The following is a 57671-nucleotide window of genomic DNA, read 5'->3' as shown; positions in this document are numbered from 1 at the left end:
CCACTGTATTCGGTGGTTTTGATTGGTATTTAGCTGTTCCTATTTTCATTGGTTCTGCTATCCTTTTAAATTTCAAATTCCCAGTGTATCTTCTTCTGTTTTCTTTTTTAGCAAAACGTGTCGGAAGATTTTTTCCTGTCATTGCTTCTGTTTCCATTCTATTTGCTGAATTTTTTACTCCCCAAGTGTTTCCTTGGTATTTTGGCAACGTTGTCGCGGAAAATCAAATTTTAGCACAAAATGCAGAGTATACAAGTGCGTACGGACTGTCCGCATTTTTGTTTTTTGTTTCTTATTATCTTTTTTATCTCAGAAAACCAAGGTCTTTTCTTCGATTGTTTACCTCTTTTCTCTCAAAACATAAGGGCATTCAAAAAAAAATTGTTTTTGCTGGATTAGGTATTATATTTGTTTCCGCTTTGTTTTTTGCAAACGGCTACTATTTATTTCAGAAATGGTCCCAAGTAAAACCTATTGCAGAACGGGAAGTTCTCATCGTACAACCTAATGCTCCTTTGGAATTTCGAGATGGACGTAATCCCGCAGAAGAAATTCGTAATTTGATGACTCGTATCGATACGATGACAGAAATAGCACTAAAACAAAACCCCGTCGATCTAGTTGTATTGCCAGAATCGGGGATCCCCTTTTTCACAACACATGATACAGAAGTGACAAGGTATAGTCGTATCTATTGGCACCAGTTTGAATCACTTATGGCCATCCTTAGCCTTCGCCATGGGACAAATGTTTTTTATAATGAGTTAGATGCCGATGTTGTGCCAACAGCAATGCCTGGTCGCATTTCTAGACGGGATGTACGGATGTACAATTCGTCTGTCCTTATGAATCCAAATGGAGAAAGAAGGAATAGTTACCAAAAGGTATTTTTACTAATTTTTGGAGAATACATGCCATTTGAATGGATGTATGCTCTCTCAGGCCAAACTGGACAATTTGCACCGGGAACAAGCCTTGCTCTGATTCCATATTATGAACCGCGAAAGAATTCAACTTCCCAAACAAAAGACTTACATTGGGAAGATACTATGGTTATGGGGCCAGGGGGAGTTCGTGAATACTATTCAAAAGACAAAGTGGAAGAAAAAACTTTGGGTAGTTTTTTACCTTTGATTTGTTATGAAGTAATCATTTCTGAATATGTAAGAAAGTTTCAAGGTGATCCTGATTTTATTGTCAACGTTACCAATGATAAATGGTATGGGAATTCCGTTGAGTCATACCAACACCATACTTTAGGAAGACTACGTGCCATTGAGTTTCGTAAATGGATAGTTCGGTCTACAAATTCGGGTACTTCTGTGTTTACGGACCATTTAGGAAGAAATATCGATAATGATTTTACTCCTATCGAAACTACGGCAGTGATTAGAAAAAAAGTGCAGGTAATTCCTGGTGAAATGACTTTTTATCGTTTATACGGAAATCTACTTTCCTATTTGTATATGGGAATTGTTGGGATTGTATTCTTATTTTATGCAAAAAGGAATTCTTAATTTTTTATTTGAAAGTAGATTTTATTTTGCTTTTTATATTTCGGTTGTTCTCCACATAACATTAATTATATATTCCTTTAACCAATCCGACTCTCCTTATCAAAAAACTCTTTGTGGCCCTCCCTGGATTTATGTAACTGAGGAAGAGAAGGAAGTTTCTTTTCAGATGAGCTTTGGTAAGTTAGGTGGTGAATCTGGCAATGCAGAAGCGACCGATGAACCCAGTGATGGCGAAGAAGGAGATGAGGGCGACGGAGCTGGATTTTCCAAAGGTAAATACAAAGGAAGCCAATGGGAAAATCTGGTTAAAGATTTAGAAGGTACTTCTTCCTTACGTAAACAATTTAAAAATGAATATGACCAAATCAATGAAAATTCAGGGGTAGCTGATTCTTATATCAAACGAAATCGTGATTATGAAGATATCATCATCAAAGATGTACTCCCAACAGTAAAAGGGATTCGTGATCCATTCCGAGTAGACATTGAATCTGCCGAAGACAATTTATTTGTTCATAAAGAACGAAACCGTATTATTGAAGAGTTTCGAAAAGGGGATGAATCTTCTCCTCCCATCACCATGCGGATCTCAAAAGAAGGAGAGGCGGAACCAAAGTCACCTCTTTCCATGCCCAAAGAAGATCGTAGTAAATACTTGGATCGAACTCTCAAACAGAAAAAAGAAAAACAGTTAGATGAATTTATTTCTCGGTTTATGGGTTATGATCCAGACAAAGGAGACTTAAGTTTTTTTGTTCGTGATTTATATTATGAAAACTTACAACGATTAGCTTATCCATTCAGTGGGGATCCCAGTTATTTTGCTATTGATTACTTTCAAGAAAATCTTAACAAAGAAGATTTTCTTAGGCAAATGATGGCAGCTTTATCTGAAAATTTGGGAACGAATACTGGCACTGAAATCCTTTTTACTATTGAAAACATATATGAAATTCAAGCAAGAGCTCTAGAACAATACTTTCAATCAAAAGAGTTTTTGAAATTGGCAACACCAGAACAAAAACAAACTCTCCGATATGAAACCTTGAGACGAGTCGATGAAAAATATCGAAAACTTTTACGAGATAAAAAAATATTCACTCTCAAAGATGTTGAGGAAGCGTATTCTAAAAAACGAATCGATATCATAGATACTTTGATTTCAAAAACACCTAAGGGATACAGAATTAAAGACGGTTATTTTGATAAAGGTAGGATTCTTTGGGAAGCAGGAATGTCGCGAAAGGATTCCAAACTACTTACAGAAGCTATATCTAATTGGAACCGCATCCCGAATTTACAGGCGAATGGGGATTTCTTAAATGAAAAGCCTTACGAGGCAATTCAGTTATTGCTGAGAGATCTTGGAAATATTTCAGATGCCGACAGGTTATCCTCCGGTTCCAAAGACCAAATTGAATTTATTTTACGAACAAGACTGAGTGAAACGATGAATAAGAAAAAAGAAAGAGAAGATAAATTACTTTGGCCTAAATCCAAATTACCTACGAAGTAAGTTTGAAATCAAAAGTTAATTTTTGTTTGGTAGTTAGTAATTGTTATATAATTGAAAATTTGTTAGATCTTTAAGTTTTCGAGGCCGTTCTCATGAAACTCTTGCGCCCATTTATCATGGAAGGGAGTTTCCTTTTCGATTCGTTCTTCGATTGCCATTTGGGAAATTGCAGTTTCACCATAGTGGCGTAGGAAATCTCTGTGAGCCAATCTTTCAATGAGAGCTTGCCAGAATACTTCGTCTTCGTAGTCTTCTAAGATATCAACCAGACCACTTTCTTCTTCGAATTCCCTAGTTAAATAAGGTTCTCCATTGTTCTGATCAATTTGAACAATATTTCCAAGGCCTGCGTGTTCGGCCTGTGAGAATACATGGCGAACCACATCGGCAAATCGAGAATCTGTGTCAGGTTCGTCTTCTGATCTGTCCTTGGCTTGTAAGGTGGAAATGACCCAATCTCCCATATACACTAACTTAAGCAGGGTTTCGTATTGTTCTAGGGACAGTTCCATTTCCATTTAGGATCAGGTTCGGTCATGAGGTTATGAAGAAAAGAGTTTTTTTGCACAAAGAATCGATGTAGGGAGGCGAAAATTCAGTCCTCTAATAGGACTTCTTTATTACGGAGTGGCCTATATTTATCTCGTACTATGGCAGTTATGTCATCGATGGCAATGAGAACCTCTTGGTTTGGATCATTATTTTCATAGGGTAAATAAAAGAATCCGAGAATGCGTATGGAACTTTTTTGAAGAAAAACTCTATCATTTTGATCAAAATTTTTTGAAATCGAAACCGTAATTGATTTCCAACCTCGATAATTGAGTGAGGTGAGATTCAATTGTCTAACTTCTGCATCTTGCGATTCTATGATCAGTGTTAGGTTCCCATTGGATTGTGATGAATAGATGGGAATGGCAATTTCTTTGATAAAGGCATTTACTTCGATGGGTTTAGGAAAGTATAAAGAAAATGGGAAATTGGCTTCTTTGGGGATTCGTAAGACAAGTGCTTGTTTGGATCCTGGGATAGGTGCAGTGAAATTGGAAGAGAGGCTAATTTCTGGAAGTTTTGTACCTTTTTCCAATTTAGTGCGCAAGTTTTCCCGATTGTAGTTGGACAATTCAAAATTTTCGAGTAAAATCTCCCGCCAAATCCCTGCCTCAGCCTGAATTGGAACCATTCCTATCCAAAAAAGAAAAAGTGTAAGTTTCCCTAAGATTCTTGGTGCATTCATGTTGACAATAATTCCTTACGGGGGGGATATATATGATTTATCTGTAACAAGGAGACTTATACAATGCAGGCGCACAAATACCTTTTGGCCATACTGACAATATCTTTCGCAGGCCAAATCACAGCACAAGTTGCTGCACCAAAAGCCACTACTTCCACAAAAGACCAGGCAGTCAAAAAAACAGAGTCCACCTCTACTCAAGCCAAAGACGGTGTTAACAAAGCTGAGACAACCGTAAAAGACATTTTGGGTGACAAAAAAGAATCCGGAGCTGCTACTTCCGATCCATCTGCTCTTTTCATTACTAGCAAAACTTCTTTTTCATTAGATGCAAAGGACGAGTCTTCCACAATCGATTTTATTGAATGGAAACCAAAAAACGGAGAATACAGAAAGTATACACAACCGATCCGTATTTCCGAAGAAGGACTTACTGAAGTTTACTATCGTTCTGTTGACAAAGTAGGAAACGCTGAAACACCTAAGATCCTTGTTCTTCACGTTGATAACACTGCTCCTCATGTGAGCCTTGTTCCACAAGAACAGTTTTTTGTATTGGATGGAGTTCCTTTCGCTTCCAAAAATAATACATACACAATTGTTGCAGAAGACCAACAAACAGGTGTTGACAAAGTAAAGTTCAGCATCAACCAAGAGGCATCTAAAGCTTACACAGATCCAATCAAATTGGAAAATAGTGGAGCAAACGTAGTAAAATATTCAGCTACTGATAAATCTGGAAATTCTTCTCCTGAATCTTCTATCATCATTACTGTTGATGATGTGAAGCCTTCTATTGAAATCGTTCCTTCTTTTCCTTTAGTGGAAATTAACGGAAAAAACTTCCAAAGAAAAGGGAATGTATTCTACGTAAATGCTTCTGATAAAGAATCAGGTATCAAAAAAGTCCTCGTTAAAATTGACGAAGAGGAATACAAACCATACGTAGAAGCAATTGCAATTGAAACACAAGGTGACCATGTCATCAAAGCGATGGCAGTAGATAATGTTGGAAACCAATCTGACATAGTAGAAGTAAAACTCTCTGTAGATTTAACTCCTCCAACTTCTACGATTCAAAAATCAGCAGAAGCACCAAAGGTAGAAACACCAGCAACCACACCTGCTAAGTAATCTAATCCAAAAAAATTAGAACCGCAAGCAGGCGGATAGAAACCCCCCTCTATATGAGAGGGGTTTCTTTTGTATCCATATTTTTTCCAAAATTTTGTGTTCTATGCGGTGGTTTTGATTTGTTTTCAGAAACAATGGCTGTCTGCAAACCTTGCACAAAGTTACATTACCTTCCGCAAAAACAAAAATTAATTCCAAATCAGGTCAAACCTCAATCAGATCGATTTGTCTTTTATGACCAGGCCTTCTTTTTACAAAGGCGAGGTAGTTTTGAAAAAACTCTCTTTCAGTCTTTGAAATTTGAAAATGAACGGCCCTTGGCTAAGTACTTTTGTTTGGGACAAGGAACTCTTACAAATTTATTGAAAGAAGATCCACCGAACCTAGCCGTACTCGTTCCTTCTTCTCCCAAATCGGGACCCAGGCCTTACCATGCATCGTATGCCCTCCTCGAAAAATGGAAAAAACTTTGGAAAATCAGGGAAGATACTAGTTTGCGTAAGGTTTCAGCGGACAAACAGTCTGCGCAAGGGTTTGAGAATCGGTTTTTTCATGCAAAAAAGGCGTTCCAATTCATAAAAAGTGATAGAATCATGGAAGGAGTTCATGTTCTAATTGTAGATGATATATTCACGACGGGTGCCACTGTTAATGAAATCGCTAGACTGTACAAACAGGCTGGTGTTCGGAAAGTGACTTGCGTCGTGTTACTGTTAAGCGGGGGTGATTGAATCGAATGGATGTTCAAGTCAAGGATGACATAAGGATTATTAAGTTTTCTGGGGCCATCCTCAAGGTTGATTCTGATGAGATTGAAAAAGAACTTTCAAAACTCACGCAAAGTTCTGTTAAAAAAATCATTCTGGATCTAACAAAAGTTCATCATATTTGTTCGACTGCACTTGGGATTTTTGTAGCCACCAAACGTAAGTTAAAACCTATGAATGGTGATATTAAAGTGATTGTTGTCGATGAAGATTTGATTCAATTGTTTGAAATTACAATGCTCGACAAGGTATTCGAAATTTTCCCTGATTTATCTGCAGCAATGGAAGGATTCCAACTCGACGAGGAAGATTCTCACTGACAAAGAGAACTTTAGCATTTGCTTCCGGTAGTGCACACAAATGGAAGGAAATGCAGATGTTACTTGCTCCTTACGGTTTTGAGGTAGTCCTTCCTAAAGATTTAGGAATTTCTTTTTCACCAGAAGAAACAGAGACTACCTTTACCGGAAATTCCTTTATTAAATCAAAAGAACTTTATCGCCTAACTGGGATTCCCTCTTTTGCGGATGATTCTGGAATTTCTGTTCCAGCACTTGGTGGGGAACCGGGAGTGTATTCCGCTCGTTTTGGTGGTCCTGGTCTCAGTGATAAAGAACGTGCCAATTTCCTTTTGAAAAAGTTGGGTACAAATAAGGATCGGAGAGCTTACTATAGTTGTGTTGTGAGTTATGTGGATAAAAACCAAGAGGTATCTTTTGAAGGTAGAGTCGACGGTCTAATTGCCGAGGACTACGATGAAGAAGGAAAGTTTGGATTTGGTTATGATCCTATTTTTATTTATCCTCCTTTTGATAAACGATTTTCCCAAATTCCAGAATCAGAAAAAAATACCGTATCCCACCGTAAAAAAGCAATGGAACTTTTTTTAGATTGGCTACAAAAACAGAATTAACATAAGTTAGATTTCGTATCTAACAAATTCCGCCACAAACATGAGATTCTTTTTCCATTTTATTTTCCTCGTATTGCTGATACCAACAGCAGGGTCAAATCTGCAGGCGCAAGTTTTATGTTTGGGGGGAGAATGTTCCAATATCCCAGCCGACTACCAAATATTAGGAAATTTTGCAAAACCTGTTTTTGATAAAATTTATACAAATGGTTTTCTTCATTCCATGGGGGACAACGCTGTTTTACAAAATTTGAACTCTAACCAATCAGGGGGAACTAAGGTGGATCGATATCGCCTAGGGCTTGGTTATACGGTATCACAAGGGCAAGCGAAAGCACGAGATTTTTATTATGAAAATTCAGAACTAAGAACATTACCGAAACGAGGCGTTGCGGCATCACCTTCCTTTAGTTTTACGGCCAATTTGGGGGAATGGATCAATAGTCCTAATGCCAAACAATGGAATCTGACTGTCCATTTTTTCCCCTACGAGTTTGGGGAAGCCAATATTCCATTTGTAAAGATTCGCAATACAGAAGTAAACGGGCGAGTAAATAATTTTGGAGCTGTCCTTCGTTACTTTCCGGTTGATTCTGGCTTTTCCTTTGGACTGGGTATTTTCCAAACCAATCAAGATATCTACTTAAGTTCTTATGACAGAAGACCCACTCAATTTAGGATTGATGGAGATAAACGTCGTTGGATCGGTCAAAATGATTTGTTTTATCAATCGAGAATTACTTCGGGTTCCATAGATATAAAATACAACTATACGATTGGATTTTTATCGATAATACCTGGTTTAGGTTTTGTTTATAATCATGGTTATACGGCAGTTCAAGCTAGTCGGTTTGCCGCAATTTCCAGAATGGAAAATCCGGATGACTTTGGCTCTGTACCCAGTGCCATCGGGATTCGTCTAGCAACAAGGCATAATCATAGATCTGGGTTTGGATATGGGAGTTTGGGATTTCAAATTGGTATGGGAGAATTTAGTCTGACGACTGAGTTAATGGCAGGGAAAGAAATCCAATCGATTAACCTTTCCCTGCAAAAACATTTTTAAGTAGTGATGATCGCACCACCTGTAAGGCGTTTGTAGAAATCGTTTCCTTCCCTTTCCAAAAATTCTTCGTAATTTCCTTTGAAGTCTTTGATTCCTTCGGGAGTGACTTCTATAATTCTTGTACAAAGAGATGAGATAAACTCTCTATCATGGGAAACTAATATGACAGTCCCATCAAACAAAGACAAGGCGTAGTTTAGAGCTTCAATGGTTTCTAAATCCAAGTGGTTAGTTGGTTCATCCAGTGCGATGACATTGTCCCCTGCAAGGATCATCTTACCAATGATCATTCGCGATTTTTCCCCTCCGGAAAGAACCGTAGTGGATTTATTCGCCATATCTCCAGAAAAAAGCATCCTACCGAGAATGGCGCGAATTTCTTGAACTTCTGTCCCTTGCGGTGAGTTACGTAATAACCATTCCACTAGAGTATCTGCATCTGGTTCCATTGCCTCACGGTGGTCTTGTGGGAAGAAGGAAGTCTCTACCGAATCTCCCCATTTCACCTGACCCGAATCGGGTTCTAATTTTTTTAATAACATTTTAAGAAGAGTGGTTTTACCAACACCGTTTGTTCCCACAATCCCTACCTTTTCTCCCTTGGTGACAGAGGTACTAAATTCTTTGATGACTGGTTTCCCATCGTAAGATTTAGAAATGTTTATAGCTTCAAACACATCTTTTCCAAGTGTACGTTTTGCCTTGAAACGAATGTAAGGTGCTACTCGAGAAGATGGTTTTACATCCACCATTTCTCCTTTGATTTTTTCGATCATTTTTTGACGAGAAGTAGCTTGTTTTGATTTACTTGCGTTTGCAGAAAATCGAGAAACAAACTCTTGTAAGTCGGCAATTTTTTCTTTTGCCCGTTTACTATCACTCATTAACTGCTCACGCGATTGTTCTGCCGCAATCATAAAGTCGTCATAGTTTCCTGGGAACACGCGGATCGTATTGTAATCCAAATCGGCGATATGTGTGGCTACGGAATTGATAAAGTGACGGTCATGGGAGATCACTATGACCACACCTTCATAATTGATCAAAAGTTCTTCCAACCAATGGATGGTTTTGATATCTAAGTGGTTCGTTGGTTCATCCAAAAGGAGGACATCGGGTTTTAAAAATAAAACTTGGGCCAAAAGAACCCTGAGTTTGAAACCACCGGTAAGAAAATTCAAAGGACGGTTATGGGCAGTGGTAGGGATCCCCAAACCTTCTAGAAGCTCACCTGCCACAGATTCGGCCTCGTACCCACCCATATCAGCGAAAATTTCCTCAATCTCTGAGATTCGCATTCCGTCTTCATCGGTCATGTCCTCTTTGGCGTAGATGGCATCACGTTCTGACATGACATTCCAAAGTTCAGGATTTCCCCGTAGCACCGTGCCAAGGACCGTCTCATTTTCGTATTCGTAGTGGTCCTGTTTCAAATAACCAACCTTAACATCCTTGTCGAGGGCGACAGAACCGGCCGAAGGCTGTAAAATTCCGGCTAAAACCTTCATAAAGGTCGATTTTCCGGACCCATTGGCTCCGATCAGACCGTAACGGCATTCCGGTTTGAATTTAATGGAGACGTTTTCGAAAAGAGGTTTTTTCCCGAAGGAGACTGTAATGCCGCTAGCTTGGATCATAAGTCAATTTTCTAAGGGAATCGGAGGTTTCAACCGACATTTCGTATGGTATGGTACGGATTCTCATCATCATTCTCCTCCTTTTTGGGAACGGGCTCATTAGCTCGCAAAGTGTTAAAAATGGAATCCAGGTTTTGGAGGGCGACTTACTGAATACCGGCCATCTGCTCCGCACTGACAAACAGGTTTTCCGTATCAGCACCGGTGTTTTACAAGAGGAGCTTGCCTATTTGGCAGGGAAAAAGATACGCATGTTATGCGATGTCCAAGGGGAGACTTGCAGCCCAGTTCGTTATGAGATGGAACCTTTTGAATCGGGGAAAACTCCCGATTGGACATTAAAAAAAATACCCCGCTATGTAACCCAAGGCCAATTTTCTTTTAACCCGCAGTGTACACCAGACGGCAAAGTTTTATTTTGGACGGCACTGGTTCGCGAAGGTGGTAGATCCACGCAAAAAATTTGGGCCGCCAAACGAGACCAATACGGTTTTTGGATGCAAGGGGAACAACTTCCTACACCACTTAACAATCGTTTTCCTTCTGCAGTGATTTCTGCTCTCCCCGGTGGGAATGAATTATTTGTCTTCGGTAATTTTGGGGAAGAAGAAATGTTGGATAACCTGAAACGAGAGATGATGTACAAATCTCAAATTGCATCCAGGGAAGCACAAAATCCAAAAGAGTTTCATCTTGTTCTTACTAAATTAGAAACTGAATATAAAGAGCGATCCGAAAAAATTCAAAACCGCGCACCCTTATACAAAACACATAAAACGGAATCTGGTTGGTCAATGCCTTCCCCCATCAACTTCCCTAGTTTTTATAATTGGTATAGGAAGGCTGATAATCCCAACCAACAGGTATTTGGTGGATCTGCGTTGGCATCCAGTGCTCGGACTCTAATATACTCGGCTCAACAAAAGAAAAATTTTGGTAAGTTAGATTTGTATGTCAGTTTACAAAATGATGCAGGTGTATTTGAAGAAGGAATCAACTTAGGAAATACTTTGAATACTAGCGAAGAAGAGATGGCCCCATTTCTTGGACCGGATGACAAAACATTATACTTTTCATCGTCTGGAAGAAAAGAAGGGATTTCCATCTTTATTTCAAGAAGGTTAAACGATTCTTGGACATCTTGGTCTGAACCACAAGAACTTTCACCTAATCTAAGAGGTGTAAATTTCTTTAGTATTCCTGCTGTTGGGAATTGGGCCTATATGTCCCGAGAAGGGGAGTTGTATATGGCCGCCATTCCTCATCACTTCCAACCAGAACCAGTGGTAGTGATTAAAGGTAAAGTTGTGGATGAAGAAGGAAAACCGCTTTCGGCCTTTGTGCAATATGAATCTTTAAACAGAAAAAAATCCATCGGATCCACTGTGAGTGATCCGGGGACAGGTGAGTTTAGCATCATACTTCCTTATGATGAAAATTATGGTTTTTATGGTGAGAAGGAAGGATACCTTCCTGTTTCACAAAACCTAAATTTGGTGGGAAAGGAAAAGGAAGATAAAGAAAAAACGGTCCTACTGGTTCTACCGAAGTTAAAAAAAGGAAACCAAATTGTGATGAACAATTTGTTCTTCGCTTTTCGCTCTGCCGATCTCACCAAAGAATCAGAACCGGAACTTGACAGATTGGCAGGGATCCTCCGAAAATCGGCCAATTTGAAGATCCTAATTGAAGGACATACGGATAATGTTGGGACCAAATCTGCCAATCAAAAGTTATCGTTGGAAAGAGCAAATTCGGTTGCTAATTATTTGAAGTCTAAACATAAAATAGAAGAATCACGAATTGCGATCGTAGGTCATGGCCCTCAAGTGCCCATTGCAGACAATTTGACCGAAGAAGGTCGTGGGACAAACCGAAGGGTCGTCTTTAAAATTTCGGAAGAGTAACACGTGGATATCAAAAATATAAATATACCCAAAGTCAATGTAGACACCCAAAAGATGATGGGTGCAGTCGATGGTCTTGTAGATAAAATACCATCCCAAGTCCAAGACCTACTCAAAAAAATCGCCATCTCGCTCTTTGTCTTTTTTCTTATTATGGCCATTTATGTAGGATGGACCAACGGTTGGGAAAATGCCAAACCCCAAGGGATGCAACTCGCCCAGGATACCCGTAGTTTATTTCTAACAGAAATTGAACGTGATTATAACAGGAAACGAAAAGATGTTCGCATGTCCGATCCTGAAAATTTAAAATACGAATCCAATCGAAAGATGCAATTTGATTTTATCAGCGAAAGGGAATCCAACGGATACTCACATGATACCATCCCAGAAGAACAAGATTTTTTGGGAAAAGAATATGACTTTAGAAATCGTAAAGCCGAAGATACTTCGGTCCCACCCATATACACTCCGTCAGGTGATGGTTTGATACCTGCACCCATTGATGTTGTGCCCATTCAGCCAAAAGAAAATTCTAATACAACTGGTGCAACAGAATCTGATGATGAAATCCGTATGCAACGAATGTTAAACCGAGTTTCTGATTTGGAAAAAAAAGTGAAGGCTAAAAACGAAGAAAAGAATTTGGAGACTTTGAAATTACCCAAACCGCCAGAATCGAGTGAAGGTGTTGGAAAACCGAGAAGTTTGGAACGAATTCCTAAAAACTTAAGATGAAGGTTTTTGTTTTGATCTCTAAATTTAAAAATTTTGTTTTAGCTTTCTCTCAAGTAATTCTTTTGTTTGCATATTCTTCCCTTGCTGCAGAATCCACTGAGTTGTTTTTGCCTTTTCCGGAAACTTGGAACAAAGACGTTATCAATTCTAACACAGATCCGTCGACTAACTCAAAAAATTCAAATGTTAGCTCTAATCCTAACTCTATCATCAATTCCAATCCTAAACCATCTACTGCGGTTCCTTCCGAAACCAATGTAGAAACACAAGGGACTTCCCTTGCTTCCAACAACCAAACTTCTATTACTACAAAATCAAAACCCTTAGAGAAGAAGAAAAAAAAGAAGGAAGTGGTCGATCCTTCACAGGCCTCCTTCCAAAAAGGAAAGGCGTATTTAACAAGGGACCAAAAGAAATCCGCTGAATCTGAGTTTGCTGAATCCTATGGAAAGGAAGGGGAAGCAGCGAAGTTTTCTCGAGTAGAAAACACAAATCTCTATGGCTTAGATGGGAAAGATAAAGAATCCAATGGACTTGTGGAAAAACAAGAAGATGCAGATCTCAAAATCAAAACCCAGTTTGAACTTGCTAGGTCTCTCGATCGAATTGGAAATCCTGAATCAGAAGAAAAAGCTTATAAAGAATACCTAAAACTTGTAACAGAGTTTCCAAAACATCCAGAACTAACACCTAGATCCCATTATGCGGTTGCCATACTTCTCATTCGTAAAAAGGAATTTCGTTCAGCAGCACACCAACTGGTGAGTATTCTAAAGAATTATAAAGAGTCGGCAGAGTTTCTTCCGGCGCATTATTATTTAGGTAAAATTTACGAGAGCAGTTGGGACGAGAGGGATTTGGAACGTTCCTTAAAGTACTATCAACTTTATATGAATGGAATGGAAGGGAAATCGTCCGTAACTGGATATGATTTTAGAAAAGAAACCCGCGAAAGACTGCGGGTTTTAGGTTCTTCGATTTAAGAATAAATGGTTATGCAATTGCGACATTCACTTCGATACGTCCAAACTTAGAATATAAGTTGATGGAAAGTGTTGGTTTTTTGTTAAACCGAACAGAAGTGTTATTCGTTTCTTGGATGTTTGGCGTTGTGATTTCCACCGATTGGCCAGCAGATGTAAAAATATTCATCGCATTACCGGTAGTCATGTTGGCGATCTCACCAAGGATGTCTTTGTATTCGTTTTTTACATCCTCATCGGAAAGACCTGGCACAAGTTTGCGGGACACTTTGTACGCAGCATCTAGGTTCATGCTATAAACCACTTCACCACTAAAGGAACCCACTACACCAATGATAATTGCGATTTCGTGACTTGGAGCTGGTGAGTCCTTAATCCCGATTTTTCCTCGGATGAGATCCTGTTGTAACACATCGCGAAAAACGATGGTGGCTGCTTCCAGGAACGGGTTGATGAAGTCGGCTTTAATTTGCATTTATTCTAAAGAGAGAAGGCCTTTTTTCTCTACGTTGTATTCTGCTGCTAGGGACTGGTTTATTTCAAGAAAAAAGCTAAGAAGTTGCCTTTGTTTCAGAAAATCTGTCGCCTGGTCTGCCGGTTTTTTCGCTGTGGTTTGTCCGTAGGTAAGTGCACCAAATTCCACATAAACCTGTTTGTCGTTGTCCGAGAAAGGACCCACAACGGTTTTTTTGCTAAAAGGATCGTTAGCGAGGGTTTCCCAAAACTTAGCAGAGTTCGCCAAACGGTAGCTATTTCCACGGTTGGAAGTCACTAGTTTTAAGTCAGACAAAGAAACATTAGATACAGTTTCTATGGGTTGTAAAGTTTCCCCAGCAATGGCTTCTAGAGCATTGGGTTCTGAAACTTTAGCGGCGATACGACCCTTCCATAACTCTACTTCTTTTCTTTTACGATCGAATTTCATCTTGGAAAGCAAAAGAGGTTTTCTTGATTCGAAACTGACAAAGTTTCCCGAAGGATCTTTTGAGAGAGTTCCTTCTTTCTTTTCTTTCTCGTATTCTTTCATTAGTTCTGCATCGGAAATATTGATTTTGGCTTCCACGGCATTAAGAAGATTGACTTCGGAAATGGCCACAATTCGAAAAGAAATTTTGGCTCTTTTTGCTTCGTCTTCTAGTTCCGCTTCGTTTTCGGTGGGGGAAAGTGGTTGTTCCAAAAAGTTAGGAAAAAGGGCAGAACCAGTTGCAGAATCAATTCGGTAATTCATCGGCGCTGACCGGTAGATTTGTTGGTAAATTTCTGTGAGAGAACGAGAGTCTTCTTCTCCGTATCCGGCTTGGGAAACAGATTCTTTATGCACTTCACGAGCTTGTTTGGACATCTCCCGTTTGATGCTGATTTCGGAAACTTGGAAACCAACAGAAGTGGCAATGTCATTAGCTATATAGATTTCCCTAACTGTGGAATAGGCACAAGAATTGAGAAGTTCGGGATTTTGCGCTGTTTCCCGACCATACTGTTGGTATCGGTAATAACAATCGCGTTTGGCAGCGTTGAAGTAATCCACAGGAATACTTCTTCCTGCAATAGTTCCCGCTTTGGTCGAATTTTGGCCTGTGATGGCACCCATAAGGCTTTGTTCTGCATCACCAGGTAAAAAGGTTATGATCAGGGTTCCGACTAAAATGAATAAAAAGAGAGCAATAATCGTACGATAGATTTTTTCTTTGAGGGTAGAGGGTTCTTCTTCGAACATAAAGGAAGCGTTTCCGTTTCCGAAACCCTTGTAAAGAAAAAATGTGATCAAGGGATTCGTCGTTTGGCAAGATAATATAGGTAGTATGTTGTTTGCTGCATTTGCTATGATTCTTGTGGGTGTCCTATGTTTTTTGTACGTAGCCCTATCCCCGCAGAAATCGAAACCTACGGCATACCAATCGCGAAAACCACAGACACAAAGCCAGTACAGAATGCCACAAGGTCCTTCGGTTTCACCCCAATTGGATGAACGAATCCGAAAGGAACGTGCGATTTCCGATGATCGCCACATTTCATATTCTCTGCCAGAAGAAGTGACACCTTCAGTGGTCCAAAAATCCGAAGTTTTGCTCCCCACAATGGATGGAAGTTTGGAACAAGAGCCACCAGCACCTAAAGAAAGTAGATTCCAAATTGAAGGTACTTTGTTTTTGGATTACTCCGGTAAACTTACGTTTGGTGAAGAGTCTTCTGATATTGATTCGATGGAAGACGGACTTAAAAATTTCAAAAGAATTGGTTCTGGGAGTTTACGAGAGGAAAATGGGAAATTTTTATTTCATTCGGGTAATGTCACTTATACCTATACCCCAGATGAATTAGAACAGGTGGTCCTTCATAACCAAGGGATTGTTTTTCTTTTGAAGGATACAAAGGCACCGAAACCCGTATTTTTTACAAAAGACATTGATACATTCAAAGATTTTTTAAAACAAGCAGCTTTAGTTTAGCCTTTAATACAATCACCATCGGAGGCACTTTGGGTCTGTTCCAAAGCGATCCATCCGACAGTTTTTATTTGGTAAAGAGGAACTAAACTCCACCCACCATTACATGTTTGGTGATTAAGTAGTCTCCTACGGACTCAATCGATAAATCTTTTCCAAATCCCGATTGTTTGAAACCACCGTGAGGAGTTTCGGAAGCCAGTGGTAAGTGGTCATTGACCCAAACTGTTCCGAATTCCAATTGTTTTGCAACTCGCATAGCACGTGCTACATCCTTTGTCCAAATGGAAGAAGCAAGTCCATAAGCTACATCGTTTGCGAGTTTGATACCTTCTTCCTCCTTTTCGTAAGCTTGGATGGTAAGTACTGGTCCAAAAATTTCATTTTGTACTACATCAAAGTTTTGTTTCACATCAGTGATGACTGTGGGTGCAAAAAAATATCCTTTACCAAGACCTTGGGGAATCACACCTCCGGTTAGGATTTTGGCCCCTTGTTTTTTGGCACGGTCCATAAAACCTAAAACTCTCTCGCGGTGGACGGCGGAAATCAGAGGACCCATTTCTGTTTTGTCGTTGAAAGGATCTCCTACGTTTACTGATTTCATAACATCCACAACAGCGTCGGTAATTTTTTTCTGTAAGGTTTTGGGAACAAGGATTCTTGTGGCTGCAGTACAATCTTGGCCTGAGTTGCAAGTAGCACCAAACGCAGCTTTTGTGGCAAAAAGATTGATGTCTACATCATCAAATACGAGTAGAGGTGCCTTCCCTCCAAGTTCCAAATGCACACGTTTTAAGGAATCGGAAGCAGACTTCATAATATTTTTTCCCGTTCCCGTAGAACCGGTAAGAGAAACCATTCGTACAAGAGGGTGGTCCACAATGGCTTGGCCTGTGGCATTGCCACCGGTAACAATATTGATCACTCCATCCGGGATTCCTGCTTTTTTTGTAAGTTCAGCTAACATGAGAGAGGTGATTGGAGTTCCTGGAGCTGGTTTTAATATGACGGTGCAACCAGCGGCAAGGGCTGGTCCAAATTTCCAAACTGCCATAAGAAGAGGGTAGTTCCAAGGAGCAATTTGCCCAATTACTCCTACAGGCTCTCGACGGAGGATGGATGTGTATCCTGGTTGGTATTCGTTTGCACGACTTCCATGTACATCGCGAGCCGCTGTGGCAAAAAAACGAATGTTATCGATAGCAAAGGGGATATCTCCCGCCAAACTCAAGTTTTTGTAAGGTTTTCCGGCATTTAACGATTCTGCTTTTGCAAATTCTTTGGTTTTTTCTTCTAAAAGATCAGCCAATTTCCAAAGTACTTTAGAGCGTTCTGCCGGTGTGATTCCAGACCATCTTCCATCATAAAAAGCTTTATGAGCTGCTTTGGCAGCTTTATCTACATCGGCCTTACTTGCATCTATGACTTTGGCAATTTTTTTACCGGTCGCTGGGTCTTCGATGTCCATAAGGCTTCCGCCGTTTGAGTTGGTCCATTTCCCATCAATCCAAAGTTTAAATTCTTTCATACTCGCTCAAATTTCCTTTAAAGATTTTGTTATGATAGAAAGTCCTTCTTTTACGATGGACTCTTCTGCGGTAATGGGAACAAGAATTCTTATCACGTTTCCATACACACCACAAGAGAGGAGGACAAGACCATGTTCTAATGCTTTGGTTGTGAGTTTTTTTGCTAAATCTGCTGATGGTTTGTTCGCATCACCATTTTCTACAAGTTCAAATGCCACCATACCACCTAACCCGCGTATTTCGCCAATATGAGGGTAAGATTTTTTGATTTCATTGAGTTCGGCGATTAACATTTTGCCGAGTTTGACTGACTTCTCTAAAATTCCTTCTTCTTCGATTAGATCCATCACCGCGATTCCTGCAGCGCAAGCCACGGGGTTTCCGGCATAGGTTCCACCCAGTCCCCCAGGTTCTACTGAGTCCATAATGGAAGTTTTTCCAATCACAGCAGAAAGTGGCATACCCGCTGCGAGTGATTTGGCTGTTGTGATGAGGTCTGGTTTGATTCCAGAATGTTCAATGGCAAAGAGTTTCCCTGTTCTTGCAAACCCAGACTGAACTTCATCGGCAATGAGTAGAATTCCATGTTCGTCACAAATGGCTCTTAGTTTTTTTAGAAAACTAGGAGAAGCAATGTAGAATCCACCTTCCCCTTGCACGGGTTCAATGGCAATGGCTGCTACACGAGAAGGATCAATGTCGGCCTTAAACAAATTGTTCAAAGCTTTGATGGAATCGTCTTCAGTGACACCATGATATTCCATAGGAAAAGGAATGTGATAAACATCACTTGCGAAAGGACCAAATCCTTTTTTATAAGGTACTACTTTCCCTGTGAGAGCAAGTGCCATCATTGTTCGTCCGTGAAACCCACCAAGAAAACTAATGATTCCTGGTCGTCCAGTAGCAGCCCTTGCGATTTTCACTGCATTTTCTAAGGCTTCTGCTCCTGAAGAAAAAAGAATGGTTTTGGCTCCACCTTCGATCGGTGACTTGGCATTTAGTTTTTCACAAAGGACGATATAAGGCTCATAAGGCATTATTTGAAAGGCAGTGTGTAAAACTTGGTCCACTTGTTTGTGGATAGCAGCAACGACTTTAGGATGGCAGTGCCCTGTATTTTGAACACCAATTCCACCACCGAAGTCGATAAATCGTTTTCCTTCAATGTCCCAAATTTCTGCATTTTTTGCTTTTTCGGCAAACACTGGATAGGCGGTTGTAACACCTCTCGGAACGTTTGCGAGTCTTCTTTCCCATAGAGTTTGGTTGGTTTGTTTTTGATTGCCCGTCATGTGATTCCTCCGAGGCAGAGATATTTGGTTACTGTATAATCATCGAGTCCGTATTTGGAACCTTCCCGTCCCATTCCGGAAAATTTTACGCCCCCAAACGGGACTTGTTCTGAAGAGATTAATCCTTCGTTAATTCCCACCATCCCGTATTCTAGTTGTTCGGCGACTCTAAAAAGCCTCGCCATATCCTTTGTATACAAATAAGAGGCGAGTCCAAAATCGGTATCATTTGCTAACTGAATGGCTTCTTCTTCAGTTTGAAAAGTTTGGATGCAAGACACAGGTCCAAATGTTTCTTCCTGGGTTACTACCATAGAAGAGTTGACTGGATAAAGGACCGTAGGCTGGAAAAAATTTCCACCGAGGGTATGTTCTTTTCCTCCAGTTAGAATTTTGGCACCTTTGGAGACTGCATCTTGGATATGTGATTTTACTTTTTCCAGGGCGGCATCGTTAATGAGCGGGCCTTGTTGGGCATTCGGTTCCATTCCATTGGCTACCACAAGTTCTTTAGCTTTTTCTGACAACTTCTTGGCGAACACATCGGCAACGGAGGTTTGGACAAGGAAACGGTTCACACAAACGCAAGTTTGTCCTGTGTTTCTATATTTAGAAAGCATGGCTCCTTTCACAGCTTCGTCAATGTCTGCATCTTCAAAAACAATGAAGGGTGCATTCCCACCTAACTCCAGTGAGAGTTTTTTTAAGGTGGCAGCTGATTTTTCCATAAGATAAATTCCAGTTTTTGTGGAACCTGTGAAACTCAGTTTACGAACTTCTTTACTTTCTAATATTGCTTTTCCAATGGCTATGGGATCCCCCACTAACACGTTCCATACTCCTTTGGGAAGTCCTGCTCTTTCAGCAAGAACGGCCATGGCGAGTGCAGAGTAGGGAGTGAGTTCTGCCGGTTTAGAAACAACAGTACAACCTGCTGCAAGTGCCGGTGCTACTTTTCTTGCAAGCATGGCTGCAGGAAAATTCCAAGGTGTGATGGTTCCTACCACACCGATTGGCTCTTTTAATACCAGGATTCTTGTATCTTTTCTGTGAGAAGGAATGATATCTCCATAAGAACGTTTTGCTTCTTCGCCAAACCATTCAATATAAGAAGCTGCATAAGCAATTTCACCTTTAGCTTCTGTTAGTGGCTTCCCTTGTTCTTGGGTCATGATGAGAGCTAAGTCTTCTTGGTTGTCCATCATCAGTTGGAACCATTTGCGTAAAATTCCGGCTCTTTCTTTTGCAGGCCTTGATTTCCAATCGGAAAGAGCAAGTTTGGCGGAACGAATCGCGTTCGCTGTATCTTTTTCTCCGGAGAGAGGGATGTTTCCAATCACCTCTCCGTTTGCGGGGTTATGTACTAAAATTTCTTTTTTATTTTCTGCAGGGCACCATACCCCACCAATGAAGTTTTCTTGTCGGAAAAGATCTTTGTCTTTGATGTATTTCATACGAAACCTGTGCTTTCATCGAAATAACAGCTACTAAAAATTCCTACCTTTTTTTTGAAAACCTAGGAAGTGGTTGCTTAATTTTGGGTTTTTGGTATCTAAATCACTGACATAAGTAAAACCAGGAGCACATAGGTTTATGAAATTCGATTCATACAAACGAGTGGTTTTTTCTGCAGCAGTTCTTGCGATCGCGTTTGCGGTTGCCTGCGGCAAAAAAGAAACAAAGGTTTCCGAAATCGGACAAGGCGAGGGAGAAGTTTCCATCGTAGCTTGGCCGGGGTACATTGAACGTGGTGAAACAGACAAAGGATACGACTGGGTCACTGAATTTGAAAAAAATAGTGGCTGTAAAGTCAATGTAAAAACTGCCGCTACATCTGATGAGATGGTAGCACTCATGAATGAAGGTGGGTTTGATCTTGTTACTGCATCTGGTGATGCTTCCCTTCGATTAGTTGCCGGTGGAAAGGTTCAAGAAATTAACACTGACCTTATCCCTAGTTGGAAAAATGTAGATTCTCGTTTGCAAAATGCTCCTTGGCATACAGTGGAAGGAAAACATTACGGTGTACCTTACCAATGGGGTCCAAACGTACTTATGTACAATACTAAAGTTTTCAAAAAAGCTCCCACTAGTTGGAATGTTGTTTTTGAAGAACAAGTATTGGCTGACGGAAAATCAAACAAAGGCCGAGTACAAGCGTTTGATGGTCCAATCTATATTGCAGATGCTGCTTTGTATTTAAAACAATCAAAACCAGAACTGGGAATCCAAGATCCTTATGAATTGGATGAAAAACAATACAATGCTGTCATTGAACTCTTAAAAAAACAAAGACAATTAGTTCCAAAGTATTGGCATGATGCAATGGTACAAGTGGATGACTTTAAAAAAGAAGGACTTGTTGCTTCTTCTACTTGGCCATTCCAAGTAAACCTTCTCGTAGGTGAAAAACAACCTGTAGCTTCTGTTGTTCCAAAAGAAGGTGCAACTGGTTGGGCAGACAGCACAATGTTACACAAAGATTCAAAACATGTGAACTGTGCATACAAATGGTTAGAACATTCACTTTCGCAAAAAGTTCAGGGTGACCTTGCTTCTTGGTTTGGATCAGTTCCTTCCGTTCCTTCTGCTTGTAAAGGAAATGCTCTTCTTGGGGACACTGGTTGTGCCATTAATGGTTTCAACAACTTCGAAAAAATCTCATTCTGGAGAACTCCAAAAGAAGATTGTTCCGGTGGAAGAAAATGTATACCTTACAAAAAATGGGCTGAAGATTATATTTCCATCATTGGAAGTAAATAATTCCTAACATCACATGAGTTCTGAAGGAGAGGGAATGGACCAAGTTTACGATGTTGAATTTCAAAATGTTACAAGGAAATTCGACCAATTTATAGCGGTGGATGATGTCTCCTTCGGGATAAAAAAAGGTGAATTCTTTTCGATGTTAGGCCCTTCTGGGTCAGGAAAAACAACCTGCCTCCGTATGGTGGCAGGATTTCAAGATACGACTTCGGGAAGGGTTCTTTTGGAAGGTGTTGATGTCACAGGCATCCCACCTTACAAAAGAAATGTGAATACCGTCTTTCAAGACTATGCATTATTCCCTCACATGACTGTAGCAGAAAATGTAGGTTATGGATTAAAAATTAAAAAACATACAACAAAGGAAATCAACCAAAGAGTAGCAGAAATGCTCTCTATGGTTCGCCTTCCCGATGTGGGAAATCGAAAACCATCAGAACTATCTGGTGGGCAAAGGCAAAGGATTGCACTCGCAAGAGCACTTATCAATCGCCCCGGAGTACTACTTCTCGACGAGCCGCTGGGTGCTCTTGATTTAAAACTCAGAGAAGAAATGCAATTGGAGCTCAAAGCTATCCAAAAAGAAGTGGGGATTACTTTTATCTTTGTCACTCATGACCAAGAGGAAGCACTTTCCATGTCAGATCGTATCGCTGTATTTAACAAAGGTAAGGTGGAACAGATCGCAACTCCAGAAGAGTTATACGATCGGCCTAAAACAGAATTTGTTGCTAACTTTGTTGGAACTTCCAATATTCTATCCTTGGAGGAAACCAATCGTCTGACTGGACAATCAGGGAAAGGAATGATACGCCCTGAACGAGTTCATGTCTTTGCAAATGCTAAAGAGGACAACCATTCCACTGGATATAGAACTTTCAAAGCAATTCTAAAAAGCCAAGTGTATTCGGGAGCCACTTCCAAAATGCATTTTGAAACACCGAATGGTTCTCGTATCATTGCTTCCACACAAAATCTTAAAATTTCTGCAGAACACATAGCGGTTGGATCAGAAGTGTTAGTGGGTTGGAAAGACTCTGACATGCACTTACTTTAAGGATTTGTAAATGACAACTACCTTTGATAAGTTTTTTACATTTCTTTTCTATCGAAAGGGACTTGCGATATTTTTGTTACTTGCGCCACTTCTTGTTTGGTTAGGCGTTGTATATCTGGGATCTCTCTTTACTCTTCTCATCCAAAGTTTTTTCTCTATTGATTCTTTCTCGGGAGTGATCAAACGAGAATTTACATTAGAATCCTATTATGATTTATTTCGCCAAAGGACAAATTGGGATATCATCATTCGTACCACAACAATGGCTTTTACTGTCACCGTTGTTAGTGCCATCATTGCCTTCCCGATTGCTTACTTTATGGCAATGTATGCGGGACCAAAACTAAAACCCATTCTTTATTTAGGAGTTATGTTGCCACTTTGGTCCAGTTATCTAGTGAAAGTTTATTCCTGGAAACTCATTATGGCAAAGGAAGGAATTCTTACATGGTGTTTGCAAGAACTTGGACTCATGCATCTTTTGGATGCAATTCTTGCACTTCCTGTAATCGGGGGGACTTCATTGTCTTTCTCCTACATTGGAATGTTTTTAGTTTTTGTTTATATTTGGCTTCCTTATATGATTCTTCCTATCCAAGCATCCTTGGAGCGGATACCTAAGTCTTTACTCGAAGCCTCTTCTGATTTAGGGGGAGGACCTGCTCAAACTTTTCGCAAAGTTGTATTGCCATTGGCATTTCCTGGAGTGGTGGCAGGTTCAATCTTCACCTTCTCGCTTACGTTAGGTGATTATATCATTCCAACCATCATTGGAAATTCTAGTTATTTTATTGGTATGGCAGTTTATACCCATCAGGGAACGGCAGGTAACATCCCGTTGGCGGCTGCATTTTCAGTAATTCCAATTATCATTATGATGGTCTATCTTATGATTGCCAAACGATTAGGAGCTTTCGATGCCCTCTAAATTGAATTTTGGTACCATCGGATTAAAACTGGCAACCATTCTTGGTTTTCTATTTATTCACATTCCTATTTTCATCATCATCATGTACGCCTTCTCTACAGATGAAAAAACATTCCAATTCCCTTTACCAGGATTCACTCTCAAATGGTTTGGAGTGGCATGGGAAAGAAATGATATTTGGGAAGCCATTATCTTATCGACGCAAGTGGCAACTATCTCCACGGTGATGGCAATTGTTCTTGGAACCTTGGCTTGCCTTGCGGTGTATAGGAGCAAATTTTTCGGAAGAGAAGTCATTTCCTTTTTAGTGATTTTGCCCATTGCTTTGCCAGGAATTGTAACGGGAATTTCCTTACGATCTGCCATGTCGCTTTTTGGAATCCCCTTTAGTACATGGACCATCGTGATCGCTCATGCAACATTTTGTATTGTTACCGTATACAACAATGTACTGGCACGACTTCGCAGAAGTTCACATTCTATGGTGGAAGCTTCCATGGATCTAGGTGCCAATCCTTGGCAAACGTTTCGATTTGTGATTTTGCCAAATATCGCCACCGCATTGTTAGCTGGTGGAATGTTGTCCTTTGCTTTGTCCTTCGATGAAGTAATTGTTACAACATTTACTGCCGGACAACAATCCACTGTTCCGATTTGGATGTTAACGGAATTCATTCGACCAAGACAAAGGCCTGTCACCAATGTAGTTGCCGTTTTTGTGATTCTTGTCACAACACTTCCGATACTTGTCGCTTATTATTTAACGAAAGAAGATGAGGGTGGGAAAAAGTAGTCCCACTCGTTTTATGGAACTTTTTGTCATTCACTGATCCAATTTGGAAATGGTTACTGTTTAGTAAATTTTGACATTTATCAATGGAATTTCACTTTCCGAATTCGTAGAAGGTGGTAGACTTTTGGTATGGAAAAATTGATTCAAAAGCTGATCATCCCTATCGATGGTTCACCTAGTTCTGCAAAAGCACTGGAATTTGCTTTAGCAATCGCAAAAGCAAGCAATGCAAAATGTTACGTTGTGGAAGTGGTTGAGGATTTTGGTCCGCTTCCTGGCTATTATGATGCCGCACCTGTAGGTAAGGATCGAGTGAAATGGATCTCCGAGCAACGTTTTGAAAAAATACATCCTATTTTAGATGAAACCACTGTGAAATGGGAACGTATCGTATTGGAAGGATATCCTGCTGAAGAAATATGCAAACTTGCTGAAAAAGAAAAAGCAGATTTGATCGTGATTGGAAGTCGGGGGCACGGAATTCTAGGAAGATTCATTATGGGTAGTGTGTCTGATCGAGTTGTTCATTATGCACCTTGTTCCGTAACGGTGGTTAGGTGAAACTGACATAAATTTGTCAATACGTTGTTAATTTAGTTGCGCTGAATTGTATCCTGTCGGAATCTACGGACTAATCCTAGAGTAGATTTCCGGTTGATACATATGAAGGTTTTTGAAAAAGAAGAACTCCCTGCAGTTTTACCTCTCGACAAACGATACACAAGAACATATTACCAAGACGATAGTTTCGTTTCAAACATACGAAGGGCACTTCCTCGAATGATAACAACGATTGTCATGGAAGAACATATCTTTCCTAAGCTGAATAAGGAAGAAATTGACTTTTTGCTACAATACTATGCAAAAAGACAAGATACTAGTGGGAATTATTACCAACTCAAAACAATTCCGTATCGTATTCGTAAAGAATCAGCAGAAAGAATTTTAGAAGAAGCTGGAGTCGATCAAACACAAAGAGATTTCATTAGTACTTTCTATCATTTTGATACAGAATTACAACAATACATTCTGAACGATAAAGTGACAGAATCAGATGAAATTAGAATCTTACAAATAATCAAACGTAGAGACTACTATGTTGGCAACGTAGAGAAGTCAATGATATCTGCAATCTTCGAGCCAATTGAAGAAATTCCGAAAAAAGATACTTTTTTTGCGAATCTTTTTGTCCCAGCAGATCATAAGTTTTTTTCCCCACCCAATCTTAAACATATTTCAGGAATGCAGATTGTGGAAGCTGCAAGACAATTCGGAATTGCTTGCAACCATATGTATGGAAAGGTTCCTTTCGAAGGTGTCACCTTTTTATTGTTATATTTAAACTCAGAATTTTTCCAATATGCCAAAATGAATATGCCGATCAAGTTGCGGGCCAAGGCAATTGAGACCAAAAATAGCAAATCTGGATATTGGAATTACTCAAAACTCGAAATTACGGCGTACCAGGAGAATCAAGAGATTACGAGAATCGAAATGGCTGCGAGTATCTTGCCTTTAAAAGTATACAAACGCTTAAAAAGCACACAGGAAGAAGTATATGAAATTGATCCAAGATTTCGCATCTTAGATCAGTTTAAAAACAATATTTCTGTCAGGGAAAATGGACGAAATATTGTCTCTACAATTGAAAATATCTCTAGTTCTGGGTTTATGGTGCGCTGCTCAGGGATCCATCCCGGGGAATTGGCCGATAGCCAAAACCTCGAATTTTTTATGCATTTTGATATTGTCGGTTTCGTTCATGGAACTTGCATTTTATTATGGGTCAAAGAAGACGATAATAATGAGGACACCTTCTTTGCCGGATTTCGTTTTGAATCGATTTCTGAACTAGACAGGGCAAATGTAAAGGAAGCCATCAATCGGTATGGACGATTGATTGAAGAAAGGGAAATCCAATGAGTGGAAAAAAAGTAGCACTAGTGACTGGCGGTACCTCCGGACTCGGAAGGTCGATAGTTTTGGAATTTGCAAACGCTGGTTATGTGGTTGGATTTTGCGGAAGACGAAAACAAGAAGGGGAAGAAACCTTAGCACTTCTTGAGAAACAAGGTGGCAATGGAATCTTTGTTCGTTGTGATGTCACACAATCGGAAGCAGTTCATAATTTTGTTGAATCTGTTGTTACTAAATTTGGGTCCATCGATGTAGCCGTGAACAACGCAGGTATTTCTGGAGTATTGAAAGCTACAGCAGATTATCCATTAGATATTTTTGATTCTGTAATGGATGTAAATTTAAAAGGGACTTTTCTCTCAATGCAATTTGAACTTAAACAATTTTTAACTCAAGGGAAAGGCGGAGTCATTATCAATGTATCGTCGGCACTAGGCGTACGAGGGAAAGAAAAAGCGGGTCCTTATTCCATGACAAAACACGGAATCATTGGCCTCACAAAATCAGCTGCATTGGAATATGGATCCTCTGGAATTCGAGTGGTTGCTCTTTGTCCAGGTGGAATCCAAACGGAAATGGATGATGTATTTTATGCCAATGTCCCGAACCCAGAAGAAGTCAAAAAAGAAAGAATGAAATCATATGCTTTGGGTAGAATGGCGACTCCCGAAGAGGTTGCGAAAACTTGTGTTTGGTTGTCTACTGATGGGGCTGCTTTTATCACAGGAGCTGTGATACCGGTAGACGGTGGCAAAACAGCAAGATAAGGAATCGCATTGTTTAACGTAGGAAAATATAAAGCGATAAAAGAACTTCATTTAGGGAAAAGAAGTTCTGTTTATGCCGGAGAATCACAGTCCGGGAATCCTGTTGTGATCAAATTATTGAATCGCGATTATCCGGATAATCACGAAATCACTCGCTTTAAAAACGAATTTGAAATACTCAGAACCATTGATTCAGTTTATACCTTAAGGCCTTTAGAGTTAGAGTCTTACCAAAACACCGTTGCAATTATTTTCCCAAACGTTGCTTATACTGATCTCGCTAAACTACAGTTAAGTGGAAAATATAGTAATATTGCTACTTTTTTGAGTATAGCAATTGAAGTATGTCGTGCCCTTGCAGACATTCATAAAGCTAAAATTGTTCACAATGATATCAAAGCCCAAAATATAATTTATAATCCAGATACTGGTGCGCTAAAAATAATAGACTTTGGTTCAGCAACACTTCTCACCCATAGAAGTTTTTATCTCCCGATGAACCAGAACTTAACTGGGACACTTGCACACATTTCTCCAGAACAAACTGGCCGAATGAACCGCACTGTGGATTATAGAACCGATTTTTATTCGTTTGGTGTCACCTTATATCAGTTAATTACCGGAGACCTTCCGTTTTTATATACAGATAGTTTGGAAATGGTTCATGCCCATTTGGCGAAGACCCCTCTTTCACCAAAAGAAAGGAGTGGTGCACCAAAGATTGTTTCAGATTTGATCATGAAGTTATTGGAAAAAAATCCAGAAGATCGGTACCAAACAGCGACCGGTTTACTTTCTGATCTTTCTGCCATTCAATCTGTTCTATTGGAAAATGGACGTGTTGCATTGGATCAGTTCCAAATGGAACTCGCAAAAAATGATAAATCATCAAGGTTTCAAATTCCAAAGAAACTATACGGAAGAGAAACCCAACTCCAAATTTTTGAAGAAAAGTTTCTTGATGCTGCAGAAGGTAAAATAGAAATCTTTTTGATTTCTGGTCGATCCGGAATTGGAAAGTCGGCCCTCATTAATGAGATCCAAAAACCTGTGACGCGCGAGAAGGCTTACTTTACTTCTGGAAAGTTTGATTTATATAAAAAATCAATACCTTACCGCGCCATTAACTTAGCCTTACAAGGTCTTGTTCGACAATTATTGTCCGAAAGTGAATCTTCCGTAAAAGAATGGAAAACAGTCCTTTCCGATGCTTTGGGTGCAAATGCAAAACTAATCATTGATGTTGTACCTGAACTTTCACAACTGTTAGGTGAAAAGTCAGCTCCACCTGAACTTGATAGTTTGGAAACAGAAAATAGGTTCCATTTGGTTTTTAGAAAGTTTCTTAGAACCATCTGTACAAAAGAACATCCAGTCGTTTTATTTTTGGATGATATGCAATGGGCGGATTCTTCTAGTATATTGTTACTTAAGGAAGTATTGACAGATCCAGAAATTACTCATTTCTTTATCATCTTATCTTATCGTGACAATGAAGTTTTACCAACAGATCCATTCTATAGGTTGCTGGAAGAGTTGCGTGAAATTCAGGTGCCCATTAGCGAAATTCGTTTAGAACCACTTCGCGAACGTGATGTAGCTTTACTCGTTTCAGAAACTTTAGCAGTTGCAGAATCAGAGATTCGACCGATTGCGGAAGTTCTTTGGAAAAAAACAAAAGGGAATCCATTCCATGTGAATGAGATGTTTAAAAACCTTTATGAAAGGTCTTACATCTATTTTGCAGATGACCATTGGTCATGGGATAAAGATAAAATTGATTCAGTTAATATTTCCGACAACGTTATCGATTTAATTATCGATAAAATTAATCTTCAATCCGCAGAGTTAATTGATGCATTGAAATTAACGGCATGTATCGGTAACTGGTTTCGTCATGATATTTATGCCACAATAGCGGAGAGGCCATTTCATAAAGCATCTATGGATTTGGTTGCCCTTGCCAACGAAGAATTTTTGATTTTAGGCATGGAGGATGCAAACTTCACTCATGATAAAATACGAGAAGCAATATATAAGATCATTTCCCCCGAAGAAAAAGCAAAACTCCATTATAAAATAGGAAAAACCTACCTCTCTATTCTATACAAATATAAACTCGAAGATCATTTGTTTACCATTGTAAACCAATTGAATTTGGGTGCTTCCCAAATGAAAGGAAGTGAAGAGTTAGCAGAGTTACGAATTTTAAATGAAAAGGCTGGTTTTAAGGCCTTAAATTCTTCTGCTTATGATGCAGCATTTACCTTCTTCGACCGAATGGTCGGACTTATGAGGGATGATGAATGGAATACTGAATACGAAAATACATTGAAGCTACATTTAGCATACGCTAGTGCCGCTTATCTCTCAAAAAACTTTGAAGCAGCCGAAAAAAGTTTTAATTATATTTTAAGTTTTGTTCGCAACGATTTAGATAAAATTTTAGTATATGAGCTTCAGTCCTCAATGCTTGTGACTCAGAACAAGATGAAAGAGGTATTAGAAACACTCAAACAAGCGTTAAAACTTGTTGGAGTCAGGTTACCAAAAAAAGCGGGTCCTTTATCACCACTACGTGAAATCATAAAATTCAAATTTAAATTAGGGCGTAGTTCGATTGAAAGTTTGGAGCACCTACCAGTTTCTCATGATCCTAAATATCTTGCGATCATGCGGTTATTGAATGCATGTATTGCTCCCGCATTCCTAGCAGAGCCGAATTTATTTCCTGTGATCGTATTGAAGTTGGTCAACCATACATTGCGGTATGGTTTATGTGAGATCAGTGCTTTTGGATTTTGTGCGATGGGAATCATCCAAGGATCTGGTTTAGGGAATTATGATGATGGCCTTAAGTTTGGTCAGTTAGGAATGCGATTGTTGGATTCTTTAGATGCAAAAACATTCCGATGTCGTACATTGTTTATGTTCGCATGTATGATTGCTCCTTGGAAAAATCACGCACGAGATAGCCGTTCTATTTTTTGGGATAGTTTTCTTGCCGGAATGGAAACAGGAGACTTACAATATTCGTCTTACTCTTTAAATAACATTCATTTCCAAGGTTTATTGTTTCGTGAAAATTTAGAGGATCTGTATAAGAGTCAACTTCGGTATGATGCCTCTCTATTAAGTTTACGCCAAAACCATGCATACCAAGTGCATCGTTTAAATCTTCAGTTAGTGGAGAATATGAGAGGGGAGTCTGCAGACCCCATGAATTTAGAAGGCCGGTATTTTTCCGAAACAGAAACAGTAGCAGAATGGTTAGCAACCGGAAATGCAAATGCTCTATTTGATTATTATTTATGTAAGTTGCGAATTGAATACTTCTTAGGTGATAAAGAAAAAGCTTATGAATATTCAGTAAAATTGGATGGTTTAGAAGGAGCCATGTTTGGGATGATGTTTGTGCCTGAACATGTTTTTTTAGGAGCTCTTGTTGCTTTTGCATTAATTGTAGATAACAAAATACCTGCTGGAATTACAAAACCCGAACTAAAAAAACGATTGGTTAGATTTGAAAAGAGAATGAAGGTATGGGCGAAAAGTTCTCCAGACAACTTCGGCCATAAATATGAAATTATTTCAGCCTTATTATTGTATCTAGCAAATCAAAAAACACAAGCAGTGATTGCTTGTAAGGCTGCAATTTCTTCTGCACGTGAATCAAATTATATTTTAGAAGAAGCGATTGCGAATGAGTTTTTGGTTCGAATGTGGAAGGAAACTGGGTTTGAACAGTATAGTAACTTACATTTGGTGGAAGCTCATTATCGGTATGGAAAGTATGGTTTCTTATCAAAAGTAAAACAATTGGAATTGGATCATATTTCTTTGAAAAAATATATTGGTCGCAATTTTAGAACGGATTCTACTGATAGTCTTTCACTTTTTAGTACTACAAAAGATATTTTTGGCGATGTAGGTTCTACTTTAGATATCAACACAGTCATCAAGGCTTCACAAACGATATCAGGGGAAATTCAACTCAATCGTCTTTTGGAAAAAATGATGAAGATCCTGATTGAAAACGCAGGAGCTGAGAGAGGATATTTTATACTTAAATCCGATTCAGGTTGGCAAGTTTTGGCAGAATCGGAAGCAGAAAAAGAATCCGTTTTGGTGTATTCTGAATCTCCATTTGCTATTGATTTTTTAGAACCAGTTGCTTATGTGAATCAAAATAAAATACCTTCACAAATCATTGGTTATGTGGTAAGAACTGGTCTTGTTGTGATTTGTGGGGATGCAGCAAGAGAGGGTGATTTTAAAAATGACCCTTATGTAAAATCAACTCTACCTAAATCTTTGCTTTGTTACCCCATTTTAAGTCATGGGACTGTAGTTGGGATTGTTTATTTAGAAAACAATTTAACAACAGATGCATTTACCCCAGGTCGTGTGGAAATTCTTAAAATTTTATCTTCCCAAATTGCTGTTTCCATTGAAAACTCCTTACTTTATACCAATTTAGAGCAAAAAGTTGATGAAAGAACAAAAGAATTGAATTTTGCTTTAACGGAAGTTAAAGGTCTTAAGGAACAACAAGACGGAGACTATTTTTTAGCCTCTTTACTCATAGAACCATTAACTCAAAATCTTGCTACTTCATCGAATCTGAATATTAAGTTCCTTACAGAACAAAAGAAAAAGTTCTCTTATAAACAATGGACTTCTGAAATTGGTGGAGATCTATGTGTTTCTTCCTCTATCCAGTTACAGAATAAAAAATATATAGTTGTGTTGAATGGTGATGCGATGGGTAAGTCGATGCAAGGAGCGAGTGGTGCTCTTGTCATTGGATCGGTATTCGAAGCTATCATAAAAAGAAACGGACAATCGGAAGAAGTTCGAGATATCACACCAGAAAAATGGGTAAGTAACGCCTATATTGAATTACATAATACTCTAGTCACTTTTGACGGATCCATGCTTATCTCGATGTTTCTTTGTTTAATTGATGATGAAACAGGTTTCTTTTACTTTCTAAATGCAGAACATCCAAGGCCTGTAATTTACCGAAATGACAGAACATTTTTTTTGCCACATAACTATGTTTGTGCGAAGTTAGGACTACTCGCTTCTAAAAAAGCTCTCCAAATCAATACCTTCCAATTGGAAAAAGGTGATGTACTTTTGATTGGTTCTGATGGACGAGATGATATATTGATTGGGTCCGAAGTGGAAATGGAAGTCAATGAAGATGATGAATTATTCTTAAAAACTACTTTTGAAGGCCAAGGGGATTTGGAAGCAATACGTGATGCGATCAAAAGTCATGGGGAACTGATCGATGATTTGTCACTCATCCGCGTAGAATATACAGGAGAAGGATCACCTATCCATGTTCCAACAAACCATCCGAAACATTTTGTATATTTAAGGGCACTCACACTCTACAAACAGAAAAAATGGGCTGAAGTAGAACGTATGATTTCGGGTCATTTTGATTCGATCCATGATGCTCCACTGTCGGTTCAAAAAATATATTTGTACACAGAACATAGGATGTCGGTATTTCCTTTGGAATTTGCTGTCCAATACGTCCAAAAAAATCCTTCTGACAGCCTAACGCTTTTTTACATCGCAGAAGCATTGTATAAAAATGGAGACTTTTCTGCAGCTTTTGATTATTCCGAAAGAGTGCAGTTAAGACGCCCCTACCACAAAGAAAACAATATATTATTTGCTCGACTCTTAGAACTTCGGCGAAAATAAATCATCTTATGTTATCAGTCGGGAACGACATCGTTGAAAACCAAAGAATTCGGGAACTCCTGCAAAAACATGGAGACCGGTTCCTGAAGCGGGTTTTTACCGACGAAGAAGTGGAATACTGCCACAAACACAAAGACCCTGTCCCCTTCCTTGCTGGTCGGTTTGCTTGTAAAGAAGCCGTAATTAAGGCTCTGAACCTAAATCCGGGGGAAGTTGCTGACATGCGTGAGATTGAACTTGCGGGAACAAATTTTGGTAAAAAAACGCTAGTCATCCATGGGAAAACTGAGAAGTTTTTCCGAGAGAAAGGATTTACAAACAGTTCCGTATCCATCAGCCATGCTGACCATTACGCTACTGCGGTTGTCGTTTTCTATAAGGAGCCCAAATGATCATTAGTGATAAAATGAAGGCAGTATTGGTTCATTACAACCATGCCCTTTCACTCTACAAATCGCGAAAGTTTGCAGAAGCAAAAGAAGAGTTCAAAAAAGGATTAGCGATTCATCCACAAGATGGCCCCTCGAAACTATACATTGAAAGATGTGATGATTATATCGCAGATCCCCCACCAGAAGATTGGGATGGGGTATACAACATGAAAACAAAATAGGAACTATGTCAAAAAAAGAAATGCAAACAACCATCACCGAACACGGAGTCATTGCTACTATCCTCGGAAAAGAAACAGCATTTAGTGGAACGTTAGCGTTCAAAAAACCCTTACAAATTTCCGGTGATTTCACCGGTGAAATCATCTCTGATGGTTATTTAGTAATCAGCGAAGGTGCTAGGGTCAAAGCAAACATTAAAGCAGGTACTGTTGTTGTTGGTGGAACGATTATCGGAAATGTTACTGCTACACAAAGATTAGAAATGTTATCTACTGGAAAAGTCCAGGGAAACATTCGCACAGCAAAACTTCAAATTGCTGATGGAGTTGTATTTGACGGAAATTGTGAAATGCTAAGCAGCGAAGAGACTTAGTTTGTGGCAATTTCATCCATATAGCTTACTTTTATTTCTAGCCTTCAGCTTCAATCTAGCATTGGGGCTATTCGTCTTAAAATCTTACCGCCTAGACATTGTTAAATACTTATTAGTTTTAGTACTCGGTTCCATGATGTGGACTGGATTCTATGGTTTAGATTTCGTATTTATCAGTCCCGACTTACATAGAACCTTTGTCGCCTTGTTATACATTGGTGTGTCCATTGCCAATTTAGGAATGGTTCTTGTATCACTAGAATTCACTCAAAACAAACATTTGTTAACCAAGAGGTTTTGGGTATTACTCACTGTCCAACCACTAATGACATTGGCAGTTTGTGTTCTCGATCCAATCTTTAAAACATTAACATTAGATACATATCTAGTGAATATCAACGGTCGGATCCAATGGATTCAGGTAACCAATACCGCAGGCTTTTTTGTTTCCTATTTCCTATCTTTTTTCTGGTCTGTTTTTGTTGCATACTTATTAATTAAGGGAATTTTTGTTTCGAAATCCACAGAGAGACGTAGGTATCTTTTAATATTAATATCCTATTTGTTTATTTGGGTAACAGCAATATTACATAAGTTAGGTGTTAGACCTTTGCCAGGGATTAATGTCACTGCGGTTATGAGTACCATGCAAGTGATACTCATTTTCTTTGCTATAGGCTATTACCGTATGTTTGATTTGGTTCCCTTAGTGCGAGGGGAAATCGTAGATGAGTTAGATGAAGCGGTTGTGATTCTCGACTTTAACAATAGAGTAGTGGATTGGAATATCGCAGCAGAACATTTGTTTTGTACTGCCTCTAAGAATTCTACTCTGATTTCATATAAATATTTTTTTGCATCAGCTCCAGGAATCATTTCAAAACTTGATCACTTGTCAGATAAACGAACACTCACAAAATGGATTTGGGAAAAAGATGAAAAGTATTGGGAAGTGACCGCAAAACAGATCAGAGATGCCAATCGAAAAAAAATCGGGATGGTTATTGTTTTTCGCGATAGTACGGAACAAAGAAATTTAGAAAAACAAATGTCCAATGTGAATCGTGAACTCCTAATTGCGAATGGAACCAAAGATCGGTTTTTGTCTATTATTTCCCATGACTTGCGTGGTCCCCTTGCCGGTATCAAAATGTTACTCAAAGTGTTAAATGAGGACATGAAGAAAAAAGAAGATGCACTTGCTGGCATGACTCAATCTCTTGTTGATGCCACAGAATCTGTTTTTTCATTATTGGAAAATCTTTTGGAGTGGTCTAAGTTACAACGTGGTCAGGAAGAATTTCGTCCTCACTTCTATCGTTTAGATAATATTGTCAGGGAATGTTTGGAATTATTTGTTTTGAGTGCTTCGAACAAAGGCATTACTTTGGAAGTTGAAATTCCTTCTCATGCGATGGTGTTTTGCGATGATCGAATGATTATAACTGTCATTCGAAACTTGGTATCTAATGCGTTAAAATTTAGTCATAACAATAGTAAAATTTTTATTAAAGCTTTAGATGTTGGAGAGGAATGGCAAGTTTCCATTATTGATTCTGGTGTGGGTATGTCTAAGGCCACAAAGGATAAACTATTTAAAGTCGGGGAAGTAATCAAATCAACTGGAACCGGGGGCGAAACAGGTAACGGGATTGGACTTTTGCTCTGCCATGAATTTGTTTCTGTGAATGGGGGAACCATTTATGCTGAAAGTGATGGAGTTTCTGGTTCTAGATTTGTTTTTACCATTCCTAAAAAAATGAAAGAGGAGATTATTTCATGAAAAAAACAATCGTTGTTACAGGTGCCACAGACGGAATCGGAAGGGTATGTGCTCATTCCTTTGCCAAAACTCAAGAAGAATTGATTTTAGTTGGTCGTAATGCAGATAAACTTGCCGCATTAGTATATTCTTTACAATTAACAGGTGCTACAGTGCATTCTTATGTTGCAGATTTGTCTTCAGCAAAAGAAACATTTTTACTTTCAGAAACAATCCGTAAGAATCATCCAAAAATCGATGTTTTACTTAACAATGCAGGTGCATATTTTGATAAACATACACTTACTAAAGAAGGGATAGAATCTACATTTGCCTTAAACCACTTAAATTATTTTATTTTAGCGCTCGGGTTACTTCCGTCTTTAAAAAAAGCAGGCGAAGCTAGAATTGTCAATGTTGCTTCTAGGGCACATATGGGTGTTTCTTTGGACTTTAATGATTTGTTAGGTGAAAAAGATTATTCGGGTTGGAAACAATACCAAAGGTCCAAACTTATGAATATTTATTTTACTTATGAACTTGCGGAACGACTAAATCAAACAAAGATCACTGTCAATTGTCTACATCCTGGTTTTGTTAAAACTAAATTTGGTCAAAATAACGATGGTTTGGCGAAAATACTTTTATCTTTTGCACAAAATGTATTTGCGATTTCCGAGGAAAAAGGTGCCGAAACTTCTATTTTTCTTTCCACGGACCCTTCCTTAACTTCTGTTTCCGGTAAATATTTTGTTAAAAAGAAGATCGAAAAAAGTTCGGAACCTTCTTATGATGTAGCTGCTAGAAGGAATCTTTGGTCGTACACCGAAGACCTGTTGAAACATAAGTTTAGTTTTAAATTCCCTGGTTTTTAGTTTATGGGTCATAAACACCAAACTCAGCCAATACAAATTCCGGTTCCTGGTGGGAAAACCATTGATGAACATTTTGGAATACCATCCACTGGCAGTTCTGAAATTTCGGTCGCTCATATGGTGGCCCCTGCTGGTTGGGGGGAACCATTCCAGACACCTAACTTTGATGAGTGGACATTGATGGTTCGCGGTAAAAAACAAATTGAAGTAGATGGAAAAATTGTTATCCTTTCTGCCGGTGAATCACTTTTTGTGGAAAAGGGAACTAAGGTGCGTTATTCCAATCCTTTTACTGAGGATGCAGAATACTGGTCCATTTGTAAACCTGCCTTCTCGCTAGATCTAGTCAACAGGGAACTAGAAACATAAAGATTGTATGGCTAATGAGGAGAAACCTACAGCGGATTTAAGTTTCTTAAAAAAAGAAATGAAACGTGCGCTTTTTCCGGAAGGTTCTCTAATCATCCAACAATATTCATCAGGTGATTCTTTTTATTTTATAGAATCTGGAACTGTTGAAGTATGGAAATACTTAGATGAGAGTAAACAAGAAGTTTTGATCATTGGAGATCTTGTCTCTGGAGATTATTTTGGTGAAATTGCTCTTATCGACTCAGCACCGCGTACTGTAAATATATCGGCCAAAGAAATTTGCGTACTGTACGAACTGACTAGAGAAAACTTCCATCGTTTACTTCAAACAAGTCCTGAAATGACATTGACTTTATTAAAATTGTTAACTGCTCGAATTCGGAACGCAGAACAACGAGAGAACCAAGTTTTGATTCAAAAGAATAAGGAACTTCGTCTTCAAAATGAAACATTGGAAGAAATGGTAAAAGAGAGAACCGCTAAGTTAACCCAAACTTTAAAAATCATCCATGAAGATTTGGAAACAGCTAAAACCATACAGCGAAATATTTTACCTTTAGGACTTAGGCATGTTGCTCATTTAGATTTTGGATCTCGGTTTGAACCAATGGCGGAAGTTGGAGGTGATATATTCGATGTGAATCGTTTAGAAAAAACTAAGGTAAGATTATTTTTGGCAGATGCCATTGGACATGGAGTTCAAGCAGCATTAATTACCATGGCCATAAAAGCCGAATATGATCATATCAAACATAATGCTCCAAACCCGGCTGATGTTTTGTATGCACTCAATCAAATTTTTATTGATAGTTATGGTAAAAAATCAATTCAATTCACTGCTGTCATTGTAGATTTGAATTTAGAGGAAAACAAGTTAACTTATTCTTCTGCTGGTCATAATGAACCTTATGTAGTTTCAAAGTACCAGATCATTCCGCTCCCTGAGTCAGGAGTAATGTTAGGTTTAGAGAAAGACGTCGAATATTCCAACCATTCTGTACCTTTTGGGTTGGGAGATCGTTTGTTTATGATTTCGGATGGGTATTTGGAGCAAGAAAACAGTGAGGGAATTCTCCTGGGAGAGGCCAAATTGCTTTCCAGTTTTGAATCTGCTAAGAGTTTGGATCTAAATCTAACAGATACGATTCATTTGCTCATGGATGATTTTCATTCCTTTCGCGGGGATGCCTCTATGATGGATGATGTTACGATTCTTGGAATCGGCACGAGTTATTAAATAGGAGAATTTTTTGGGTTTAATCATTGCTTATATTTTGTTCCTTTTGAATTTATTATCGATCATACCAACCATGTATCCATTGTACATTTGGAAATTAGTGACAACAGGTTCTGTAAGAAGGTTTGGTGATCGTTTACTCTTAAAGGTGGGAGAATTCTGGATAGAGAATAACTATCGAATTTCTCGTATGTTGTATGGTGTCCAATTTGAAGTTATTGGAGATAAGTATAAAGACCTGAAACATGATGGGCGATATATGATTATTTGTAATCACCAATCTTGGTCAGATATTTATATCATTCAATCTGTACTAAATCGAAAAATCCCGCTCATCCGGTTTTTCATCAAAGATTCGTTAAAGTATGTGCCGATCCTTGGACACGCATGGTTGGCTTTAGATTTTCCTTTTGTGAAACGAAGTAGTCGGGAACAACTGAAAAAAAATCCGGAACTCGCTACCAAAGATTTGGAAAATGTCAAAAAAGTTTGTGAAAAATTTGTTGGAATGCCATTCTCTATTTTAAACTTTCTTGAAGGTCACAGAAGAACACCGGAACGTGTTCAAAAATTATTAAAGAAAAATCCTTACCAACATTTACTCCGTCCTCATAGCGGTGGGATTTCTGTAGTGTCCACAGCCTTAAAGAATTCGCTTGATGCATTTATCGATTTAACTATTGTTTATCCTACAGAAAATCCTAGTTTCTTAGATTTGATGCAAGGGAAAATCCGAAAGTTAAAAGTGTTTGTGGATGTAATTCCTGCTTCCCTTGTTCCTATTGAAGAGAATGAACAATTTGCACCGATGTCAAAGAAAATGAAACGATGGGTAGATGAACGATGGGCTCTAAAAGACGCTTTGATTGATAGGGAGAAATAACCAATATGAAAACTTCAGTAATTAACATCTTTGTGTTTTCAGTCCTTTTTTCGTGTCGAACATTCGCACCTGTAGCTTATGAACCTCCAATCAAACCAGAACCTATTGGAATTTATGCTCCTAACACCGAACTACAAAAATCAATTTTATTGGCCATTGGTAAGGTAAAAGGATTGGAGTCATTGGATGTTGATTCTGATGGAAATATTTATGGAGGAGACAAAGAAGGTCGAATCATCAAGGTCACTCTGAAGGGAGAAATCAAAGTGATCGCCAAAACTTCCGGTCGGCCACTAGGAATTCAATTTGATAAACAAGGAAATCTTATCATTGCGGATGCTTACAAAGGTCTTCTATCTCTCGACAAATCTGGAAAGTTAACTGTCCTCGTTTCCGAATTCCAAGGTAAACCTTTTCAATTCACTGATGATTTGGACATTGCCCAAGATGGAAGGATTTACTTCTCCGATGCCTCTGTGTATGAACAAAAAGAATATCTTTATGACCTTCTAGAAGCTAGACCTTATGGGCGAGTTTTTGTATATGATCCAAAAACTAAAGAAACAGAACTACTTGCGGACGGTTTGTACTTTGCCAATGGGATTGCTTTATCGAAAAATGAAGACTTCTTACTTGTAAACGAAACCTATCGTTATAAGATCACAAAACTTTGGTTAAAAGGTCCTAAAAAAGGAATCAAAGAAACAGTGATAGAAAATTTACCAGGATTTCCTGATAATATCACTCGAAATGAAAACGGAGAGTTTTGGGTGGCATTGTTTACAGTAAGAAATGATCGAATGGATCATATGCATCCTTCGCCAGTTGTCAAAAGAATGATTTCTTTCCTTCCTAAATTCCTTTGGCCTAAGGCTGAACCTTATGGATATGCCCTCAAAATAGATGGAAACGGTAAAGTACTTATGACTTTGCAAGATCCAGGCGGTGAACACTTAAAAGAAGTGACCAGTGTGATAGAAAAGAAAAGGCAATTATACATTGGAAGTTTATACAACGACCGAGTTGGGATTTACGTTCTTCCTTAGGCTAATTACAAAAAAAGAAATGAACCCAATCAAACCTTAGCCGATTTTTTTGGCTAAGGTGTACAAGCTTGGTCGTATTCTACTGCACCAAGACTCACCGCACCATCATTACCCGGTCTTGTTCCATTTCCATTATAGCTATTTGTGATGATTTGGTTTGTGGATTTAGTAATTAAACAGGATGTTGCCGTTGTTGGTGTGTATACTGCGATTGCACCAAAATTATTAACAAAGTTGGGATTTAAGTTGAGGTTATTTCCAAAGTTTGCTGCTATACCGAGCGGAGAAACACAACCTAAAGTTCCTGGGATCCCTCCGGGACAAAGGTCTGTATAATTGAATGCGTTTTGTACAACCAAATTCGTACAATTATATAAAACATTGTATTTGATTGCTGTTTGTAAGCCGGCTCCAGCATTATAAATACAAGCATTGTTTCCCGCATTATTATTGAGTAGAAACACATTGTTTTGGATGTCTGCAGAGGTAGAAAGTGAGCCAATAAAAACTGAACTTTCATTACCAACATTTCCGGTTCCACTGCTTATCGTATTGTGATACACTTTTAAACCTGAGAATACGGATTTAAGTTCTAACCCTCTTGCATGTACATCACTTCTACCATTTTGGATCCAGTTATTTGCAATCAATATATTTTGGGGTGTATTCAACGAAATTCCTGCGGTCACAGTAGCTGTAGAGTTAATTCCTTCCGAATCACCTAAACGAAAATAGTTACCGGAGATACTTGTTGTAGCACTTGGTGTCGCTATATAAATGCCATGTAGTGTTGCAGTTGAAGTGGAAGATTTTGCGAATCCACCCTGAATTGAATTATTTTCAATTGTGGCTGAGCCACCACTTTGAATATAAATTCCCGTCACTGTAGCAACCAAAGAATTGTTGGCTTCTCCTAATTTGATTAGATTCCTTCGAACAACAAGTCCTGTTTTTAAAAATAAGCTAGAGGCATTTGTTGTCGCTTGATTGGCTGAAATTTCATTCCCTAGCGAAGATGATCCAACCTGGATTGTAGTAGTTACTGGTAGGATTTTGAGACCAATGGATTGCACTGCTCTACCTGCTGAAATAATGTTTCCTGAAAGGATACCGGTGGAACCTGTTGCAGTGGAATTAATGTCAAATGCAACGCTTTCAATACTATTCGTCATATTAAGGTCACTGCTCGAAATTTTATTCCCAGTAATGTTGGTTACTGTCATGGCAGCACTACCTGCATACTCTATGCCTTTTGAAGATACACTCGTTACAAGCGGTGCACCAATTCCCCCGGTAATATTATTAAGTAGAACGATAGGAGCAATTGGGAAAGTTGAGGAAATATACAAGCCTACTGCGGCACAACCAATGGCTGTACACATTCCCCCTTCAATTGTGTTTTTGATTAAATACGGATTACTATCGATTGCATGAACACCATACGCCCCATTAATTCCTGTTCCAGCGTTGATCACGTTATTAATGAGTCGCACATTATTTGTGGAGTTTAACAAAACGCCTGCCATATAAGGGGCAGTGTCTGGTCCAGATTCAATTTTAAATCCAGATATAGTGACAGTATTTGTAATTGATGCATCTCCTACAATAGAAGCACAGGGGGAAGTAGCTGTAGCCACCGAACAACCAACAGGCGTTGTATCCATAAGTATCACTGAGGAATGAGAATCTGGATCCCAAGTAACAAAATTAGTTCCAGCGACATAACCACCATAAAGCGATATTCCTGATACAAGTTGGATCGTGCCGCCAACGAAGGTTGGGTCATAGGAGCCAGCTTCTACTAAAACAGCGCAATCAAAAGTTGGACAACCTCCAAAACTATTAATCGCAGATTGGATATGGCGTTTCGGTGTGGCCGCTGTGAGTCCGTTATTTAGATCGTTCCCAGTAGGAGCATCTGCAACGTAACGGAGGCTAGACGGTATGAGATAGAGCAGATTCACAGTAGAGGAAAGTGGGTATCCGCCTACACTGTTACAATTGAGTGTTAAAGTTCTATGACCACTCAACCAAGAATCTGTGGGAGCCGGGGAAACAATCAATGTATCATTTGTAAGAGTAGTGGTTGTCACCGCAAATTGGATCGGAAGGCTATTGGTAGTGTTTAATGTGCCAGAAGATCCCGCGCAACTTCCTGCATTGATTTCATCCGAAAATTGTAATCGCAAACTTTCCAGCGGTTGTAGAATTCCTCCGTTGGAAGGTCCAATGGACAGTACACTAAAACAATTGGCTGTGATGGAAATAGTTCCTGTTACCGTACCACTTGTGGAATTTAGAATACATTGATGATTTGCCGGTGTAGAGACCACTTGCAAACTATAGGAATTGTTCGTAATGATATTGGTTGGAAACCGGTGAAGACCATTCGTAGAAATGGTCAGAAGTTCTGAATTATTATTTCGAATTGACAAAGTCCCAGAAGCAATCCCTACGGCTGTCACTTCAATTGGAAATGCGATGGAAGTACAAGCAATGGTAATATTAGTGATGTTTGCTCCAGCGATCGTACCAACACCGTTAGTAGTGACACAGTTTTGTACAGGATGGTTTGGCTGAGTACTTACTGATACATTGTAAGTAGTTCCATTCAAATAGGTTTGAGTGAATGCAAAAGCTCCCGAAGCCACAGCTACGCTAAGAGTGGATCCATCTACTGAGTTAGTTAAGATAAGTCCAGTGATTCCATCTAAGCCAGTGATGGTTCCACCAATGGTATAACGCAAAGGATCACAGTTGACTATGATTGAGTTTATATTTCCAAAACCAACCACACCCATTCCACCGCTGACAGAACATGTTTGTACAGGAAGTATGGGTTGAGTCTTGATTGTAACATTGAAATTACTACCTGTGGTAAGGGCAGTTGTAAATTCATAACCACCATCGGAGTTGACAACGATAGTTTCTGCTCCGGAATTCAAATCAAGAGCAAGTCCAGAACCGAGAAGGCCTGAGACTGTGACAGAAATTTTATATGGCCCAGTGTTTACCAAACTTCGCAATTGTAGAAAGTCGCTGACTGATTGCAAAACTCCTTTTGGTAAACTCGGGATACATGCCTGGAAAAGAAAGGTAGGGATAAGGATAACATTCCTAAAAAATTTTGCAGGACTCTTCATATTCTCTAATTTATACAACAATTGAAGGGTGGAAAGATTGTCATTTTGTTTACGTCTAAACAGATAAAAGTAGGATTGAAACCGTGGATTTTAGTTTTTCTTATTACATCGGGCTTTCAGGAATCATGGTATTTACTATATCGGGTGCGCTCGCTGCTTTGGAACATAAGGACCACCACCACGATCTGTTTAGTGTATTTTTTACGGGTTTCATCACTGCCATAGGAGGAGGGACCTTAAGGGATATTACACTTGGAAATTATCCTGTTTCCTGGGTGCGAGATGAGAATATCCTTTGGGCCATATTCATTGGTTTTTTACTTGTCATTTTATTTCCAGGAATACTTACCAAACTAAGAGATGAACTTTTTCTTTTTGATACATTGGGAATTGGAATTTATACTGTGATCGGAACAAGGATTGCTTTGGATCATGGAGTGAACTTTTTTGCATCGGCACTTCTTGGAATGATTTCAGCCATTTTTGGTGGCGTGATACGCGATACACTAATGAATGAAGTTCCATTTATCTTTAGGAAAGAAATATACGCTACTGCTTGTTTGGTGGGATCTGTTTTATATATAATACTCAATGCTTTTGATGTAAATGCAAATTGGAACTTAGTGATCTCTGCAACTGTTGTTGTTGGCATCCGAGTGGTTGCAGTTCGTTATAATTTGGGACTTCCTAAAATCAAACTTTTTGATTAATTAGTACACAAACGTAGTAAAATCAGCGATTAAATCCTATTTACATTTCGTACTTACCGCAAGTTTTTTCTCTTTCGTTATTTTATTGTTAAACGCTTGCACTAGTAAAATATTCGCATTGGATGGAGTAGAAGTACAGCTATCAAAAATGGCTTAGGGAATTCCCTTTTGGTGCGATTCATTACTTGAGGTATTATGGCAAGTCCAAAGGCTGTCACATTAGAATACAAACAAGACTTAGGTCTTCACTCCAATATTGATAATATCAATCATCCTATTGCAGAAAATGCACCATTTCATTTTAAGTTTTTTCAGATCACTGATGAAGTAGAAAATACTTTATTCCAAGTTTTGGATCGATTTCTATTGCAGCTTGATCTAATCATTGTTAGAGATTCAGTTTTGGCTGCTGTAAAAGAAACAGTAACAAATGCAATCAAAGCCAATGCAAAACGTGTATTTTTTAAAAACCGAGCAAGTAATATTGAAAACGAAGCCGAATACGAAACCGGTATTGCTGAGTTTAAAAAAACATATTTAGAAAATCGAGAGATTATCGAAGATTCCCTACAAAGAAATAATTTCGGGGTATTTGTCTCCTTCATTCATAATAAAAGTTTGATGCGGATTCGAATCATGAATAATGTTCAACTCACTCCAGCAGAATCAGCAAGGATTAAGGAAAGAATAGATAAAGCAAAAACCTATAATGATTTAGCAGAAGCATTTGTGGATATGTCAAATGATCAAGAAGGTGCAGGTCTTGGATTGATCATGACTCTCATGATGTTGCGTAACGATGGTTTAGGTGATTCTGCATTCAAATTTGAATCGAGTGAAAACAAAACAGTATTTATGATCGATATTCCTTCAAAGGTTTCTAAAGAAAACCAACAGTTGGAAAGAATAGATCATATTATTTCTCAAATCGATAATTTACCAACATTTCCAAAGGCGATTAAAGACATTCAGGATGCCATTGACAAACCAAACTCAAGCATTGGAACCATTGCTGAGATGATCAAAAAAGATATCGCATTATCTGCCAATATTCTTAAACTTTCCAACTCCGCTGCGTTCCGACGAGGCGGACGGGTAGAAAGTTTGGACCGAGCCATCCAACTTATTGGTTTAAAAGAATTACAAACTTTATTGTATAGTCTTGGAACCAAGCAGATGTTAGAAGATAAATTTCCAGCATTTACTGCAATATGGGAAAAATCTAATGAGTCTGCCTTTTATTGTAAGGCCATCGGTCAAAAAATGGGGATGGCGAAAGCTGATCTAAGTAATTTAATTGCCGCTTCTCTATTGCATGACATTGGTGAAATTTTACTTTTATCTTTTGACAAACAACATATGTCAAAAATCAAAACCTATTCCAATTCTAGAGAGATTGCTTCTACAATTAGTATGGAAGAATCCGCGATAGGTATCACACATTCAAAGTTAGGCGCAATGGTAGGCGAAAAATGGAGTTTCCCCATTTTGTACACGAAAGCTATGGAGTTTCACCATAGACCTCTTCTTGTTGACGAAGTATATTCCGATATAGTATTTCCGATTTATCTGAGTGATATGATGATTTCAATTAATGCTAAAGAAGCAAAATCATCAGAGATACCGGCAGAAATTTTAAAACTTTGTAAGTTCCAATCTAAGTCCGAATTTGATTCTTTCCGTACTAAAATTAGAGAACAGTTTTTGTCTTACTAAATTCTCACGTAAGGTAAAAGCTACTTTTCTGTTTTTTTATAAAGCTCATACCGAGATTGGAATTCTTGGTATCTGGGAATAGAAACTCCTCTCACATAGGACTGATTCGGATGGTTTTGGATAAAATTTTGGTGGTACATTTCCACTTGGTAAAATTCTTTTAGTTCTTGGTATTCAGTTACAATTGGATTATTCCAGATTCGCTTCTCTTGGATTTCTTTCTGAATTTTTTTTGCAATAGTATGTTCTGTCTCTGTAGAATAAAAGAGGATGGATCTATAGGAAGATCCTTCATCAGGACCTTGTTTATTTAAAGTAGTGGGATCATGAGAAAGAAAAAAAATCCTACAAAGTTCCGCATAATCTATCTTAGATGGATCATAGTAAACAAGTACAGTTTCTGCATGTCCTGTTGTTTCCGTGTTCACTAATTCATAGTTGGGATTTTTTGTATGTCCACCTGCATAACCAGATACAACTTCTAAAACTCCTGGGACCGATTCAAAGATATGTTCAGAACACCAAAAACATCCTTCCGCAAAAGCTGCCAGTTTTTGACCTTCTTTAGGTTGTAAAGAGATCTGTTGGACAGCGCTATCTTTATCGGAAAAAATACTGCATTGGGAAAAAAAGAATAGGGATACAAAGAAATATGTAAGTGCTTTCAATATCAATGCGAAGAACCGAGTTGGATGTATGGAAGAAACCATACTAATTAGATTGTTTTTTTGGGATGGTTGGGAACCAAAAATAAAAGAACTTACGGAGGAGTGACGTCTTTTTCCTGAGGAAAGTGGCTGTGGTTGTTTGGGGTAGAACCACTTTCTTTACTACTTCGGTATACAAACACTCCTCTTGAACCTGAAAAACTCGCCATCGGTTTGTAAAAATTTTGTTTAATAAAATAACCAGAAACTGTTGCTAGAAGAGATGCTGTATAAATCCAATTTTCCGATTGGTTTCCGTATCCAAAAACAAAAGATCCAAATAAAATTAAACTCTGGCTGAGTAACCAAACAGTGGTTCTGCTCAGAAGAAACTTATACCAACCAATTTCAGTGACTTGGTTCCGAATCCCTTGTAATAAAATTCCGACTACAGGAATTCTTAACAAAAAACCTAAAAGCCCGAAGACCACAATAAAAATCAGAATTAACCAAAAGGACGAAAAAACTAAGTTCCACCAAAATAGAAACTGGAGTGGAGGGATGAGTCCAGAGGGCCAAGAAAATTCAGAGGAAAAAAATCGAATTAGAATCCAAAAAAATGTGAGATAAAAACCGAACACGAGAGAATGGAATCCTAAATCAGAACTTCCTGCAAGGAAAATTTATTTCTTTTCTACTTTGGAAAAAAAATCATCTTCAGCCCAACAATGACTGTGAAAATTCCGAAAAATCGAGATAAGGTGGTGGTATCAATTTTGGAAGCAGCACTAGCACCAAAAATACTTCCCAAGATAAAACCTGCACTGATAAAGGCGGCAGCAAAGATATTGGTTTCTCCTCTAGTATAATAAATATAAGCAGCAACAATACCAATCGGAGGAACCATGGCTGCGAGTGTGGTCCCTTGGGCTAATTTTTGGTTAAAATCAAAAAAATAAACGAGGGCAGGAACAAGTAAAATCCCCCCACCAATGCCAACTAATCCTCCAAGAACCCCGGCCCCTACACCTAACAATAAAAATAAGATTCCGATACTCATGATACTTTCCCACAAGCTCGGTTTGCCGGCACTGCCTCATGAATTTTTTTAGGTTCCGGTAAGTTCAGATTGTCCATTATCTCTTTAAATTCAGAGAGAGATTTTCCGGCAATCCGGGGATTCCATTTTTTTTCCTCTCCTATAGTAGTAGAGAGAAAACCTTTATAATCATGCCCAGGAAGAACGATAGTTTCATCGGGTAATGAAAAAAGTTTTTCTGTAATGGATTTGTACAAATCGTCCGCACTTCCACCTTGGAAATCGGTTCGACCACAACCTCGGACAAAAAGAGCATCACCTGAAAAAAGATATTTTCCATTCAATAGAAGGGAAAGGGAACAAGGTGTATGGCCCGGAGTATGGAGGACGCGGAATTTAAGATTCCCGATAGAAAACAAATCTTCATCTTTCAGAAATTTCGATGCACATTCGGCACCGGAATGTTCCGAAGCAAAGGCCTCCGAATTTGTTTTCTCTCCAAGAACTCCCGCAGAAGTGATATGGTCTGCATGCATATGTGTGTCTATGGTGGCTGACAATTTATATCCAAGTTCTTGAATATGGCTCAGGTCTCTTTCCATACGTTCTAATACAGGATCAATCAAAACAGAGAGTTTCGATGTTTTTTCGAGTAAGAGATAAGTCCAGGTACCCGATTCTAAATCATAGAGTGGCCGGATTTCAATTTTTTCTATTGGATCAGTGATCATATAACGAAACTTGCTCCTTTTGCTAAAATCAAATTCTATGGAAATTTGGATTCCCCAAAAACCATAAGAGGAGGTTTTGATTTGGTAAATACCATACCCCCTATAGTATATACTTTCGTTGACGAAAAATCTGGCAACTAGAAATTGGGGAAAAAGGAGAAAGTATGAAATCTTTCCTGATGTTGGGACTTGTAATTGGACTTCTTTTTATTTTTGTAAAACGAATCCAGTCGAAAGGAGATAAAGATATGGTAAAACAATGGATCCAAAATGGAGCAATCGTTGTAGATGTTCGAACAAAATCTGAGTATTCGGAAGGCCACTATTCTGGGGCAATGAACATTCCAGTGGATGCCCTTCCTACCAATCTAAATCAATTGAAAGACAAACAGAAAAATATTATTGTTTATTGTCGGTCAGGGGCTCGAAGCGAACGTGCGAAACAAATCCTTGAAGCCAATGGTTATTCGTCTGTATTAAATGCTGGTGGCCTCGGGGATATGCCTTAGTTAGATTAACAAAAAAGTTGAATCTTTAGACTACGCTGGTAGACATCTTAGATTTATACCGGTGTAGTGTGTATAGATCAGAGAGTTTACTTTGGTCTTCGCTTGAGAGTTCCAAAAACTCTGCTCCCATATGGTACTTATGAAAGCCAACTTCTTCTTTTCTAACAACTTTGATTTTAGCATTGATTTCTTGGTGTGAATCAGATTCTCGAAGTTTGACATCAAAAGATTCGTTTAAAGTTATATCGTCTTCTGTATCAAAAGCAATTCCTGTAACGGAAATGTTTTTAGAAATGGTTTTGAGAGTTTTATCGGGTAAAATAAAGAGCAACTCTAAATTGGCATCAAAACGCAAACTACTTCGTTTTTCATTGGAATAAGCAACAATTTGATTTTTTCCTGAATACTTTGCCGTATACAATGCTCGGTCAGCAAGATCATACATATCTTCACAGGATTTGACTTTTTCAGGGTAGGATACAATTCCACCACTAAAAGTAACTGACTTTCCACTCAGTTGAATGGTCCGGCAAGCTTCCAGTAGTTTTTCAGATGCAATCATTGCTTGTTCTTCATTGGTCTGTGGAAAAATAACTGCAAATTCTTCTCCACCAATTCGGCAAGCTGTGTCTTCCATACGTAAAAATGATGTGATTTGTTTAGCAACCTTAGTAAGGACTTCGTCACCGGTGGTGTGACCATAAGTATCATTGATTTTTTTGAAATCGTCGATGTCTATGATAAGAAGAGATAAGTTCTGATTGTATCTTGTGGATTGTTTGAATTCACGAACTAGGGCAGTTTCGAAATGTCTGCGATTGTATAATCTTGTGAGTTCATCAACTAAGATTAGTTTTTCGGTATCAGCAAAGAGTTTCATATCGATGACTTTCGGATTTTTGATTTTTTGATTGATGTTTGTAAAATAATCAAACATAGCGACACGAAATCCCACCTCACGATTCATACACTGTGATAGTTGATTTTTATTTTTTATAATTTCATTCCAAATGGACTCAGAATCCTGTTCGCAGATTTCCACTGATGTTAGAACTTTTAAGATTGCGGAAAAAATTTGTCCATCCTCGAGATGATGAATTTGACCTTCTTTAATTTTTTGAAGTAGGAGTTCTTCTTGGTTTGGATCCTCCTCCAAAATTGCCGTAATAGTATCTTCGATTCTTTGTCCGGGACGACCGGTTGCATTGGGTTTTAACATGGCAGGCTAAGGTTAATCAATTTATTTCCCACGATTTCCCAAAATCCTAGGTAAGCCCCCTGTTGTAAAGACAGGTTTTAGTTCTAAAACTCCGTTCAGAGCAGGGGGAAATCCCTTAGGTCGCTGTTAGCTGTTTGGACTGTGTGTGGATGGCATTGATCTCTTCATATAGGAGTTCGACAGAGTCCGCCAGTTTTTGTGTGGTTTCATCAATGACGGTAATGGCATGACTGATTTCTTTACTACCTGACATTTGTTCCTGTGCAATCACTCCAATTTGTTCAGACAATACATGGAGTTCCGAAAAGGTAACTCTGAGTTTTGTATTCAAATTTTCTTGTTCGCTGACATGTCCTTCCAAACTCAAAATTTCGTTTTCGATTCTGAGAAGTTCTTGGTTTTGGCTTTCCACTTGGGTTTTTACTTCTTTGGAGTATCTTGTGCCTTCGTTAATTTTTAGGCCCGCTTCCTTCACTATTTTTGCAATGGTACCTGCATTGGATTGAGAACGTTCTGCTAGTTTTGCAACTTCTTGAGCTACAACGGCAAATCCACGTCCATGTTCGCCAGCTCGAGCCGCTTCAATCGATGCATTTAATGCGAGTAAGTTGGTCTGATCAGCAATTTCTGACATCATTTGGTTGATTTCTTCTACTTTGGAGAAGGCCTGATTTAATTCGGCATAAATACTGTTTAGCTCTTCAGAAGATGTTTTTACTTTTTTACTAAAATCGGCAGAGAGACTTACGTCTTTAGCAATTTGAGTCGTTTTGACTTTTACATTTTCGCTAATATTTTGTAGGGATAAAAAATTTTGATCCACTATCTTTACTCTTGCTACTTGGTCTTCGACCAAATTTGCAGAACTTGTTGCTGAAGAAGATAGTTCTTCTACTGAAGCTGAAATTTCTTCCACAGAGGCAGCTTGGTTTTGAGATTGGTTGTGGAGTTCATCAGACATGGATTGTAAAGTTTCAACAGATGTAGCAAGTGTTTTTGCTGATTTTCCCATTTGATTGGATTTTTCAGTAATAAAGTTTTGGTTTTCTAAAGTTTCTTTTAATTTAGTTTTTAAGTCGGATTGCATTTCTCGAATTAGAGCAACTACATAACGTAAACTAAAAATAACACCGAAGTAAAAAATGATTTTTTGAACTTCGGTTGCCACTATGATATTGTTTGCGCGTAACATTTCAGGAAAAGGTTTTGCGACTAAAGCAGAACCAAGTTTTGCTGATAAATAAATTCCGCCTATGTAGAGACATGTGGAAATGACTCCAACAATCATCACCAACTTTGATTCGAAGAGAAAGCTGGAATATATTGCGATGAAAACAAAAATTATATAAAATATACCTGCTGTAACAGTATTACTTGCATCCCCTTTTGTATAATTATTATAAATATCCAGGTAAAAAAAACTCACTAAAATTAGTAAATCAATGAAGATAATAGTGAATGCCCAAGCTCTTGTGATCTCTTTTTCTTTTCTTAAATAATATCCGGGGATGAGACCATTCAAAAGAAAGATAAGTGAACCGATGAAATTTGGTATAAAACTTTTGGTTGCGAAGTTTGCGGCCACCCCTAAAAGAAATATCGCACTCAATCCGTACTTTGTGTACACAATCAATGAAATTCCTTTGCGAAAGAGAGATCTTTCAAATTGACTGATTTCGTTTGTTTCTGCGGACATTCCCTAGTCTCCTCATCGTTCTGGCTTTCTAACGATTGTTCATTCCAATCGAAATCTAACCGTTATACTGTAACACGATGTACGTTCTGTATGACGATAAAAAATCTATATTTCTTTTCCATCCGTAGAATTCCTAAGTCTCAAAAGACTTTGAATGCAGATTATCAATGTAAATTTAGAACGAGTTTGAGTATCAATAATATAATGAGTTGTCCTCTCTGAGGAATGTATATTTCTATGATTAACGAATGAGCCACCCTACCATGATTGCCAATCAAAGAGCCATTTTATTGGTTGAAGACCAAGCTGTATTAGCAATGATGCAAATCCGGATATTAAATTCGGCGGGTTTTGTAGTTCACCATGTTTCCACTGGTGAAGCTGCCATAATATTTCTTGGTCAAAAACTATTTCCAATCGATATCATCCTTATGGACATTGACTTGGGTTCCGGAATGGACGGAACTGAGGCCGCAAAAGAAATACTTTTATTACACAAAATCCCTCTGGTTTTTTTATCTTCACATACAGAAACAGAAATTATAGAGCGAACAGAATCCATTACTTCTTATGGTTATATTTTGAAGACATCTGGCGAAATAGTATTAATCGCATCCATTAAAATGGCACTTCGTTTGTTTGAAAGTTATCAAAAACATTCGGAAGCCCAAGAACTATTCGAAAAAGCATTTTTTGTAAGTCCCATCGCTATGTCGTTACACGATACTAGTAACCAATTCCGATTTGTAAACGTAAATCCTTCCTTTGAAAAATTAGTGGGATATGAAAAGAGAGAAGTGATAGGGAAAACGAGTTTAGATTTAAAAATGTATGTTAATGATGCAGACAGTACAGAAATTAGAAAAAAATTCTTAACAGATGGAAAGCTAACAGGGTTTAAACATCGCTTTAGGTTAAGGAATGGGGAAGTTAGAGAAGGAAATCTAAGTATGGAAATGGTGGAAATCAATGGAAAGCCACATGCACTCACATTTCAAAACTTTCTCTTTTAGGAAAACTTTAGAAAATACCGCCTAATCAATGTAAATCTAATTTATCGCTTGCTCTAAATTAGGGAAATCGGATATTCTAAATCCGTGACCTCCCGTTTCCTAAGTTTCTTAATTTCCTTTCTTTGGATTTGTATTTCCTGCGGGAAACCAAAAATATCCAACCCATGTGACCCGAATTCCCAATCTTTTTTTAATAATCTTTTGTTAAAAGTCTCTGTTGGCGACATTTCACCTTATTGTAAAATGGATACATCCTTTTCATTGAACGGGACCATTGTAGGACTGTCCACCTCAGGAATGATCCTTCGAACAAATACCGGAACAGAAATTTCGATCGCCGCAGGTTCTACAAGTTTCTCGATTCCGGTTTCGCTTGGACTTGGTGCTCGATATACTCTATCGATTGCCTCCCAACCAAGTTCGATCGTTTGTATTGTGCACTCTGGATGGGAAGGTGTGATTCCTGCCGGTATTACCGGGATACAAATTATCTGTCACACAACAACTGCTAATCGAGTTTATGGACAACTGAATTTTAACTCAAATATTAATGGAATTGGGCCAGACTTACTAAACTCTCCTAGTAACGTAATTGCTGATGGAAAAGGAATCTACCTTTCTGATTTTGGAAATAATCGTATATTATACTATTCTGGTTTAAATACTTCTGCAACAGGAGTGATTGGCCAAACGGATTTAATTTCCAATATCTCCGGAGTTTCTACGACCGAGATCAATCAACCACGAGGTTTGGCTAAAGATCTATATGAATTGTATGTGGCGGATTCTGGCAACTACAGAGCCCTATATTTCGAAGGATTATACTCCGCAGCATCGCGCGTGTACGGCCAACCTGATTTCATTTCTTCAGGACTAACTGCACCTGCTTCAGATTCATTAGGTGGACCATACGCGATAGCAAGAGGTTCTGCTGGTTTTTATATTGTCGATAATGGGAACAATCGTGTTTTGTATTATCCAGGGACTAGCACTACTGCCACTAGGGTATATGGCCAGCCAGATTTTGTTTCAAGTAATCCGAATAATGGATTTATTGGTGCGGGTACTTTAAATTCACCGAAGGCAGTATTTGCCTTTGGTGGAGATCTCTGGATTGCAGATACTTTCAACAACCGAGTTCTTTTGTTTTCTGGAATAAATACAATTGCTTCAAAAGTTTTCGGTCAAAATGGAAGTTTTACCAGTTCTACTAACAATACTACCGCATCTACATTTTTCCAACCGCAAGGGATTTCTATTGATCAAAATGGAATCTATATTGTAGATACTGTTAACAACCGTGTGTTGGTATTTTAAATCGCCGAATGACTACCACATACAATCATATAGGTAGCCTAAGGCAAAAACAGCTACAAGAATTAGGTGCAATCGTTCAAAACAAACCCATTGTACTGGATCAAAATTTGATTACTAGTGGGAGTCTTGCCACTGCTATCGGTGTTGCATTGGTTCTATTAGAAATGCTTACCACCAAAGAAAATTCAAATCACATTAAAGAAATGATGGGCTTTTAACTATTTACTTTTATACAAAAAACATTTCCTATAAAAATTTGAAACGAAAAACTATATAGAGGTTTTTATTTTTGATACGAAAATTTTTGATAAAGATAGAAAATGAAGTTTACGATGGTTTCGAATGAATCAAAATACAAACAATGTTTAACCAGGTTGAAAAAACAGCTTTCGCTTACGAAACCGTTGTAGGGTTGAAAGTAACAAACGACGTACTCTATTCTGATTATAGAAAAGCAATGACTCCAATCCTAACCAAGTATGAAGGTGGGTTTCGGTATGACTTTAAAATTTTAGAAACATTGATTAGTGAAGATCAAAAACCGATCAATCGATTGTTCTTAATTTACTTTAATAATAAAGAATCTAAAGATCGGTTTTTTAAAGACCCAGAATATATAAAAATTAAAGAAACTTTTTTTACTCCTTCCGTTGAATCAAATACGATTATCTCTGAATATGAAAGGTATCAATAAAGAGTTTCATTCTTTCTCTATTTATATTCTATTTTTTCTCAGGTAAAATTTCCTCCAATGCCATACCTTCCAAAATTTTCCCACCACGATCATTAAGATGGATGGCATCCGTTAAATAATAAAATCCATTAGATTCACCAAGTTCATCCCAGCTAGCTGTAGTAGAATAGTATCTAAGAATAGTCCAATACATTGGCCAATTACTTTGGGTATAGGGTTTGCGAACTTTGTTATTGGCTGTATCGAGTCCCTGGGAAAGAGTTTCGTGTAATGGTTTATAAATTACCTTTTCTTTGGTAACCACTTCTCGCGTGAGTTCTGCAAATTTTTTGGATCTTTGGAATGGGATTGAATTAGGATCTTCTCCCAAAACGGGAGGAGAAAAAACAATCAACTTTGCTTTTGTATCTTTTTTAATCGTTTGGATGATCTTCGTAAGATTGGACACAAAACTTCCTTCATTAACGGGTTCTTTTAGTTTCCAAAAGCTCGCATAACGATTGTACTCATCTGTTGACAAAGTTGCTTTTAAGTCATTGGTTCCAATGAGAAGAAATACGAAATCGGGATTGAGTGCTTTAAGATCGTCCAGTTGTTCCAAAATTTGAACTGTGAGGCGACTATTGATTCCTTCGTTAATCACCAGATGATTTACGAGACTTGGATGTTTAGCAATCGAATCTACATAATCATAACTGACTCGACCATGAGTGATACTATCTCCTAAAAAAACAATCTTAGGGTTTTTTGTGGATTTGGACTCTAAAGCGGACTTTAGGTTGTTTGTTGGAACTTTCGTTGCTTGAAAGATGGCGCAAGATTCAAATAGAAAAAAGCAAAGGATCCAAAGTTTAGAAATTGGTTTCATGTCGATAGATCCTAACAAACATAGGAAAAGGAAAAAGCAAAAATTGAGATCCGAATCACGAATTTTATTTTTTTAATGTTCTTAAATACCTTTCTAACCAAGGTCTTAAATCTTGGAATTGGGGTTTTTGATGTTTGAGTAATAACCGAAAGTATAAAGTTCCGTAGAGAATATCCATAGAAACATCGATCTCTGCATCGGTAAGAGGTTGGATTTGTTTAGATTCTATGGCATGTCTGAAAAATTCTTTTGCGGCATCTCGTCTGGGAAGCAAATAGTTTTCTAAAATAGATTCTGAAAGTTCTGTGTCTTGTTGGCCCGCTCCAATTAAGGTAGCTATAACACGCCCAAATTTACCAGTGAAAACAAGAGAAAGGGCTTCCATTTGGTCAAGCAGACCCTTTTCAAAAGGAACCTCTCGCGGAAATTCCAAAAATGGTGAAATCATATGCGTGACTGTGCTCATGGCAAGGTTGGCTTTGTTTGGCCAACGTCTGTAGATAGTAGTCTTTGCAACTCCAGTTTCCAAAACAATATCATCAATGGAAAACCCATGGTAACCCTTTTTTGCCAACATCTCATACGTAGTTTTTAAGACCAAAGGCTCCAAATCTTCGGACCTGGGCCTTCCTGCCGTTTTTTGTGCCACTTTCTTTTTTACAGCCATAGATCGAAATAAAATAAAAAAATCTTGACTGTCAACTCTATTTCGATACGGATGGTATCGAATAACGATACTGGCAGTATCGTTATTCGAGGAGAAAAAAATGAAACCAGTTTTGGTATTAGCCACTTTGTTGTTTGGAAGTATTGGATTGTTCGCAAAAGCAGCATCACCTTCGGGAGAAAAGGTTCTTGAAACTTTTTTCAGCGAATTTGGAAAAGGAAATGCTGCGGGTGTTTTGAATCTGTTCCATCCACAAACAACAATTACTGCGGTCCGCAATGAAAACCGCACTGAAAACCAGTTGTATGGAACCTACACAGGAATTTCTGGCGCAGAGGAATTTTTAACAAACATGGGTACCCAATTGGATACCAAAAAATTCCAAGTTGATCAAATTGTGGGAAAAAAAGATTGGGTGTTTGCTAGCGGAAGTTTTTTGCATATTGTGAAACAGACCGGTAAACCTTTTGAAAGTGAATGGGCCCTAAAGGTACAAATTAAAGATGGTAAAATCCTATCTTATCATTTTTATGAAGATAGTGCCTCGTTTGTTACGGCATCTAAAAAATAAAAGAACCTTTTATTTGAGTAACCGTTTTTAAGTTCTAACCAACTTTGGAAGTGTTGAGAACCTTCTAACGAATAGGAAAGTAGATATCCGTAATGCGTTTATCATCCTGTTTTTCAAGTGGGTTCAAATAACACTCCCAAGGTGGTTGGTTTTTTAATTTGTAGGAAGTGGTGTTAATATAATCATTTAAAATCCAATGATAGATTTTTGGTAGATTATGGTAACTTCCTTGGTACCGTATCTGTAAATACTTTCCGCCAGGAATGTTTTGGATTCCAAAACCTTCTGGGAGTGTTTTCTGTAAGGATCCAATCGTAATTCCTAAATCAAATCGTATTTTTCCTTTGGGCGAAATTTCTGGATCATCTTGGCTAATTCCTATCCATTTGTGATTTGTATTTAGTGAATTCCAGCCTAACATCAATGATTGAATAGAAAGGACTTCTTTACTTCCCGCAAGTGGGCCTGGAAGTTCTTCGTAACTTCCTATGTGACGAACATAGGCAATGCGAAAGGAAGTGATTGTTTTAATTTGAAAACCAAATTTTGAAATACCGTCTGGAATCGTTTGGTGATAATTTTTAGAAGATATTTTTTTCTTTTGAAATTGTTTTCGAAACTCATTGGGTGTAGAACCAATGACACGTTTGAATGCTTTCGAAAATGCTTCATGAGATAAAAAACCTGCTTCGATCGCAATTTCTAAAATAGGGAAGTTTGTGATTTTTAATTCATATGCTGCTTTTTCTAGACGCAACCTGCGCATGTATTCCTTAACATTTTCCCCTTGGGTCTGTACTAGTTTCATCCCTTACAAATTGATCTCACAACATCCTTTACAAACAAGAATTTAATTCTTCGATTCAGAACACGATGTACACACCAGGAGTGTGTCATGGCTTGGAAGGAGACAAACGTGTTTGAAGAAAGAATGAAATTTGTTGTCGCTTGGAAACGTGGTGGGTGGTCTCTCACTGACCTTTGTCATGAATTCAATATCAGTAGAGTGACGGGGTATAAATATTTAAAGCAATACAAACTATATGGGATCGATGGGTTAAAAGACAAAAGCCGAAGACCGAAATACCATCCACACCAAACTCGAAAGAAAATCATTGAACTAATTTTACAAGAGAGAAAAGACCATCCCAGGTGGGGAGCAAGAAAACTCCTAGCATCACTCTCAGCTCGGTTTCATATGATTAGAAAATGGCCACATCCAAGTACTGTAGGTCGTATTCTCAAACAAAACAACCTTATCAAACCTCCCAAAAGAAGGATCCGTAAACAATCCATCGAACAACCATTCTCGCATGCACTCGGACCCA

Annotated in this window: 55 protein-coding genes (1 of these 55 running past the window's edge); 37 read left to right on the top strand and 18 right to left on the bottom strand. The window is 38.5% G+C overall.

The features are described 5' to 3' along the window. Nucleotides 1-1517, top strand: partial view of an apolipoprotein N-acyltransferase gene (locus LEP1GSC203_RS13475; protein WP_002974742.1) — the 3' portion only. The gene continues 247 nt to the left of window position 1, outside the view; only the last 1517 of its 1764 coding nucleotides appear in the window; the start codon falls outside the window, past its left edge; it ends in the stop codon at nt 1515-1517. Then, nucleotides 1498-3033 (top strand): hypothetical protein, encoded by a 1536-nt coding sequence (locus LEP1GSC203_RS13470; RefSeq protein WP_002974612.1) that lies wholly within the window; start codon nt 1498-1500, stop codon nt 3031-3033. The genes LEP1GSC203_RS13475 and LEP1GSC203_RS13470 overlap by 20 nt, the downstream gene beginning before the upstream one ends. Before the next feature lie 62 nt (nt 3034-3095). On the opposite strand, the gene LEP1GSC203_RS13465 is transcribed toward LEP1GSC203_RS13470, so the two are convergent. Both LEP1GSC203_RS13465 and LEP1GSC203_RS13460 read right to left on the bottom strand, forming a co-directional pair. After that, nucleotides 3096-3545 carry a hypothetical protein gene (locus LEP1GSC203_RS13465; RefSeq protein ID WP_232225895.1) on the bottom strand — a complete coding sequence of 150 codons (450 nt, stop codon included), beginning with the start codon at nt 3543-3545 and terminating at the stop codon, nt 3096-3098. 83 nt (nt 3546-3628) lie between these two features. Then, entirely contained in the window at nt 3629-4270 is a 642-nt protein-coding gene (locus LEP1GSC203_RS13460) for a flagellar filament outer layer protein FlaA (protein ID WP_002974591.1), read from the bottom strand. A 63-nt stretch (nt 4271-4333) separates the two neighbouring features. Here LEP1GSC203_RS13460 and ompL47 point away from each other — a divergent pair, with 63 nt between their 5' ends. The 5 genes from ompL47 to LEP1GSC203_RS13435 are packed head-to-tail and all read left to right on the top strand — an operon-like array spanning nt 4334 to nt 8150. Then, nucleotides 4334-5404: a multi-beta-barrel domain surface protein OmpL47 gene (ompL47, locus tag LEP1GSC203_RS13455; protein ID WP_002974684.1), complete on the top strand. Its 1071-nt coding sequence runs from the start codon at nt 4334-4336 to the stop codon at nt 5402-5404. A gap of 53 nt (nt 5405-5457) precedes the next feature. Next, nucleotides 5458-6135 carry a ComF family protein gene (locus LEP1GSC203_RS13450; protein WP_002974758.1) on the top strand — a complete coding sequence of 226 codons (678 nt, stop codon included), beginning with the start codon at nt 5458-5460 and terminating at the stop codon, nt 6133-6135. A gap of 5 nt (nt 6136-6140) precedes the next feature. After that, nucleotides 6141-6491, top strand: coding sequence for an STAS domain-containing protein (locus LEP1GSC203_RS13445; protein ID WP_002974559.1), 351 nt, complete (start codon nt 6141-6143; stop codon nt 6489-6491). After that, nucleotides 6488-7084, top strand: coding sequence for an RdgB/HAM1 family non-canonical purine NTP pyrophosphatase (rdgB, locus tag LEP1GSC203_RS13440; RefSeq protein WP_039938027.1), 597 nt, complete (start codon nt 6488-6490; stop codon nt 7082-7084). Before LEP1GSC203_RS13445 ends, rdgB begins: the two co-directional genes overlap by 4 nt. A 40-nt stretch (nt 7085-7124) precedes the next feature. Continuing rightward, entirely contained in the window at nt 7125-8150 is a 1026-nt protein-coding gene (locus tag LEP1GSC203_RS13435) for an Lsa36 family surface (lipo)protein (RefSeq protein WP_039938026.1), read from the top strand. On the opposite strand, the gene LEP1GSC203_RS13430 is transcribed toward LEP1GSC203_RS13435, so the two are convergent. Beyond that, entirely contained in the window at nt 8147-9787 is a 1641-nt protein-coding gene (locus LEP1GSC203_RS13430; RefSeq protein ID WP_002974759.1) for an ATP-binding cassette domain-containing protein, read from the bottom strand. The genes LEP1GSC203_RS13435 and LEP1GSC203_RS13430 overlap by 4 nt on opposite strands. A 50-nt stretch (nt 9788-9837) precedes the next feature. Between LEP1GSC203_RS13430 and LEP1GSC203_RS13425 the strand changes: the two genes are divergently transcribed. Genes LEP1GSC203_RS13425 through LEP1GSC203_RS13415 form a run of 3 tightly spaced genes read left to right on the top strand, consistent with a single transcriptional unit; the run spans nt 9838 to nt 13415 of the window. Next, nucleotides 9838-11694, top strand: a complete 1857-nt coding sequence (locus LEP1GSC203_RS13425) for an OmpA family protein (RefSeq protein ID WP_002974600.1) — start codon at nt 9838-9840, stop codon at nt 11692-11694. A gap of 3 nt (nt 11695-11697) precedes the next feature. Beyond that, nucleotides 11698-12432, top strand: coding sequence for an LIC_11485 family protein (locus LEP1GSC203_RS13420; RefSeq protein WP_002974711.1), 735 nt, complete (start codon nt 11698-11700; stop codon nt 12430-12432). Next, on the top strand, nt 12429-13415 hold the full coding sequence (locus tag LEP1GSC203_RS13415; protein WP_002974736.1) for a tetratricopeptide repeat protein: 987 nt from the start codon (nt 12429-12431) through the stop codon (nt 13413-13415). The genes LEP1GSC203_RS13420 and LEP1GSC203_RS13415 overlap by 4 nt, the downstream gene beginning before the upstream one ends. A 10-nt stretch (nt 13416-13425) precedes the next feature. Here the strand turns inward: LEP1GSC203_RS13415 and LEP1GSC203_RS13410 are convergent, their stop codons facing one another. Further along, nucleotides 13426-13890, bottom strand: coding sequence for a chemotaxis protein CheX (locus LEP1GSC203_RS13410; RefSeq protein ID WP_002974575.1), 465 nt, complete (start codon nt 13888-13890; stop codon nt 13426-13428). Further along, a complete protein-coding gene (locus LEP1GSC203_RS13405) occupies nt 13891-15132 on the bottom strand; it encodes a hypothetical protein (RefSeq protein WP_002974673.1) in 1242 nt (413 codons plus the stop codon). It lies immediately after the preceding gene. Nucleotides 15133-15175: 43 nt separating this feature from the next. Here LEP1GSC203_RS13405 and LEP1GSC203_RS13400 point away from each other — a divergent pair, with 43 nt between their 5' ends. After that, nucleotides 15176-15865, top strand: a complete 690-nt coding sequence (locus LEP1GSC203_RS13400) for an LIC_11490 family protein (protein WP_232225893.1) — start codon at nt 15176-15178, stop codon at nt 15863-15865. 82 nt (nt 15866-15947) lie between these two features. Here LEP1GSC203_RS13400 and LEP1GSC203_RS13395 read toward each other — a convergent pair whose 3' ends face one another. The 3 genes from LEP1GSC203_RS13395 to LEP1GSC203_RS13385 are packed head-to-tail and all read right to left on the bottom strand — an operon-like array spanning nt 15948 to nt 20143. Continuing rightward, entirely contained in the window at nt 15948-17393 is a 1446-nt protein-coding gene (locus tag LEP1GSC203_RS13395) for a gamma-aminobutyraldehyde dehydrogenase (protein ID WP_002974707.1), read from the bottom strand. Nucleotides 17394-17399: 6 nt separating this feature from the next. Continuing rightward, nucleotides 17400-18689 (bottom strand): 4-aminobutyrate--2-oxoglutarate transaminase, encoded by a 1290-nt coding sequence (gene gabT, locus LEP1GSC203_RS13390; protein ID WP_002974597.1) that lies wholly within the window; start codon nt 18687-18689, stop codon nt 17400-17402. Beyond that, a complete protein-coding gene (locus tag LEP1GSC203_RS13385) occupies nt 18686-20143 on the bottom strand; it encodes an NAD-dependent succinate-semialdehyde dehydrogenase (protein WP_002974718.1) in 1458 nt (485 codons plus the stop codon). Before LEP1GSC203_RS13385 ends, gabT begins: the two co-directional genes overlap by 4 nt. 139 nt (nt 20144-20282) lie before the next feature. Here LEP1GSC203_RS13385 and LEP1GSC203_RS13380 point away from each other — a divergent pair, with 139 nt between their 5' ends. The 17 genes from LEP1GSC203_RS13380 to LEP1GSC203_RS13300 all read left to right on the top strand — a co-directional run bounded on the left by LEP1GSC203_RS13380 (nt 20283) and on the right by LEP1GSC203_RS13300 (nt 39803). Further along, nucleotides 20283-21452 carry an ABC transporter substrate-binding protein gene (locus LEP1GSC203_RS13380; protein WP_002974735.1) on the top strand — a complete coding sequence of 390 codons (1170 nt, stop codon included), beginning with the start codon at nt 20283-20285 and terminating at the stop codon, nt 21450-21452. A 34-nt stretch (nt 21453-21486) separates the two neighbouring features. Then, a complete protein-coding gene (locus tag LEP1GSC203_RS13375) occupies nt 21487-22512 on the top strand; it encodes an ABC transporter ATP-binding protein (protein WP_002974681.1) in 1026 nt (341 codons plus the stop codon). A gap of 10 nt (nt 22513-22522) precedes the next feature. Then, nucleotides 22523-23440: an ABC transporter permease gene (locus LEP1GSC203_RS13370; RefSeq protein WP_002974648.1), complete on the top strand. Its 918-nt coding sequence runs from the start codon at nt 22523-22525 to the stop codon at nt 23438-23440. After that, nucleotides 23430-24233: an ABC transporter permease gene (locus tag LEP1GSC203_RS13365; protein ID WP_002974715.1), complete on the top strand. Its 804-nt coding sequence runs from the start codon at nt 23430-23432 to the stop codon at nt 24231-24233. The genes LEP1GSC203_RS13370 and LEP1GSC203_RS13365 overlap by 11 nt, the downstream gene beginning before the upstream one ends. A gap of 129 nt (nt 24234-24362) precedes the next feature. Continuing rightward, on the top strand, nt 24363-24794 hold the full coding sequence (locus tag LEP1GSC203_RS13360; RefSeq protein WP_002974710.1) for a universal stress protein: 432 nt from the start codon (nt 24363-24365) through the stop codon (nt 24792-24794). A gap of 102 nt (nt 24795-24896) precedes the next feature. Further along, nucleotides 24897-26156, top strand: a complete 1260-nt coding sequence (locus tag LEP1GSC203_RS13355; RefSeq protein ID WP_002974633.1) for an AfsA-related hotdog domain-containing protein — start codon at nt 24897-24899, stop codon at nt 26154-26156. Continuing rightward, nucleotides 26153-26917 carry an SDR family NAD(P)-dependent oxidoreductase gene (locus LEP1GSC203_RS13350; protein WP_002974630.1) on the top strand — a complete coding sequence of 255 codons (765 nt, stop codon included), beginning with the start codon at nt 26153-26155 and terminating at the stop codon, nt 26915-26917. The genes LEP1GSC203_RS13355 and LEP1GSC203_RS13350 overlap by 4 nt, the downstream gene beginning before the upstream one ends. A gap of 9 nt (nt 26918-26926) precedes the next feature. After that, nucleotides 26927-32641: an AAA family ATPase gene (locus LEP1GSC203_RS13345; protein ID WP_002974601.1), complete on the top strand. Its 5715-nt coding sequence runs from the start codon at nt 26927-26929 to the stop codon at nt 32639-32641. An 8-nt stretch (nt 32642-32649) separates the two neighbouring features. Beyond that, nucleotides 32650-33033 carry a holo-ACP synthase gene (acpS, locus tag LEP1GSC203_RS13340; RefSeq protein ID WP_002974567.1) on the top strand — a complete coding sequence of 128 codons (384 nt, stop codon included), beginning with the start codon at nt 32650-32652 and terminating at the stop codon, nt 33031-33033. After that, the gene (locus LEP1GSC203_RS13335; RefSeq protein ID WP_039938066.1) at nt 33033-33254 is read left to right on the top strand and encodes a hypothetical protein; all 222 of its coding nucleotides are present in this window, start codon (nt 33033-33035) and stop codon (nt 33252-33254) included. The genes acpS and LEP1GSC203_RS13335 overlap by 1 nt, the downstream gene beginning before the upstream one ends. 5 nt (nt 33255-33259) lie before the next feature. After that, entirely contained in the window at nt 33260-33628 is a 369-nt protein-coding gene (locus tag LEP1GSC203_RS13330) for a bactofilin family protein (protein WP_002974586.1), read from the top strand. 1 nt (nt 33629) lies between these two features. Then, on the top strand, nt 33630-35411 hold the full coding sequence (locus LEP1GSC203_RS13325; RefSeq protein ID WP_084764973.1) for a sensor histidine kinase: 1782 nt from the start codon (nt 33630-33632) through the stop codon (nt 35409-35411). After that, nucleotides 35408-36265, top strand: a complete 858-nt coding sequence (locus tag LEP1GSC203_RS13320) for an SDR family oxidoreductase (protein ID WP_002974589.1) — start codon at nt 35408-35410, stop codon at nt 36263-36265. The genes LEP1GSC203_RS13325 and LEP1GSC203_RS13320 overlap by 4 nt, the downstream gene beginning before the upstream one ends. A gap of 3 nt (nt 36266-36268) precedes the next feature. Continuing rightward, on the top strand, nt 36269-36634 hold the full coding sequence (locus tag LEP1GSC203_RS13315; RefSeq protein WP_002974751.1) for a cupin domain-containing protein: 366 nt from the start codon (nt 36269-36271) through the stop codon (nt 36632-36634). A 7-nt stretch (nt 36635-36641) separates the two neighbouring features. Next, nucleotides 36642-37874, top strand: coding sequence for a PP2C family protein-serine/threonine phosphatase (locus LEP1GSC203_RS13310; protein WP_002974657.1), 1233 nt, complete (start codon nt 36642-36644; stop codon nt 37872-37874). A 13-nt stretch (nt 37875-37887) separates the two neighbouring features. Continuing rightward, entirely contained in the window at nt 37888-38757 is an 870-nt protein-coding gene (locus tag LEP1GSC203_RS13305; protein WP_002974698.1) for an acetyltransferase, read from the top strand. Between the two features lie 5 nt (nt 38758-38762). Further along, nucleotides 38763-39803, top strand: coding sequence for an SMP-30/gluconolactonase/LRE family protein (locus tag LEP1GSC203_RS13300; RefSeq protein WP_002974640.1), 1041 nt, complete (start codon nt 38763-38765; stop codon nt 39801-39803). A 53-nt stretch (nt 39804-39856) separates the two neighbouring features. Here LEP1GSC203_RS13300 and LEP1GSC203_RS13295 read toward each other — a convergent pair whose 3' ends face one another. After that, complete coding sequence (locus LEP1GSC203_RS13295; RefSeq protein ID WP_002974593.1) at nt 39857-42946, bottom strand: beta strand repeat-containing protein; 3090 nt, start codon at nt 42944-42946, stop codon at nt 39857-39859. Nucleotides 42947-43029: 83 nt separating this feature from the next. Here LEP1GSC203_RS13295 and LEP1GSC203_RS13290 point away from each other — a divergent pair, with 83 nt between their 5' ends. Then, nucleotides 43030-43656 (top strand): trimeric intracellular cation channel family protein, encoded by a 627-nt coding sequence (locus LEP1GSC203_RS13290; protein WP_002974620.1) that lies wholly within the window; start codon nt 43030-43032, stop codon nt 43654-43656. Nucleotides 43657-43851: 195 nt separating this feature from the next. Next, complete coding sequence (locus LEP1GSC203_RS13285; RefSeq protein WP_002974691.1) at nt 43852-45372, top strand: HDOD domain-containing protein; 1521 nt, start codon at nt 43852-43854, stop codon at nt 45370-45372. A 20-nt stretch (nt 45373-45392) separates the two neighbouring features. On the opposite strand, the gene msrA is transcribed toward LEP1GSC203_RS13285, so the two are convergent. The 4 genes from msrA to LEP1GSC203_RS13265 are packed head-to-tail and all read right to left on the bottom strand — an operon-like array spanning nt 45393 to nt 47789. Continuing rightward, nucleotides 45393-46082 carry a peptide-methionine (S)-S-oxide reductase MsrA gene (gene msrA, locus LEP1GSC203_RS13280; RefSeq protein ID WP_084764972.1) on the bottom strand — a complete coding sequence of 230 codons (690 nt, stop codon included), beginning with the start codon at nt 46080-46082 and terminating at the stop codon, nt 45393-45395. A 50-nt stretch (nt 46083-46132) separates the two neighbouring features. Continuing rightward, a complete protein-coding gene (locus tag LEP1GSC203_RS13275) occupies nt 46133-46660 on the bottom strand; it encodes a hypothetical protein (RefSeq protein WP_002974619.1) in 528 nt (175 codons plus the stop codon). Nucleotides 46661-46713: 53 nt separating this feature from the next. Next, complete coding sequence (locus tag LEP1GSC203_RS13270; protein ID WP_002974743.1) at nt 46714-47079, bottom strand: sulfite exporter TauE/SafE family protein; 366 nt, start codon at nt 47077-47079, stop codon at nt 46714-46716. Further along, entirely contained in the window at nt 47076-47789 is a 714-nt protein-coding gene (locus tag LEP1GSC203_RS13265) for an MBL fold metallo-hydrolase (protein ID WP_002974734.1), read from the bottom strand. Before LEP1GSC203_RS13265 ends, LEP1GSC203_RS13270 begins: the two co-directional genes overlap by 4 nt. Before the next feature lie 164 nt (nt 47790-47953). Here LEP1GSC203_RS13265 and LEP1GSC203_RS13260 point away from each other — a divergent pair, with 164 nt between their 5' ends. After that, nucleotides 47954-48298: a rhodanese-like domain-containing protein gene (locus LEP1GSC203_RS13260; RefSeq protein WP_002974608.1), complete on the top strand. Its 345-nt coding sequence runs from the start codon at nt 47954-47956 to the stop codon at nt 48296-48298. 25 nt (nt 48299-48323) lie between these two features. Here the strand turns inward: LEP1GSC203_RS13260 and LEP1GSC203_RS13255 are convergent, their stop codons facing one another. Both LEP1GSC203_RS13255 and LEP1GSC203_RS13250 read right to left on the bottom strand, forming a co-directional pair. Further along, on the bottom strand, nt 48324-49517 hold the full coding sequence (locus LEP1GSC203_RS13255; RefSeq protein ID WP_002974731.1) for a diguanylate cyclase: 1194 nt from the start codon (nt 49515-49517) through the stop codon (nt 48324-48326). Nucleotides 49518-49632: 115 nt separating this feature from the next. Beyond that, nucleotides 49633-51213: a methyl-accepting chemotaxis protein gene (locus tag LEP1GSC203_RS13250; protein WP_002974576.1), complete on the bottom strand. Its 1581-nt coding sequence runs from the start codon at nt 51211-51213 to the stop codon at nt 49633-49635. Between the two features lie 248 nt (nt 51214-51461). Between LEP1GSC203_RS13250 and LEP1GSC203_RS13245 the strand changes: the two genes are divergently transcribed. From LEP1GSC203_RS13245 to LEP1GSC203_RS13230, 4 genes are all read left to right on the top strand, one after another. Then, nucleotides 51462-52226: a response regulator gene (locus tag LEP1GSC203_RS13245; RefSeq protein WP_039938022.1), complete on the top strand. Its 765-nt coding sequence runs from the start codon at nt 51462-51464 to the stop codon at nt 52224-52226. Nucleotides 52227-52523: 297 nt separating this feature from the next. Further along, on the top strand, nt 52524-53543 hold the full coding sequence (locus tag LEP1GSC203_RS13240; protein ID WP_232225892.1) for an NHL repeat-containing protein: 1020 nt from the start codon (nt 52524-52526) through the stop codon (nt 53541-53543). A gap of 8 nt (nt 53544-53551) precedes the next feature. Continuing rightward, the gene (locus tag LEP1GSC203_RS13235; protein WP_002974588.1) at nt 53552-53761 is read left to right on the top strand and encodes a type 1 glutamine amidotransferase family protein; all 210 of its coding nucleotides are present in this window, start codon (nt 53552-53554) and stop codon (nt 53759-53761) included. A gap of 143 nt (nt 53762-53904) precedes the next feature. Next, nucleotides 53905-54237 (top strand): DUF1330 domain-containing protein, encoded by a 333-nt coding sequence (locus LEP1GSC203_RS13230; RefSeq protein ID WP_039938020.1) that lies wholly within the window; start codon nt 53905-53907, stop codon nt 54235-54237. A 28-nt stretch (nt 54238-54265) separates the two neighbouring features. Here the strand turns inward: LEP1GSC203_RS13230 and LEP1GSC203_RS13225 are convergent, their stop codons facing one another. After that, nucleotides 54266-55105, bottom strand: coding sequence for an SGNH/GDSL hydrolase family protein (locus LEP1GSC203_RS13225; protein ID WP_002974717.1), 840 nt, complete (start codon nt 55103-55105; stop codon nt 54266-54268). A 64-nt stretch (nt 55106-55169) separates the two neighbouring features. Continuing rightward, nucleotides 55170-55772: a TetR/AcrR family transcriptional regulator gene (locus LEP1GSC203_RS13220; protein WP_002974654.1), complete on the bottom strand. Its 603-nt coding sequence runs from the start codon at nt 55770-55772 to the stop codon at nt 55170-55172. A gap of 100 nt (nt 55773-55872) precedes the next feature. Between LEP1GSC203_RS13220 and LEP1GSC203_RS13215 the strand changes: the two genes are divergently transcribed. Further along, nucleotides 55873-56343, top strand: coding sequence for a nuclear transport factor 2 family protein (locus tag LEP1GSC203_RS13215; RefSeq protein ID WP_002974646.1), 471 nt, complete (start codon nt 55873-55875; stop codon nt 56341-56343). Nucleotides 56344-56407: 64 nt separating this feature from the next. Here LEP1GSC203_RS13215 and LEP1GSC203_RS13210 read toward each other — a convergent pair whose 3' ends face one another. Then, complete coding sequence (locus LEP1GSC203_RS13210) at nt 56408-57151, bottom strand: AraC family transcriptional regulator (protein WP_002974740.1); 744 nt, start codon at nt 57149-57151, stop codon at nt 56408-56410. Nucleotides 57152-57238: 87 nt separating this feature from the next. On the opposite strand from LEP1GSC203_RS13210, the gene LEP1GSC203_RS13205 reads away from it, so the two are divergent. After that, nucleotides 57239-57671 (top strand): helix-turn-helix domain-containing protein (locus tag LEP1GSC203_RS13205; protein WP_002974662.1); only part of this gene is annotated, 433 nt, incomplete at its 3' end.

The organism is Leptospira terpstrae serovar Hualin str. LT 11-33 = ATCC 700639, assembly GCF_000332495.1.
Taxonomy (GTDB): domain Bacteria; phylum Spirochaetota; class Leptospiria; order Leptospirales; family Leptospiraceae; genus Leptospira_A; species Leptospira_A terpstrae.
Note: the sequence above shows the minus strand (reverse complement) of the source record. Positions and strands in the feature narration are given on the sequence as shown.

Coding starts and splice junctions, on each gene's coding strand:
- LEP1GSC203_RS13470 (WP_002974612.1), top strand. CDS start 1,498: ATGCAAAAAGGAATTCTTAATTTTTTATTTGAAAGTAGATTTTATTTT.
- LEP1GSC203_RS13465 (WP_232225895.1), bottom strand. CDS start 3,545: ATGGAACTGTCCCTAGAACAATACGAAACCCTGCTTAAGTTAGTGTAT.
- LEP1GSC203_RS13460 (WP_002974591.1), bottom strand. CDS start 4,270: ATGAATGCACCAAGAATCTTAGGGAAACTTACACTTTTTCTTTTTTGG.
- ompL47 (WP_002974684.1), top strand. CDS start 4,334: ATGCAGGCGCACAAATACCTTTTGGCCATACTGACAATATCTTTCGCA.
- LEP1GSC203_RS13450 (WP_002974758.1), top strand. CDS start 5,458: ATGAGAGGGGTTTCTTTTGTATCCATATTTTTTCCAAAATTTTGTGTT.
- LEP1GSC203_RS13445 (WP_002974559.1), top strand. CDS start 6,141: ATGGATGTTCAAGTCAAGGATGACATAAGGATTATTAAGTTTTCTGGG.
- LEP1GSC203_RS13435 (WP_039938026.1), top strand. CDS start 7,125: ATGAGATTCTTTTTCCATTTTATTTTCCTCGTATTGCTGATACCAACA.
- LEP1GSC203_RS13430 (WP_002974759.1), bottom strand. CDS start 9,787: ATGATCCAAGCTAGCGGCATTACAGTCTCCTTCGGGAAAAAACCTCTT.
- LEP1GSC203_RS13425 (WP_002974600.1), top strand. CDS start 9,838: ATGGTACGGATTCTCATCATCATTCTCCTCCTTTTTGGGAACGGGCTC.
- LEP1GSC203_RS13415 (WP_002974736.1), top strand. CDS start 12,429: ATGAAGGTTTTTGTTTTGATCTCTAAATTTAAAAATTTTGTTTTAGCT.
- LEP1GSC203_RS13410 (WP_002974575.1), bottom strand. CDS start 13,890: ATGCAAATTAAAGCCGACTTCATCAACCCGTTCCTGGAAGCAGCCACC.
- LEP1GSC203_RS13405 (WP_002974673.1), bottom strand. CDS start 15,132: ATGTTCGAAGAAGAACCCTCTACCCTCAAAGAAAAAATCTATCGTACG.
- LEP1GSC203_RS13395 (WP_002974707.1), bottom strand. CDS start 17,393: ATGAAAGAATTTAAACTTTGGATTGATGGGAAATGGACCAACTCAAAC.
- gabT (WP_002974597.1), bottom strand. CDS start 18,689: ATGACGGGCAATCAAAAACAAACCAACCAAACTCTATGGGAAAGAAGA.
- LEP1GSC203_RS13385 (WP_002974718.1), bottom strand. CDS start 20,143: ATGAAATACATCAAAGACAAAGATCTTTTCCGACAAGAAAACTTCATT.
- LEP1GSC203_RS13380 (WP_002974735.1), top strand. CDS start 20,283: ATGAAATTCGATTCATACAAACGAGTGGTTTTTTCTGCAGCAGTTCTT.
- LEP1GSC203_RS13375 (WP_002974681.1), top strand. CDS start 21,487: ATGGACCAAGTTTACGATGTTGAATTTCAAAATGTTACAAGGAAATTC.
- LEP1GSC203_RS13370 (WP_002974648.1), top strand. CDS start 22,523: ATGACAACTACCTTTGATAAGTTTTTTACATTTCTTTTCTATCGAAAG.
- LEP1GSC203_RS13365 (WP_002974715.1), top strand. CDS start 23,430: ATGCCCTCTAAATTGAATTTTGGTACCATCGGATTAAAACTGGCAACC.
- LEP1GSC203_RS13360 (WP_002974710.1), top strand. CDS start 24,363: ATGGAAAAATTGATTCAAAAGCTGATCATCCCTATCGATGGTTCACCT.
- LEP1GSC203_RS13355 (WP_002974633.1), top strand. CDS start 24,897: ATGAAGGTTTTTGAAAAAGAAGAACTCCCTGCAGTTTTACCTCTCGAC.
- LEP1GSC203_RS13350 (WP_002974630.1), top strand. CDS start 26,153: ATGAGTGGAAAAAAAGTAGCACTAGTGACTGGCGGTACCTCCGGACTC.
- acpS (WP_002974567.1), top strand. CDS start 32,650: ATGTTATCAGTCGGGAACGACATCGTTGAAAACCAAAGAATTCGGGAA.
- LEP1GSC203_RS13330 (WP_002974586.1), top strand. CDS start 33,260: ATGTCAAAAAAAGAAATGCAAACAACCATCACCGAACACGGAGTCATT.
- LEP1GSC203_RS13320 (WP_002974589.1), top strand. CDS start 35,408: ATGAAAAAAACAATCGTTGTTACAGGTGCCACAGACGGAATCGGAAGG.
- LEP1GSC203_RS13315 (WP_002974751.1), top strand. CDS start 36,269: ATGGGTCATAAACACCAAACTCAGCCAATACAAATTCCGGTTCCTGGT.
- LEP1GSC203_RS13310 (WP_002974657.1), top strand. CDS start 36,642: ATGGCTAATGAGGAGAAACCTACAGCGGATTTAAGTTTCTTAAAAAAA.
- LEP1GSC203_RS13300 (WP_002974640.1), top strand. CDS start 38,763: ATGAAAACTTCAGTAATTAACATCTTTGTGTTTTCAGTCCTTTTTTCG.
- LEP1GSC203_RS13295 (WP_002974593.1), bottom strand. CDS start 42,946: ATGAAGAGTCCTGCAAAATTTTTTAGGAATGTTATCCTTATCCCTACC.
- LEP1GSC203_RS13285 (WP_002974691.1), top strand. CDS start 43,852: ATGGCAAGTCCAAAGGCTGTCACATTAGAATACAAACAAGACTTAGGT.
- msrA (WP_084764972.1), bottom strand. CDS start 46,082: ATGGTTTCTTCCATACATCCAACTCGGTTCTTCGCATTGATATTGAAA.
- LEP1GSC203_RS13270 (WP_002974743.1), bottom strand. CDS start 47,079: ATGAGTATCGGAATCTTATTTTTATTGTTAGGTGTAGGGGCCGGGGTT.
- LEP1GSC203_RS13265 (WP_002974734.1), bottom strand. CDS start 47,789: ATGATCACTGATCCAATAGAAAAAATTGAAATCCGGCCACTCTATGAT.
- LEP1GSC203_RS13260 (WP_002974608.1), top strand. CDS start 47,954: ATGAAATCTTTCCTGATGTTGGGACTTGTAATTGGACTTCTTTTTATT.
- LEP1GSC203_RS13255 (WP_002974731.1), bottom strand. CDS start 49,517: ATGTTAAAACCCAATGCAACCGGTCGTCCCGGACAAAGAATCGAAGAT.
- LEP1GSC203_RS13250 (WP_002974576.1), bottom strand. CDS start 51,213: ATGTCCGCAGAAACAAACGAAATCAGTCAATTTGAAAGATCTCTCTTT.
- LEP1GSC203_RS13245 (WP_039938022.1), top strand. CDS start 51,462: ATGAGCCACCCTACCATGATTGCCAATCAAAGAGCCATTTTATTGGTT.
- LEP1GSC203_RS13240 (WP_232225892.1), top strand. CDS start 52,524: ATGATCCTTCGAACAAATACCGGAACAGAAATTTCGATCGCCGCAGGT.
- LEP1GSC203_RS13235 (WP_002974588.1), top strand. CDS start 53,552: ATGACTACCACATACAATCATATAGGTAGCCTAAGGCAAAAACAGCTA.
- LEP1GSC203_RS13230 (WP_039938020.1), top strand. CDS start 53,905: ATGTTTAACCAGGTTGAAAAAACAGCTTTCGCTTACGAAACCGTTGTA.
- LEP1GSC203_RS13225 (WP_002974717.1), bottom strand. CDS start 55,105: ATGAAACCAATTTCTAAACTTTGGATCCTTTGCTTTTTTCTATTTGAA.
- LEP1GSC203_RS13220 (WP_002974654.1), bottom strand. CDS start 55,772: ATGGCTGTAAAAAAGAAAGTGGCACAAAAAACGGCAGGAAGGCCCAGG.
- LEP1GSC203_RS13215 (WP_002974646.1), top strand. CDS start 55,873: ATGAAACCAGTTTTGGTATTAGCCACTTTGTTGTTTGGAAGTATTGGA.
- LEP1GSC203_RS13210 (WP_002974740.1), bottom strand. CDS start 57,151: ATGAAACTAGTACAGACCCAAGGGGAAAATGTTAAGGAATACATGCGC.